Below are 57,671 nucleotides of genomic sequence, written 5' to 3'. Positions count from 1 at the left end.
TCCAAAGGCTTAATAATTAATGGGGGCTCCAAACTACTAATAGAAAACCTGTTGCTACAACCTACCGGTTCATCTGCACTTATAGGCGCATTGGTATTGTAATCAAAGGCTTGCATACAAACCTGATAGCTTCCCTCTGGCAAGCCATTTCCTCTTATAAATTCTTCTTTTGTAATACCGGTGTAGGTAAGTTGGTTATAATCAAAAAGCGTAACTAGGTCTGCACCATTGAGGCTGCGTACTTGACCAGGCGCTAGTGTTATTGCAGACGAACTCTTATAATTTCTACCTACTTCTAACCGAATGCCATTATCGCCAACTACTGAGGCACGCAACTGAATTTGCTGTGTTCCGGCAGATTGATTTGTAAGCGTTATTAGCACTTGTTGTGGCCTGCTTTCGTAATCGGTAATCCGGTTGGGATAAGGAGGCAAAATTCTAATAGAAACACCTACTTGTGCACTTAGTGTTTGTGTAAACCCAAATGCAAGTATTAACACGATAAAATAGATTAATCTCTTCATAACTAAAATTTTATTTGATAAGCCAATTCACCTCTTAACTCCGAATATTTTTGTTGTACCCCCCCGCTAGTTGCCGGCGAATTTCTCAGAAAATAAAGTCCGAAATCTATGTTATGTCCTTTGGTTAACCGGTATTTTGTATTTAGCGAACTGTTGTAGATAATGCTTTTTCCGATGTCTTGTTTACCTAACGTGAGTGAATGATTTGTAGACAACCTGAGTAGCGACTTAAGTAGCGAAACATCGCCACCTAAAGAAAAGCCTGTATAGGTTTGGTTAATACCCATTCCACTTAGCTTTGTGGTGTTTACACTTGTATTTAGATTGATGCCTTGTTTTATAAAACCGATACTATAATTAGCCATTAGCTGCTTAGTATCCATATTTCTACTAACAGCACTGTCGGCAAAAAATTGGTTAAAGTCATTCAAATTGCTCAGTGTTGCTGCAACGGTAACCATATGCGTATAATTTTCGTTGCTAACTATGTACCTCGGCATTAAGCTGTACATTTCAGTAGTTTGTACAATTCTTAGCGAGTCTGCAAAGCGCACGGTGTTTGGAGTTTGGTTATTGGAATAATTGCTATAACTCGCATCAACTCCCAACTTATCGGTAAACTGTAAACTGGCATTACCAGCGCCAATAAATCTTTTATTGGTTGCATTCTTTTGATTTTGAAGATTATCTTTCTGGATACCAATACTTCCATTAAAACTGATTTTATTCTTCCAGGCTATAAAAGACGGAGTAATCGTCCAAGCTTCAATATCTGAAGTAATAAAATAAGCACCCATCGATTTAAACTCAGGATCAATACGTCGGTAGTTTAATTTCAATCCATATTTTTTATCGCGATAGCCAACACCTGCACTAAATGCAGTATATAACTCGCTAGTGGCATTAACCCTAGCAAATTTTCTAATCGTTTTTAATATTGGATCTTCTAAAGAATCTATAGGTAGTGTGGTGTGTAAGTTACGCGTATACAGACTTACCGCACCTTCACTTTCTACAGAGAAATATTTAAGAAAAGATAGTTGACCCTTGTAACCCACCACAGAATTTGCAGATGGAGCGATTGGGTTAAACTGCCTGTTGAGTTGACTTTTCTGAAAACCAACACTGTCATCCTTAGCATTTAAATAGCTGAAGTCGATAAAACTCTTTTTTGTTCCATAACCAACTTTTACAGCATAACCTTTTCTGGTAAATGCTTGGGGCGCCAACGACTGCGTTACCGAATCTATTACAGTAGCTTTATTTAACCGGCCGTACATAAATCCTAGTCTAAATTTACCGGGATTTAGCTCTGCACCCGCCCCTAACATGGTGTGGCCTCCTAATGTATATGGAGAAAAATTCAGGTTTCTATAACCACCGTGCAAGGTTATCCATTTATAAGTCGGACTTAAACCAAATTGATTAAAGGGTTGTTGGAAATTGGTTTTCCTATCTGTGTAAACCACACTAAAAGGAACATCCCATCCGTAAAAGCTCAACGTCGGACTTCCGCTGATGATTAAGGAAAATGGATTCCGCCTATTTGCGGCACCATTCATCTGGTAGCCAATAGTTCTTACCTCAAGCGCTCCACTGTAACTAAAAGGCTTTTGATTTTTAAGGTTGCTCAAATCTTGGGCATAAATTGTATTGGTAATTGACAACGCAATTAACAAACAACCACAATTTCTTATAACAAACGAAGACTTCATCATTATCCCTTGTTTAATTTATAGGTTAAAAAAACAGCTTTATTACGATGGTTTTCTGACGACTTATCCAGCAACCCTTTTTATTGAGTGAACTACTATTTTTAACTAGAGAAAATGCTTCGCATTGCGAATACGCTCGCCTTCAATTTATAAAAGGCTGAAATAAACTAGCGGTATTTGGGTAAATGAACAGCTCCTTTTAAATGCACCCCAATACCATTTATTCGCTAACGCTATACAAATGTATTACAGGTAAAAGCTACCACTATTGTAAAAAACGGAGATTTTTAGCTGCTATGCATAAATAGTAGCCATGTCTTATTTTTCGATTAAATTTTCGTTATATTAGTATAAGACGAAAGAGAAACTTCTTAAACCAAACTGTTGCACTTGAAGCATTTTCTATGGAACTTATCCAACTCCCAATTTGTGGAGCGTTACAAGCCCACATTTCTAAAGCATTATATATAAAGCAGCAAACAGAAAACTCTGTTAGGTTTAAACTTGTGCCTCGCTTTTATGGCTTGTGGGCTTTTACCTTGGAGGCAAGCGATCCGATGACGATCAATTTTGATAATGGGAAATTGCATAATACTGCGCCTGGAAATATCTACTCGGGAGGCTCCGGTTATGTGCCTATCGATTTTGAAATTCCCTGTAAAACAGAATGGATTTTGGTTTTACCAAAGCCCCACAGTACTGCGCTGTTTTGGCGTGAAGATGCCAATCATTTTGCCAATACCATGTACTGTGTAACAGACATGAACAAAAACTTGCGGATTTTAAATGATAAAATAAACAGCTTTAAGTTAGTTTCAGCGAAATGGGAAGCAATACAGGAATATTTGCTACAGAAAATTGGCTATGCACCAACTAATAATATCAATTACGTGAACAGCGCTTTGTCTATGATGTTCAAATATTCTGGGATGGTAGACATTAGAGAAATTGCTAAAAATTCTTGCACATGCGATAGAAACCTGCGAGATAGCTTTCAGCAGCATGTTGGATTTTCTCCAAAAAAATTTGCCTCAATGGTACGCTTTAATACATTGGTTAACCAGTGCTTAAAACAACCTATTTCCAAAAGCATTTCAGAAACTTCTGCCCAGTTCGGCTATTACGACTTATCACATCTTAATAAGGATTTTTTACGCTTTACCGGATTAAGCGCAGAAAAATTTCTACTGCAGGATCAAGGAATAAATCAATTGATTTTAGAATAAACCACTTAAAACAAAAAAGCCTCGAGAAAACTCCCGAGGATTTTTTGTTTCTATAAAATCATTAAACTTTGATTTCAACTTCAACACCGCTAGGTAATTCAAGTTTCATTAAAGCATCAACTGTTTTAGAGTTAGAGCTATAAATATCTAAAAGACGTTTATAAGCACACAATTGAAATTGCTCTCTAGCTTTTTTGTTAACGTGTGGAGAACGTAATACAGTAAAGATTTTTTTCTCTGTAGGAAGTGGAATTGGTCCGCTTACTACTGCACCCGTAGGTTTAACAGTTTTAACGATTTTCTCAGCAGATTTGTCTACCAAGTTATAATCGTAAGATTTTAATTTGATTCTGATTCTTTGGCTCATTTTGTTTTAATTTATGACGCCTTGTTAGAGCTATTAATAACAAGGAATCGGTTTATTTTTGAGATGTGAGAAATGAGACGTTAGATGTGAGACAAATCTCAATTCTCATATCTCAATACTCACATCTAATATTAGTCTTCAGACTTAATTCTGCCTTTTGATTTAGCAATTACTTCGTCTTGTACGTTTTTAGGCGCAGCTTCGTAGTGATCAAACTCCATTGTAGAAGTAGCACGACCAGAGGTGATTGTACGTAACTGAGTTACATAACCGAACATTTCTGATAAAGGCACTGTAGCCTTAATTACTTGAGATCCATTACGAGTATCCATACCTAATAACTGACCACGACGACGGTTCATATCACCGATAACATCACCCATGTTTTCTTCAGGAGTTAAGATTTCGATTTTCATGATTGGCTCCATCAAAGTAGGTTTACATTTAGGTAAAGCCTCACGATATGCCATACGAGCAGCAAGCTCAAATGATAAAGCATCTGAATCGACTGCGTGGAATGAACCATCAATCAAACGTACTTTCATATCAGGAAGTGGATAACCTGCCAACACACCATTCGACATTGCAGAAGCAAAACCTTTCTCTACAGAAGGAATAAACTCACGTGGAATTGAACCACCTGTAATTTCGTTTACGAATTGTAAACCACCTTTTTCAAAATCAGCATCAATTGGAGAAATAACAACTTGGATATCCGCGAATTTACCACGACCACCAGATTGTTTTTTATAAGTTTCGCGGTGTTGAGTTGTACCAAAGATAGCTTCTTTGTAAGCCACTTGTGGCGCACCTTGGTTAACTTCTACTTTAAACTCACGTCTTAAACGATCGATCAAGATATCTAAGTGAAGCTCACCCATACCAGAGATTACAGTTTGACCAGTTTCCTCGTCAGTTTGAACTCTAAATGTAGGATCTTCCTCCGCTAACTTACCTAAAGCCATACCTAATTTATCAACGTCTGCTTGAGTTTTAGGCTCAATTGCTAAACCAATTACTGGCTCAGGGAAGTTCATTGATTCAAGGATAATTGGATTTTTCTCTTCGCAAAGTGTATCTCCAGTTTTAATGTCTTTAAAGCCTACTACCGCAGCAATATCTCCAGCACCTACGTTAGGAATTGGATTTTGCTTGTTAGCATGCATTTGGAAGATACGAGAAATACGTTCTTTGTTTTCAGAACGAGCATTGTAAATGTAAGAACCCGCCTCTAAGTTACCCGAGTAAACGCGGATAAAGCATAAACGGCCTACAAATGGATCTGTTGCAATTTTAAATGCTAAAGCTGCAAAAGGCTCACTTTCTGATGGTTTACGTAAAACCTCTTCGTTTGTATCTGGGTTTGTACCTACAACACCTTCGCTATCTAATGGTGAAGGCAATAATTCCATCACATAATCAAGCATAGTTTGTACACCTTTGTTTTTGAAAGATGAACCACAAACCATAGGAACAATTTTAGCATCAAGTACCGCAGCACGTAAAGCATCTAAAATTTCACGCTCTGTAATTGAGTTTGGATCTTCGAAGAATTTCTCCATCAAAGTCTCATCATAATCAGCTACAGATTCAAGCAATTTCTCTCTCCACTCTGCAACCTCATCTAACATATCCTCTGGGATAGGCACTTCAGTAAAGGTCATACCTTTATCATGCTCATTCCAAACAATACCACGGTTGTTGATCAAATCAACCACACCTTTAAATGAGTCTTCAGATCCGATAGGTAATTGCAATGGAACTGCATTACTACCTAACATATCTTTAACTTGCTTAACAACTTTTAAGAAGTCAGCTCCAGAGCGGTCCATTTTGTTAACAAAACCAATACGAGCAACATTATAGTTGTTAGCTAAACGCCAGTTAGTTTCAGATTGAGGCTCAACACCATCAACTGCAGAAAACAAGAATACCAAACCATCTAATACACGTAACGAACGGTTTACCTCTACGGTAAAATCCACGTGTCCCGGTGTATCGATAATGTTAATATGGTATTTGCTACCACGGTAGTTCCAGTTTACGGTTGTTGCAGCAGAAGTAATGGTAATACCACGCTCTTGCTCTTGTGCCATCCAGTCCATTGTTGCTGCACCTTCGTGCACCTCGCCAATTTTATGGCTAACACCAGCATAATAAAGAATACGCTCAGTTGTTGTGGTTTTACCCGCATCAATGTGAGCAGCAATTCCAATATTTCTTGTAAATTTTAAATCTCTTGACATATTTTTGAATTAATGAATGACGTAAATGAGAAAATGATTGAATAGGAATTAACCAATTCAATCATTCAAAATTCACTCATTCAAACATTATCTTAGAATCTGAAGTGAGAGAACGCTTTGTTAGCCTCAGCCATTTTATGCGTATCTTCTTTCTTTTTAACTGCTGCACCTTCACCTTTAGCTGCTGAAACGATTTCACCTGCTAATTTCTCTTTCATGGTTTTTTCTCCACGTTTACGTGCATACGTAATTAACCATTTCATGCCTAAAGCAATTTTACGATCTGGTCTTACCTCTGTAGGTACTTGGAAGTTTGCACCACCAACTCTACGAGATTTAACCTCTACAGCTGGGCTGATATTTACTAAAGCACGTTTGAAAATTTCTAATCCGCTTTCGCCAGCTTTTTGTTCTGCAATTTCTACTGCATCATAAAAAATAGCGTATGCGATAGATTTCTTTCCATCGTACATCATGTTATTTACAAATCTTGTAACCTGAACATCGTTAAATTTAGGATCAGGAAGAATAATTCTCTTTTTTGGTTTTGATTTTCTCATGTCTGTTTCCTCCTAATTATTTTTTCTTTCCTTTTGCTGGTGCTGCAGCTGCTTGTCCTGGTTTAGGACGCTTAGTACCATATTTACTACGACGTTGGTTACGACCCGCCACACCTGACGTATCTAATGCACCACGGATAATGTGGTAACGTACACCTGGCAAATCCTTAACACGGCCACCACGAATTAACACGATAGAGTGCTCCTGTAAGTTGTGACCTTCCCCAGGAATATAGGCATTCACCTCTTTTCCATTGGTTAAACGTACACGGGCAACTTTACGCATTGCTGAGTTTGGTTTTTTAGGGGTAGTAGTATATACACGCGTACATACACCTCTTCGCTGTGGACAGCTGTCCAACGCTGGAGACTTACTCTTGAACTCCAGTGCTACTCTACCTTTTCTAACTAATTGTTGAATGGTTGGCATTTCTTGCTTTTTGTTTTTTCTATTTTATTTTAAAAACTCCCTAATGGCCAGCCTACAACGAGGCCACATTAAGGGACTGCAAAAGTAGAACAATTTCTTTTAACTATCAATAGGTTACACCAAAAATTTTAAGATTTGTGCATTGCTTAACAGAAAGTTTACCCACAATTAAATTATCGAGCATTTTATTTAGAAAAGCAAGGGCAGTAGTCCTTATGTAAATATAGTCCAGCTTTCTGTTCCAATCTTTTTGTCACCTCGGTTCCTGTTATAACATTCATCGCTATTAGCACCAGCGAAGCAGCCTTGTAAAGCCATCACGTCAAAAAGTATTTACACGCCAATCTGGTTTAGCTAACCAGGGCACATCACATAACTTTTGTAAAACGTAAAACAAAGCGCCAAAATTTCGTTATACGAAAAAAGATTTCGACATTAGTTCATATTATTACCTATGCAATCTAACTCAAAGAGCAAAACCCAACTGGTTTTTGAAATATCATTAGCATTCGCTACTTGGTTTGCTTTAATTTTACAGCTTGCTATTTTAAAAGACACAGTAGCCAACTTCTTCAGTTACTTCACCATTTTAAGCAATTTATTAGTAGCTAGCACACTAACCATTTCAGTTTTTGGTGCCACAACCAGATTAGGGAAAATACTCTCGCAACAAACAAGCAAATCGGCCATTGCATTGTATATATTAATTGTTGGTTTAGTGTACAACCTTGTACTTCGAGGTATTTGGGCACCAAAAGGATGGCAACTCGTAGCAGATAACTTATTGCATGTAATTGTGCCCATCGCTTACGTCATCTATTGGATAATTTTCACCCCAAAAAACTCGCTAACTTGGAAAAACGGCATTGCTTGGAGCTATTTTCCACTTCTATATTTAATTTACTCGTTAATTCGAGGACATTTCGTTGGTTGGTATCCTTATCCGTTTTTAGATGTTACCAAATTTGGCTATCATCAAGTACTAATAAACTCGGGCTTTGTGTTACTTGCCTTCATTATATTCGCCTTAGCAATAATTGGCTTTAATAAAATCGGCTCTGCCAAAAAATGATTACCGCTTAGTGCTTATTACCCTATCTGTGTTAAGGTAAAACTCATAAACTTTGTAAAGGCCATCGTCTTCAATTTCCACAGATTCTACCCTCCCGGTTTTACTAAAACCATCAGTTATCATATCGCCCACTTTTACCTCTTGCAAGGTTTCTGTGGGCGTTTCATCATTAATTCTAATCATAAAAACTTATTTCATTGCCCATTTAATGCCCGCCAACAAATGCATTAAAAAATTCGGATCAGTGTAACATTCTTTTGTGTGGCCTAAAGCAGTGTAAAAAACCTTTCCCCCATCATACTCATGATACCAGCTTACAGGATGATCGTTATTCATTTTTCCACCGGAGTAAGAAGTTTCATCTACCTTAACCAATACGTTTACCGCTTTGTTAAATGATTTAAAGTTGTACCATTCGTCTTTGTGCATCCATGGGTTTGGCAAACCTTTTACAATTTTATGCTTAGGCATAACCACATCCAACTTTGCTGTTTGTATTTTAGGGTGACTGGCGAAATAACCACCAACCATTTTACCATACCATTCCCACTCATAGTTACAGTCCGTCGCGGCATGTATACCTACAAATCCACCACCATTATTAATGTATTTCTTTAAAGCATTCTTTTGCTCATCATTAAATAAATCTGAACCCGTAGGATTTAAAAACACGACCAAAGCATATTTTTTCAAGTTACTTTCATCAAAGGCGCTAACATCTTCGGTGGCATTAATTTCGAAGTTATTTGTTAAGCCCAAATTTTTCAGTGCTTTGATTCCTTCATCAATTGAATCGTGCCTAAAGCCTTTTGTTAACGAAAACACTAAAACGAGTTTCTTTTTTACAGGTAATGAATTATCAGCCTTAAAGCCAAAAAAGAGGATTAAAACAAATAAAAACGCAAAAAAACGGATAATTTCTTTCAAAGCACACGAGATAAATGAACTGCAATTTAGTTATTCTCTTCTGCTTTTAATCGAGGCAAGATCTTTTTTTCAGCTGGTAAAAGTTTAAACTTATCGTAAGCATCTATCAAATAAAATTTAAAATCATCAGCGCTAGCCTTCTGTACAAATTTTAATGTTGGGCGGTACATTACTAAAAATGCATCTAGCTCTGGTTGCTTTAATGGAAGTAAGGCGGTTACAGTTTTTAGGTTAAAACGTTTATCAATCTGATTTTCCTTCACATCTTGCTTTAACATTCTCTTAAATCGTCTTGCTTGTTTCCCTTCTCTACTAAAATAGGCAGAGGGATAAAACAATAGACCGCGACCTGGCTTGAGCAATACAGCGTTAGCTTTATTAAAAGTTTCGGCATATTGCTCTTTGATGCTCTGGTTGTTTGTAACGGTAACTGTATTCAATAAATTAACATCCTTTTCAAGATACCGCCTTACAGGGCCTAAACTAGTTAGCAACAAGGTGTCTTTTCTGTAGCCTAGGATTAAAAAACCAACAAATCGTTTACCGAAGCTTTAATTTTAAATTCGCCTTTGGCATTTGTTAAAGTTTGCGCTTTATTGCTCAGGTTAAAAACATCCACAAAATCAATTGATTTTCTGCTTGTTCTATCCTGTACCATACCACTTACATCACTTTGCGCTTTTAGTAAGGACACCATAAAAAACAAGAAAATTACCTGAAAGAAAATACACTTCATGCAATGAAGATAAGTACAGAAAATTAAGTTAAGAGTTTTTTAACCCTTTTTAACAGAGGCTTAGTGAAAGGTATTTAAATATAATTTTTCTACCTTTTTACGTGCCCAGTCTGTTTTACGCAAAAATTTTAGACTAGACTTTAATGAGGGATCGTTTCTGAAACAGGCAATTTTAACCAAATTACCCAATTCCTCCCATCCGTAATGGAAGAATAACTGCTTAACAATAAATTCTAAAGTTAAACCGTGTAATGGATTGTTTTTTTGTTCAGTAACTGCCATACACAAAAATAGAGATGTTTAGTGTAACGTCAAAATTCTATTTTTTTATGCTAGATCTGATTACCTTATAAAAAAATCGCTGCAAGATTACATCTCACAGCGATTTTTTCTCTTTTTATGCCGATTTCATCTTTTCCACTGCGAATACCGCTTGAAACGATGCTATAACGTCTTTTCCCGGAGCGGATTTGAGCAACATATTCTCAACCCCTAAATCAGTTAATCGTTTTGCTTTATTCGTTTCAATGGCATACTCCGAAAACATAACAATCTTTGTACTTTTCGCCATTTCCTTAACAAATTCCTCAAGCTTTTGAGACCCCGGCATATGCATATCCAAAATCATCAGATCGAAAGAGGCTTCCTGAACATTCGTCACCACTTCTTGCAAACTGCCAGCTTCTGCAATTGTAGCATTGGGCCAGCATTTGCTGATGTAAGATTTGATTACATACCTATAAATCAGAAACTCGTCCGCTATAAGGATATTCATTTTATTAATAAACTATTGTTTAACAATTTTAAACTCGGTTCTTCTATTTAACTGATGTGCCTCTTCGCTACATTTAACCCCGTTGGTACATTCGTTAACTGGCACACTCTCGCCATAACCTTTAGCCGTAATTCTAAACTTATCTATACCTCTATCAATAATGTATTGAACCGCGGAGTTTGCTCTGCTTTGAGACAACCATTGGTTATATTGATCTTTACCTCTGCTATCCGTGTGCGAGCCTAATTCAATCCAAATAGTTGGGTTTTCTTTTAAGATAGCTACCAATTTATCTAACTCTTTTGCGGCATCTGGCCTGATGTTAGACTTATCAAAATCGTAATAAATATTTTCAATTCTGATTGGTTTATCAATTACGATCGGAGTTAAATAAAGATCTTTTTTAATTACCTGCGAAGTTTCCATTCCCTTGGTAGTCACCTTATCAGCTGCGCTTCTAAAACTGGTTTTTTCTCCTAACAAATCATAATCGGCATTTTCTGCCAAATTAAATTTATAAGCTCCGGTTTCATCCGTTTGAACCTTTAAAGGTGTACCGTCTACTTTGGTTAAACTTACAATAGCGTTTGCCATTGGTAAATTTGTCTCTTTGTTAAATACGATACCTTCTAACCTAAACGCCAATTTTTGCTGTTCTATAAAGCTGTAAATATCATCGCTCCCTAACCCGCCATCTCTATTTGAGGCGAAATAGCCTTTAAGCTTTCCGGTTAAATTTAAAGCGAAATCATCTTGTGGAGAATTTACCGGATAACCCATATTTTCTGCTCCACTAACCAATTCGTTATCGATTTTTGCTTTGTAGATATCTAAACCGCCCATGCTAATATTTCCATCGGTAGAGAAATAAAACTCGTTCCCAATTTTAACAGGGCTACGTTCATTTCCCGCAGTGTTTACATTAGCTAGTGCCACTGCCTCGCCCCACTCTCCACCTGCATTGCGCTTGCTGTAATAGATGTCTGTGCCACCTTTACCTCCTGGTTTGTCAGACACAAAGTATAATGTATTTCCATCTGCAGTTAAAAATGGGTCGCCTACCGACCATTGCTGAACATTGTTGTAACGAAAAGGTACAGGCGTTGTCCAGCTATCGCCCTGTTTTTTACTACTGTAAATTTCGATATTTAACGTACTTGGGGCATTTTTAACACGATTGATGTTTTTAGGAACTCTAGTTAACGTGAAATAAATTTCATTTCCATCTGCACTAAAACTTGTTGCGCCAACATGATAATCTGAACCCGCATTTAAAGGAAATAATGAAACACTATCTGTTCCTGGAACTTTCGAATAGATATTCAAATAATCATTTCCAGTCCAGCCGTAAACTTTTGTATCAGGCATTTTGCCGGTATCAAATCTTAGAAATGGTCTATTAGACTTTACAGAACCAGCGTTTCTGTTTGTTCTATCTGATGTAAAAACCACGCCGTTGTTGTAACTAACTGCTCCCCAGTCAGACTGAGCGCTGTTTAATGCCTTTTCGTTAGTAATAGCAATATTTTTAGGATTATTCATCCATTTAATTGCCGAATCGCAAGATTTAACTAAAATAGCTAGTTGGTTGTCTTCAGCTGGAGTAACATTTTTAACCGCTGATTTATATTTTAAAAATTGTGCTTTCGCTTCGCTGTATTTAGAATTGCTTTTTAACATTTCTGCATACCATTTCGTATCTTCTGGTTTTGCGCCTTCCATTGCAGTCAAAATTGCATACCAGCTTTCTGCTTGTTTAAAATCTCTCATTAAACGGTAGCTCTCTGCTAATCTTTCTGCAGCCTTTAAAGTTTTCTTCTTTTGATAAGCTTCGGTATAAAGCACAACGGCTTTATCATAATTATAAAGTTCAAACTGAAAATCTGCTTCCTTTAAAACATACTGAGCAGTAGCTTTGGTATTAATAGCCAATGTACTTGCAAGGACAAATAGTATGATGATTATTCTTTTCATTATATGTTGATTTTACCTTTTGGGTAGAAATGCTTAATTATTTTAATCGATTTAGAAATACCTAGGAGTTAACATTCTAACGTTTTTAGGTTTGATGTAAAAACCTACCGAAATCTCATGTGTTCCGCCGCTGTAGCCAGAAAGCTGACTTAGCGAGTAATCAAACGCATAACCCAAACGTAAACGTGGCGAAGCATAAATCTCGGTCATTGCTACGATAGAGTTTTTCATATCCAAATCGTTTTGCAAGTAAGATTTGTCGTACAGTTTTACTGCAGTTCTATAACTTCCACCAAGCCAAATTTTATCTGCTAGTAATACAAATGCATTTATGTCCAAACTTGTTGGCCCACCTCTATCGTCTTTTAATAAAAAAGATGGTTTTAATTGTACAACTTCGTTAATTGGAAGTAATACACCGCCCGTTAAATAATAATGTGCCTTCGGTGTCGGGTAATAGGCTGCATCGTTATTTTGTTTAACCGCATATTGTGCAATTAAATTATCTACAGACAAACCAGCGTACCATCTATCGTTCGAATAGAAAACACCGGCTCTGGCATCGGGCAATAAATTTGTTTGTTTGCCTATCGGAATTCTGTTATCACCTGGATCAAGCGGATCAAGCATATTGCCGTCTATCCCGGTTTGTACCATACCAGCACCTACACCAAGCGCCAACCTAGAACTTTCAGAATTACCAATTCTTAGTCTATAGGCATAGTTGGCATAAGCAGATAAACTACTTTGTGCACCTAATTTGTCTGAAGCTATTTGCAATGCCAAGCCAACGTTTCCGCTATTTGCAATTGCATCAACCGCCAACGACATACTTTTGGGTGCTCCTTTAATACCTGTCCACTGGTTACGGTAAAAGCTATGTAAGTTAAGCTCTTCCTTATATCCAGCATATGCTGGATTAATATATATGCCGTTAAACATATACTGGCTGTACTGAGCGTCTTGTTGCCCTTTTACCGTAAGGGATAAAACAATAAGTACAAATAAAATTATTCCATTTTTCATGTTATATTTTTCTTTTGCCTTTCCAGGCCTATTTCTTTGCCCCTATAGGGAATGATTGCAGCTCTTATTTCAATTTAAGTGCCGTGTTAAAAAATCATCCACGGCCTCAATTAAGCCACCTAAGTGTAAAGCAAACTGTGGATTATTTGACTCAATGCATATTATTGGGTAAAAAATTCCACAAAAAATCCCTGATAAATCGGCAAAAAAAATCCCCAATTAGTTGCAACCAATTGGGGTATTTCGATTTTATGGATTTCACTAATCTAATTTCTTAACAAAGAAATCCATCCTTTAATAATTTGCCAATTTCCCGTATTATCTCTCAATTTTAAGATATAATAATAAGTACCTTCATTCAGTCCTTCACCAGTCCAGTTATTCTGATAAGTAGAACCGGTACTGTGCCATACCTCATTGCCCCATCTGTTAAAGATTACTATATTGTTTTGAGGATATGCCTGCAGACCTTGGATCACGAAGGCATCATTTTTACCATCGCCATCGGGGGTAATAACGTTTGGAATTTTCAGCCCGAGTACCTCCTTATCGAATGAAGAAGTATTATCAGCCGGATTCGAATCTGTTTCTTTACTACCCACTGTAGCCGTATTTTTTACTACACCAGCTAATTCTGCTTTCACTTTAATGGTTAGGGTTACACTTGTTCCTGCCGCTAAACTTCCTATGTTCCATGTAACGGTTTTAGAAGCTGCACTGTAATTAGCCGTACCGAAACTAGTTTGTACACCTACATAGCTAATGCCGGCAGGCAATATATCTGTAGCAACTACTTGTGTAGCTAGATACATCCCTTTATTTTTAACTTCAATTGTGTAATCAAAAGTTTCACCAATAGCAGTTCCCGTCAATAATGCGGTTTTAACAATACTTAAATCAACTAAAGCTGCATTTGGTACAGGAGTTACCGTCGAACTATTGTCGCCAGGAACCGGGTCTGGCTCTGTACCATTAATAGTAGCAGTATTTGCATAAACACCTGTTTGGTTTACGGCTGCAGTAACGGTAAGTGTAGCACTTGCGCCATTTGCAACGGTTCCTATGGTCCAAACACCGGTAGTGTTGTTATAGGTTCCTGTGCTTACAGTAGAGCTAACATAGGTATAACCTGTAGGAAGCAAATCTACTACTCGAACATTGGTTGCCTCGTTTGGCCCTGCATTTTTTGCTACAATAGTGAATACTACATTAGAGCCCACAACCGGCGACATTGAACTGACCGTTTTTACGACACCTAAATTAGCCTGTACCGCACCTAGAATTGGTGTAACAGTAGAGGTATTATTGCTGAGATCAGGATCCGTTTCATTACCAGAAATAGTAGCGGTATTTACGTGGCTTCCAGTAGAACCAATCGAGGCAGCAACAGTTAATTTCTCTGTAGCGCCACTGGCTAAACCACCTAAAGACCAAACTCCAGTTCTGATATTATACGAACCTCTACTAGCAGTAGAGCTAACAAACGTATATCCATTTTCCAATAAATCATGTACCACAACCCCGGTAGCATCACTTGGCCCTTGGTTTTTTACATCTATGCTAAAATTAACTGTAGCACCAACGCTAGGCTTATTATTAGAAACAGATTTTATTACCATCAAGTCTGTACAAGCAACCGTTTGTTTGGTGAAATAAGCTGTAGCGCCAATACCCTCAGGTACTATTAAATTATTTCCAGTGATTACGCTTATCGGGCTACCTCCGTCAACACCGATACAGCTTTGCGACCAAACACCAGCAGATTGCTGTTGAGATACGTAAGCTTGAGTATTTTTAAACAAATTTTCATCAGTACCACCTCCATTTCTATTGTTAGCCGTATTATGCTGTAAAGAAACAACAGCGAGACCTGCCAAATTACTGCTAATCTGCCAGGTTCTATCCATACCTCTTGTAGCAAAAGTAGTTTCTACCGCTGCGCTGGCATTATAGTCTTTTACCTGAACATTTATATTTCTCGTACCCGCCTTGTTAGTTACCGTTGCTGGTGTGTAATCAAATCCGGCAATACTTACTGGAAATGCAAAACTGGCATCAGTTGCTACGCTTTCTTTTACAATTACACCTGTTCCGTTTGTAACAACGTGTTTTGATACATCAGTAGCAACAAAAATGGCATCGTTATCTAGCACAAGGTTAAAGTTGTTTAAATAAATATGGCCCCTTTTAAAGTTTACCGTGTTGGTAATACGGGTGTTGCCTAATAGAGATACACCCAAAGGGTTATCAATTTCTATATTAGGTAGCGATGGGTTTATGCCACTTGTATAACCACCGTTTAAGGTTTGTTGCAAGGGATAACCCGCATGTAATGGATTATCGGCCCTAAAAATAATTACTCCCGTACCTGTTTGATTATTGCTAGGAAGTGAAATAAACTTTGCTGCAGGATCTACTACCATATTTTTTCCGTAGAAAATTGCCGTAGCTCCATCTTCAAGGTAAACAACCGCTTCCGGACCAAAAGTTACATCGCCATACCAGGTAACTGGCACACCAGCATTAACGTTAAATGTGGTATTAATATAAGTTGGAGATTGAGCCCAAAGATTGACCCTCACAAAAATTAGTAAAAACAATACTATAAACTTTTTCATTCTAGTTCTTTAAAATATCCCTTTAAAACACAAGCCGATCTAGGTTGGGCATAATGGTATAGTTAATATAATTTTTTGTTATGGTGTTTTCCTTGCTTTATTTGGCAACATAGGGTTTGTGATCACAGGCGTTTGGATATATATCCGGTGATCTTCAACTTCACCGCCTGGTGTATAACTGGTCGGAGAAACTAAATCAGACTGATTTTTGCCATATCTTAACCTCACATAGGTACTTCCAACTACACGATTTGCCGGTACTGTCCAATTCAAAACCACAGACGTTTGGTTAGCTGGAGCAGCTACTGTGATACGTTCGCTATCTTCAAATACACCATTCAGATTGAAATCGATCCAGCCAGATATGTAGGCATTTTCTGAACCTTTGTAAGCAATGGTAGCACTGATGACATTACCTGGAAGATAATATGTTTTATACGAAAAGCTTTTATATTTAATCGGCCAAGCATCTTCTTCTAAAATACCTGCCACTCCATTATTATCATCGCCTAACGCATCTTTACTGTAAAATGCCTGCGGATCCATATCCGGACCTACAGATCCAAGAAAATTAGTAGTGGGAGGTATTAAGCCCCCCGATGTGTAAGAAGCAACATTTAGATTAGTTGTAGCACCTAAATCAGAACCAGATCCAATTCCGTCGCTCGATAGAGCTACAGCTTCTATAGTATGCAAGGGTGAACCATAGGAAGCTGGAGCATCACCGCCATCGACACCTGGGGGCAATAGGCCTAAAGCTAAAGCTGTTAATCCGCCTCCCTTCAAAGTTACATCAAAAGATACTTCAAAATTGTTCCCCGTGTAGGCTGTAGGATTAAAAGTTAGAAATGAAACTGCTCCAGTATTATTATCATTTCCTGATACAAATTCCATTCGTTGTTTAGTGGTTGCTGTTATATCTACTTTACGAACGTTGTAGGCACCGGAAGATAAATTTTTTTGCATTTCAACAATATTCCACTTGCCATCAGCAGTCGCATTAAAATATTCACCCCCTGCTAGGGATTCAGCATCTCCAATTACTAATCCCGAAAGTTTAACTGGCACGCCGTTCAATGTTGCCTTACAGGTAACCCTGAAACTAGACAAACCTCCATTTGTACCATTTCTAATTCCCGAAACTAGTTTATTATTAGTACCAACGCCTCCGATATTATATCTTTCGTCCATTGAATCTCCTGAAAAATTACCCGGTGCATAACTTTTTATATCAGACCCTGTAAGATTTGATATAACAGCTTCTACACAAAGATATCTACCTCCTCCAACATCGATCGAAGCGTAAGATGCGGCGCCATTAACCAAACCGATGTCGTGCCTGCCATAAGGGTATGTGCCAACATTAGAAAGTGTAGAGCCCCATGTTAACCATAACACTTGATTTTTATAGGGACTTGTGCCACCCGTAGCAAAAGTTGCCGTTTTTGGTTGGGTAGGGTAACATTGCGCCCAGCTTTCTTTTTCAGGCAATAGCAAATATAAACAGATAACAAATAATATCCTTTTCATCTTATTTTACTCCAAAAACAATATTCATAAACGAACCAACTGAAACATCAGCATTTGCTTTAATCGTATAACTTAATATACCAGTTGCAGATACGGTTACATTTTGAAAAACATTGGTATCATACCATGTAATATAATAATTTAATTGAGTATTTGTTAAAACAGGCAAAGCAGGCGCACCTGTACTGCTCACTACTGGCGTACCGAATTGCTTGGCGTAGCGCCCATGCAAATTGATAGTACCAAATGATTCACCTGAAACACCTGGTTCGGCAACGAATTGGTCAGCTGCTGTGGGTATAACTACCGAAGGCATGTAAAAAAACGATGGCATAAATGCTATAGCTTGTTTTAGAACACCATTTGCATCTGCAATAACAATTTTATCAGCGGATGCTGGAGTGACAGTTTGTAAACCCGCAACGGCTAATGTATTTGCACTACCCCCAGTAGTTATCACTGTCGACTTCACTAATGCACCACCTAGTTGGATATTTGTAGTTGTCTTAGTTAACCCATTATTGGCTGTGATGTCATCAGATCCTTTAGTTCCAGTATCTCCTTTCGGACCTTGCAATCCTTGTGCTCCTGTATCTCCTTTGGGACCAGTGGCACCAGTGTCACCCTTAAGACCTTGCAATCCCTGAGTACCAGTATCTCCTTTTGGACCAGTAGCACCTGTAGCGCCAACTGCACCAGTATCACCTTTCAAACCTTGCAATCCCTGTGATCCAGTATCCCCTTTGGGTCCAGTTGCACCAGTGTCACCCTTAAGACCTTGCAACCCCTGAGTTCCTGTATCCCCTTTTGGTCCAGTGGCACCCGTAGCGCCAACTGCACCAGTTTCACCTTTAAGACCTTGCAATCCTTGTGATCCAGTATCCCCTTTTGGACCAGTAGCACCAGTAGCGCCAACTGCACCAGTATCACCTTTCAACCCTTGCAATCCTTGTGCTCCAGTATCGCCTTTTGGACCAGTAGCACCAGTTTCACCTTTAAGACCTTGCAACCCCTGAGTACCTGTATCCCCTTTTGGACCAGTAGCACCTGTAGCGCCAACTGCGCCAGTATCACCTTTCAACCCTTGCAATCCTTGTGCTCCAGTATCTCCTTTTGGACCAGTAGCACCAGTTTCACCTTTAAGACCTTGCAATCCTTGTGCTCCAGTATCCCCTTTTGGACCAGTAGCACCAGTTTCACCTTTTAAACCTTGCAATCCTTGTGTTCCAGTATCCCCTTTTGGACCAGTGGCACCCGTAGCGCCAACTGCACCAGTATCACCTTTCAAACCTTGCAATCCTTGTGCTCCAGTATCCCCTTTGGGTCCAGTTGCACCAGTGTCACCTTTAAGACCTTGCGAACCTGTGTCTCCTTTAGGGCCTTTGATGTTTCCGTTAGAAACCCAAGTTGTTCCGTTGTAAACAAAAGTCTCACCAGTGTTTGTATTGATAAAAGTATCGCCAGTAGCTCCACTTGCCGGCAAAGTTGTACCGCTGGTTACAGATGTACCGTTTGTACCAGTATCGCCTTTTGGACCTTGAGCACCGGTATCGCCTTTAGGGCCTTTGATATTTCCGTTAGAAACCCAAGCCGTGCCGTTGTAAACAAAAGTTTCACCTGTAGTAGTGTTGATATAAGTATCACCTGCATTACCCGGAGTTGTTGTACCAGGATTACCAGGAGCACCTGTTACAGATTTACCATCCAAACCATTTGTACCTGTATCACCTTTAGGGCCTTTGATATTTCCGTTAGAAACCCAAGTCGTGCCGTTGTAAACGAAAGTTTCACCTGTAGTAGTGTTGATATAAGTATCACCCGTATTACCCGGAGTTGTTGCGCCAGGATTACCAGGAGCACCTGTTACAGATTTACCATCCAAACCATTTGTTCCAGTATCGCCTTTAGGGCCTTTAATGTTACCGTTAGAAACCCAAGTTGTTCCGTTGTAAACAAAAGTTTCACCTGTAGTAGTGTTAATATAAGTATCACCAGTATTGCCCGGAGTTGTTGCACCAGGATTACCCGGAGCGCCAGTTACAGATTTACCATCCGCACCGTTTGTACCGTTAGTACCTGTATCGCCTTTAGGGCCTTTGATGCTACCGTTAGAAACCCAAGTAGTTCCATTATAAACAAAAGTTTCACCCGTAGTAGTATTAATATAAGTATCACCCGTATTGCCCGGAGTTGTTGCACCAGGATTACCAGGAGCGCCAGTTACAGATTTACCATCTGTTCCAGTATCCCCTTTCGGGCCTTTGATGTTTCCGTTAGAAACCCAAGTAGTTCCGTTGTAAACGAAAGTTTCACCTGTAGTAGTGTTGATATAAGTATCACCCGTATTGCCAGGAGTTGTTGCACCAGGATTACCAGGAGCGCCAGTTACAGATTTACCATCCAAACCATTTGTACCAGTATCGCCTTTAGGACCTTTGATGCTACCGTTGGAAACCCAAGTAGTTCCATTATAAACGAAAGTTTCACCCGTGGTAGTATTAATATAAGTATCGCCCGTATTGCCCGGAGTTGTTGCACCAGGATTACCCGGAGCGCCAGTTACAGATTTACCATCCAAACCATTTGTACCATTAGTACCAGTATCGCCTTTGGCACCCCTAATATTTCCGTTCAATACCCAAGTATTGCCTTGTTTGATATAGGTATCGCCCGTAAGGGTATTGATATAGGTGTCGCCTGCATTGCCCGGAGTTGTTGCACCAGGCGCACCAGCAGCGCCAGTAACCGACTTTCCATCAGCCCCTTGCACTCCTTTTGCCGCAACCCATCCGTTGCCATCCCAATAGTAAATACCTGTACCATCTCCGGCTATTGCTGGATAACTAGCAGTTCCCGAAAAACCGCTGGCAATGGTTTTTATATTATAAACCATCATCCCGGCTACAGGAGTACTCCCAGAAGTCAAACTCCATGTAGTCGTATTGGTTAAATTAACTCTTGGAAAAAGCAAACCTTTATTTGCATGTTCCAACTCCAAAAGAGAAGCTTTGTTTATTGTTGTCGGATTTTCCCCAATTTTTACCTGAGCATTAACTTCCGTTGCAAGGGTTAAAAGGGTTATGAATAATACAAATTGTTTAGTAAAATTTCTCATATTTATAGGCGCTGATTTTGATGAATGCCTCTATTTCGCATACACCCAAAACCAATATGATGCCTATCCTAAAATTAGCCCTTAAACAGCATTAAAAACCAATTATTCTTTATTAGCCCAATAAACAACTGTGGTGAATTTTCCCCAAACTGTGAAAAATTTGTCATGTGGGGTGTATTAATAATTGTGAAAATTTTGTTTTTATGGCAAAAAAAATGCCCAGAATATCTGGGCATTATATAGCGCTTATTCACTTAAGATTAAAGCAAAGCTATTCTTTACAATTTCCAATCTGGTCGCTCAAAATGGCAAGTGTAACCATACGGATGTTTCTGTAAATAATCTCGGTGTTCTTCTTCCGCATCCCAGAAATCCCCGGCTTCTACAACCTCTGTAACAATTTTTCCAGGCCATTTACCAGAAGCATCCATTTCTGCGATTAACTGTTCAGCAATTTCCTTTTGCGCTGCATTTAGGTAAAATATAGCAGAGCGATAGGAAGTACCTATATCATTCCCTTGTCTATTACGGGTAGTTGGATCGTGGATTAGAAAAAAATATTCCAATAATTTCCTGTAACTAATAACCGCAGGGTCAAAAGTAATGGCTATTCCTTCTGCATGTGTCCCGTGGTTTCTATACGTAGCGTTCGGCACATCCCCACCCGTATAGCCAACGACAGTCGATAAAATACCTGGTTGATGACGAATTAATTCTTCAACTCCCCAAAAACATCCACCTGCTAAAATTGCTTTTTCTTCACTCATGTTTACAATAAATTATATACTATAAAGATACAATCAAATACTGTAAATGTTTAAGGGAGCAAACCATCAAAAAGTCAAAAAAAGAAAAACGGGAACCATCCGTGCTGATAGCTCCCGTTTATCTAAATTAACGCTCTCCATATTAAGACGACTTTTACATCGTTTTATTATTCGGTTCTAAAAAAACTTGTATCTTTTTCCGAAAAAGAAAATTAAAGCTATTAATGCTAGTGATACTGGCCACCACCAACTAAAGTTTTTAGCAAGAATTTGCTTTTCAACGTTCTTTTGCCGTAGCTGAGTGTTCTTACTCAAACTCAACCTGTTCTTTCTTCTAAAATCGCTTTCTATTTTAGATTTATTAATACTCCTTTTGTTTGCGGTTATGTTAAGTATCTCTGCTTCACCTAAAAAACCATCACTAAACGAGTAAGAAAATACACCCTTCGGTTTAATAGTCAACAAAATGTTAGCTTGGCTACTATCGACGGTTCCTATATTTTGTTGCAAAGTGATAACTTCGCTATTCTCTTGTTTCAAAAAATTTTTATCGATAACAGTGTTTTTCACTACGTCTTTTTTACGCAGACTGCAAGCACTAAAGCTTATAATCAAAAAGATATAAATCCAGATTCTCATCTGCTACCTCCGTTCTCTTTCAGCCAGTCGGCGTAAACTTTAATGATCCGTTTATGTCTAATCCTTTGGTAAACGCCATCACCTTCCCTGCTTCCAGAAACATTTGTATTACCCTCAATGGTGTAAACCCAGTTTCCATTTAGCTTGCTTACCAAGCCACAATGTGCAATACGTTTTAGTTTAGGATAGTAAATACCGAACACCATAGCTATTGTTGGCTCTTGGGCTTGCCTCTTCTTTGGAAATAAGTCTGGACTCCAAGCAGATTTTGGCTGATGGTAACCTGCTTTTCCAAATACCCAACTAACAAAACTGGCGCACCAAGGATCTCCTTTTTGATTGCCGGTATAGGCCAAATATTTCTCAACATCAACTCCATCGTTATTGGCAGTAGCTTCTCGAATACCTACCTGAGATTTTGCAATAGCGATAATCTGTTGCCTATAATCTATTACCTGTTTCGCGATTCGTTGCTCGTCTTTCGCTAGTCGTTTTCCGTCTTTCGTTGTTCGTTTTGAGGTTAAGATTGAGTTTGAGAGTTTTACATGTTTAAACTTAAATCCTAGGCCTTCCTCGGCCTTGGTTGTTCGTTTTGAAACATTCCAACTTTTCAACTTCCCAACTTCCCAACCTTCGTCCCAAAATCGTTGTTCGTCAACTTTAAGCCCTAAACCCTCCACCCTAAACCTTTCTAAAAAATCGCTACCAGGCTTAACAAAGCCGTCAGCAAAAGTAAGGCAAATGATGCCCAATAGAATACGAATTGTTGCCATGAGTTGAATGCTTTAAAATGTAAAACCATCGTGTTAATTGAAGGTAAATTGTTAGAACGGATGAGCCAGTTAAAAATCAGCATCGCTAAGGCGAGCATCGTGATAAAGGAAATGCAGGCCAGCAATAGCAATTGCCATACTCCCGGATCAATTAAACCGGCATATTGGTCTATCGACCTAGTAAGATACGGCATAGACAACCATGCTATAGTTAAGGCCAGTGCCAAAATTACCATAGCTGAGATTGCTTTGAGCGTTGAAGGATTAACCGCCAGTTTAGGCAGCCATAATTTTATTGTTTTCATGATTTTTTCTTTTAAAAAGCGCCCCAGCCACACAAGCTAAGGGGCGCATGATGATTAATTAGACAACTACCGAACTACCCAGATAAAGAGTTTCAGACTGTAGCATCTTTTGCTTGGTAGAACCGAACGCAACGTACAGGTGCAAATTATCGCCAACAAAATTTGCAGGCAGCTGCAAGTTGTAAGACATAGCCGAACGCGTGGCTGCATTAGAAACCCTGATGAATTTCTTTTTATCTGGGTTGTAGGCCAGCACATGGATTACATCCGTAGCGTCGACATATTTGTCGTCTGTTTCGGTATGAGGCCAAGTTAAGCTTGCAACCGCAGCGCCAGCAAAAGCCACAACAACTTCTAAAGGCAAGTCTAGTTTACCACGACTAAAAACCACCTTGCTTAGATCGAGTTCGAAATCAGGTTCTATACCAATGATAGCTTCTTTTAAGTGGTAAGACACGGCCTGGTTCATGGGCGTGCTCGTAGAATTAGGGGTTTTAAACCCAATATCTATCAAACCACTAATATTGCTTAAAAAAGAAGTAACCAAACCGAACTTAAGTTGCTGATTAATCTGCAGTTGCGTGGCGCCCTTACCACTGTTTCGGGGCAGTGCCCTGATTACATCAAGCTTACGCCAGTAGGCTCCTACTACTGTTCCCGTTTTTTTTCTGAACCCACCTAGGATTCCCTGTTTAATAAGTCCCATTTTTTTAAAGGATTTAGGTTGTGAAATTTGTTAACTAATGCCTTGCTGTCCGATGTGAAATTCCCGGTGTATCTCTGGCAACAGTGGCAAAGCATGATACAAATAGCGCAAAAGACATTAAGTCTTGGCAGTACCTAGGGTACGGTACTACAGGCAAAAAATAATTAAATAACTCGCTCCAAGACTTGCAAAGCCGATATTTGCAATTTATTTTTTGTTAGAAAATGTTAGCAATCAAAGTTCGCTTCCACAATTTTCGTCATCTTTTTTAATAGTGATCGGACGTTAAGTGCCGTACGTTGCACGACCTGCTTGTACTTTGTTGTAAGACTATTTGCAGAAAGCAACTGGTCGCCGATACCTGCGGTTTGAAAATGCCGGGCTACAAACTGCAACAATTTGGAACGGGGCTCTGCCTCCAGTACCCCTGCCTCTATCAGCAAACGCAACAGATAGGCCAAGCCGTCGGCGCCGATACTCAGTTTTACACGGTAATGCCCAAAAGCTGGGCTGTTAGACGGTTGTACCAGTTGTGCAGGTTGTTGAATCCTATTGTAGTAAACCATGCAGGCGTTAACGTAGGCTAAAAGTTGTTCTTTGGCGCTATCCTTTCCAAAATCAAAGGCAGTGTTTTTATTTTCAAGTAGGCAGGCGAAGTACTTTTCACGCTGGGACAAAAACACAAATTGTTCCTTCAAGTTATAGATGGCCGAAAGCTGAATTTCCAGGTTTTCCTGAATATACCTGATCAAAGGGGCATAATTAAGATTCTGGTAAATGAGGTAAGCAAGCAATGAGTTTTCAAATTCTTCATCGGATACCTTATGGGCATAGTTAATTATCCTGGTTTGCAGATCCCCTAAATAGTGCATTTGTGCATAGCTATATCCATTTGCCAAATCAGTATCAGCAAAAAGGCCTAGCAAAATTTCCTGCAAACGCTGTGGCAGTTTTTTACGTTTAAAGCCAGCCGCTAACAAGAGTTGTTGCGCCTGCATTTTAGCTAGACACCTAGTCTGGTAAAGTAAGGGGGCGCTGTTATGCTCATTAAAATAATTACCATGCGCCTGATACTGGAAATCGAGCAACCGTAGCAGCATTGCCTCATTAGCCAGCGTATAAGGTTTTAGCGGCTGTGTTTGCCATTCATCCTCCACTAAAAATCCTAACAGCAATTGGCAACTGTTTTGCAGATGCCTATGTTGCCTCCTTAAGGCCGCCTCCCTTTGCCGGCTTGCCACCAAAAGATCCAGCCCTGCAACAATTTCCTGTTCCAGTTGCAACAATTGTTGCTGATGTTTTTGCAAGGACAGAGTCGCCTGGTCCGAACCATCCAAGCCTAAGGCAGGCAAGCTGCCTGCCAGCTTTCTGAGTGCCGTTAATTGTTTTCCTATCATGGCTCCATCCTCCCTAGATATTGGCTATTGCTAACCCTTTTCCGGTTTAGGCTAACCATACTTAGGTACAGCTCCAAGCTTTGCCCACCCAACTTTGGATTAAACGTAAAATCCAGCTTCCCGTCGCTCCTCTTAGCCAAGCCGATACAGCCATCCGCCAGCTTAAGCACAGGACTATAAACTACCAGCATTAACTGGTCGTTGTAAGCGGTTATGCCACCTTGCTGATTCCAATTGAGAACAATGGTATTTGGTTGTATCCTTTCCACCTGTGCCAAAATCAAACCTGATAAGTTGCCCCTGCTCAGGCAAACCCGCTCGTAATTAATCGCTAAACCATTGGCGGTTGTTTCCAATGCCTCGTGGTAGTTGATCTTAAACGCCGTATTCAATTCAGTTCTGCCTGCAGATAGGTTTGCAAAACCAATAGTTACATAGGGATGGAAAGGTTCCAGCCAGGCATTCATAAACTTGAATTTCTGCTGATTTGCCAATTGGGCTGGCGAGGGCGGTCGCTTTTTATCATGCTTTACTGCTTTAATTCTTACGTAAGGGATATTTTTCCAGGTAGCCCCCACTACCGGACCAACCGTGCCAGACAGTGCGCCCATAATTCCTTTTTTAATTGTTGCCATAACGTATCTATTTTTTTAAGTTTTTATTTACAAATGCCCTATAAATCGCCCTTGAGGAAAATAGCTAGGGAAAAATGTGCTGAAATCAACCTCAAGCCTGCCTCAAAGCTGTTTTTCACCGATTTGGCCGAAGCAGTCCCCTAGCTGGCACCTAGCAGGGCCCTAGCAATGCCCTATTAGTTATAGTACTGAACAGGAGAAATTCTATATCTCAACTGTACCAATCCTCGTGTTTCAACTAAGTGTTCGAATGTAATTTAAGCAAGACTGCTATGGGTTACATAGAGCTGATTCGTCTGCTACGCATTGGTACAGATTTCACGACGTTAATACTTTTGGTGCGCATTTACGCACATTATGCGCAGGGATGGGATTTTGATTATTGCAGATAAAAACTTAGCTTAGGTTATCATTTACCTGCTGTAAAAACAGGTTCCGTGCCATGCCGGCACGCTATGCGCCACCTATTTGTTGCAGTATTAAAACTCGACAATATGGAAAGACTATGTGTTTTCCCGAAGGATATAGCCCGTATTACGGGCATGGGAGATCGTTACTCGCAGAAGCTGCTGCAAGAACTTAAGTTACTGCTTAACAAGAAGAAGCATCAGTTTGTAACCAAGCAGGAGCTGGCAGATTATCTCGGCATAGATGTAAACCTGATTAGGTTGCGTTAATTTTTAGGCTTTGCAGGAAGTACCTTTAGTTTGTACCATTTGCAGAATTTGGCACTGCTCCTCTGGCTTACCAGAATAGTTTCGCCGGTAGGCTGATGCAATAGCAGTTCGATACATTTGGAACTGCTGTACCTGGCCTGGATAATATTGTTCCGATGTACGATGGCAGATTTGTTTATTTTAAAGAAATCATCCTGTGGCAGCGTTTCTATGGAACGGTTTATGGTAATTGGCCATTGCAGCTTTTCTCCCGCTTTGCTATAGCTGAACAGTTTCCTGTCTATGCTTTTTATTAATAGAATATCCTGCACTTGATAGCATTCGGGCAGTATTAGGGGCATTGAAACCGGCATTACCTCGGGCAAGGTTTGATCTGCTTCGGCCGATGAATCTAAAACGGCTTTTTCCCTGGCCAACATCTCGCGTTCGATGGCCTTCTTTAGCCTATGCCTTGTTTGCAGGATAAAATGGACAGGATAATAGGCGTTGGCGCCGATTAACAATAAGCATGAGACCCCAAATATCCTTGTAAAATAGGTGGTTTTGGATAAAGACAAGCCATTTGCATGAAAATAGTACCACATGGCAAATACAGCAAAGCCAATTGGCAAAAGAAAGCCAAATAAAAACTGGAGCACAAAACGCCAAACCGGCTTTTCATCCCAATCATACTTTTCATCCAACCAGATGCTAAGATAGTTAACCGCTTTGCTGAGCAAAATAGCGATGGCACAACTTACCGCAATCGCAAGTTCAAAACCATCATACAGATGCAGGTCTGCCCAGCTGCCGGGTTCGCTAAGGTAAACCATCAGCACGCCAGCTATCATAGCCAGGCCCCACCTTGGCCAACGTCCAAGATACCTGATTGGTGGTATATCGAGTTTAGGTTGCAGCTCCATTTTAGTCAAAACCAATATAGCTATAAGTTTTAAAATATTAAGTATCGCTGGTAGTTTTTTTGGTATCGTTGGTAGTCTTAGCTGGCAAAATAGCTTGTTTGCTTGCTCCAATGGCTATAATTTGGCATTATAAATTTAAGCGGTAGCGTAAAAGCAACCGGGATTATTAACCTAAATATTTTAATTTATGCAGAAAAAACCTTTTACGCAGGCGGGCTTCGAAAGCCTGCAGGCAGAACTGTACGCCCTAGACGATGCATTGCTGCAGCTAGAGGCCGATGCCATTGTGCTCAACTTTAAAGGCTGGATGTATAAACATTTTGAGCTGACCCTGCCTCAGATGACATTCATGGACCAGATCGATCAGCGATGCATCTACTTTCTCGAAACCCAAACTTCCTTTGCCGTAAACAACCGTTTGCCAATTAGCTTGGCCAAGGGCGAGCCGAGCGACGATGAGGAATCGGGCAAGGTAATTAAACCTAAAAGCAGTTTTACCGTAACTGCTGGCAACAATGGAAACATGGTTGTGGAAGGCGAGCTTCACATCCAAATCTATTATCAAAGCTAAGCCATGAAATCATCCCTATTTCGAAAAAAGCCCTACCAGACGGCGCTAGCTGGTAGGGCTCAGTTAACTTATGACAAAAACCTATGATAAGCCTAAATAGACCACCAAGAATGAAAATATATCTACCTATTGTATCCAAAAATAACTGGATATACAATACAACATCAAGGGTACTGCTATGGCTCGTGCTCCACGCTCTGATCAAAAAAAAGAGGGTACTAAAAGATGAAGAACGAGAGTTGCGGCAAAGCTACAACGATGCCGTTTGTTATTTTAACCGTCATCCTAGCTTTTCCCTACATAGAAAACTAAATAACAGGCGCTACAGCATACAATTTGAAATAGACAGACTCAATTCAATATTAGATGTTCCCTATCAGTTCGCACAGCAGAAAGATCAAAAAAAACAAAAACAAGAATCTTGGCCGGCTTTCTGATTGCTTCCAAAGGCTTAGGCCTTGCACACAACAAGAAAAAGCTACTATTTGAACTAGGAATATTTACCTTGGCGGATTTTGATCGCTTCACCGGTGGAATAAAGGAACTAGGCGGAAGATCATTAAGTCTCATTTATCATCACATCAATGAAGTGAGCAAGGATTTCAATTACCATCCAGACAATACTTTTATTGAAGCGCAAATTGTGCAAATCAAAGAGGATGCCCCACTTAGAAAAAGCAGCCTTACAACCGAGATGAGTACTATCGAAGCAAAAATAGCTTCGGTTTGCCAGAAATTGCATAAGGCAAATGATGAAATCGATCAAGTGTTTGAAGCCAAGGTAGCGCCACTACGCAAACTTAAAGAGCCATGACAGACGAGCAACATTTACTTCAGTTAAAGCTGAAAATCCAAAGTTTGGGTGCTTTAAGGCCAGAAGCATGGGCCATGATTTTAGATTTGACGCAAGCCACTAAACTTAAAGCCAACGAAAGCTTTATTCGAAAAGAAGGTACTTTGGCATATATTGCCGAGGGTTTGCTCAAAGAGTACGATTCCCACGAACGCAAAACCCCATCTATTGTTAATTTTCTACCTACTGGTCAAAGCTTGATCACCCGTAAATATAATAGCCATCATTACCTTAAGGCCTGCATGGCAACAACGGTATACCACTGGAGTTTTGAAGATTTGCGAAAGTTGTATCAATCCTATAGCGAGCTGAAGATCATATATGACACTTTATGTTCATCTTATGATGAGGGAGTTGGCTTTCAAGTGCGGATATTGGAGGAAAGATTGGTGCGCAACAGGATAAGCCTGTTTCTTTCAAGATACAAAACCGCCCTGCCTTTTTTAAAGAAAAAGGATATTGCAAATTATTTAAAAGTAACCTATAGCAAATTTATGGCTGGCTATAATAGCTTTATATAGTCCCTCTTTTTCTAGGCTATTTTTTATATATCCCACGGGATAATTTTAGCTCTCCATTCGCCAGCTAAATTTGGTTGTACCAATCGGAATTAGAAATGGCCAGTTTAAAATATAACAATTACCTACTTGATAGCATTGTTTTCCTCCTCGTATTGTTATGGGCTTATACAGCTTTAAGCAAGCTTAGCAACCTAAACGAATTTAAATTACAGATCCACTATCAAAACTTTAGTACCCCTACCGCAAAAATGCTGCTTTGGTTTATCCCGGGCATCGAAATCTCAGCTACTGGGCTACTGCTCTTCGCCAAAACCCGGTTCAGCGGTCTTTTGCTTTCTAGCATCCTAATGTTTGCATTTACAGGTTATGTAGGGCTCGTGTTGGTAGGTTTTTACGACAAGGTACCTTGCAGTTGTGGCGGTGCGCTCAGCGTGTTGGGCTGGGAAGCGCACTTATGGTTCAACCTATTCTTCTTAAGCCTAAGCCTTTTAGGCACCAAGTTACAAATTACCAGAAATTCAAATTAAGCGAGCTTCCAGGAAGTAAAGCTTAGGGTGTTAGCCTACCAAAATGGCAGATATCGCTTCTTTACAATGGAAGCAATGCAGTGACCAAGGGTCTCTGTGCAAGCTAATTTATCAACCTAACTTTTTCGTCTGCTTTTTCAAGTGCAAAATAGCATTCATTAACAATGAAAACATTAAAAAATTTCATGCCACTACTTGCCTTAGTATTAGGCATTGGTTTAGTTTTTACGCAAAGTGCTTTTAAATCTGTAGCAAGTGCACAAGAAGAAAGATGGTTCGTTTACACGGCAAGCGATCATCCAACCAATGTTACCGATGCAAAACAGCCCGGCAATTATACCATGCTGGATTTAAACGAACTGCCAGCGTGCGAAGGCAGTGAAGATCTTTGTGCGATTAGAGCCACAGTAGATGCTGGACAACCAGACATTTCTGGATCTGTAGCCACAGCTATTGACGACTATTTCGATCCAAGCCCGCAGGTAGATCCAGCTTATCTAGCGATTAAAAACTAAAAAAAGAGGGGCGAATATCGCCCCTTTTTATTGTTCAATAAGTACAAACATGTCTAACATTCTCTTTCCCCGTTTTAAATCCAATCCATAACGGCGAAGATCCGCTTTCAGATCTTCAAAACTGTTAAATCCATTTGAGAGCTGTATCCGCAGCAGATCATGTACACCTGATTCATCCAATAAGGGAATATGGTCTGTTTGGTAGTTTACCGCATTCACCAATGTGGCAATGTCTCCGAAAACAGTTCGCTGAAGCTTTCCGGAGTCGACTTGAGGCTCCTGTTTTGCATCTTTCATTTTCTCAATTATCCAGCAGTCTACTTCGGTTTTTTCCATGCGGCCATCAAGATTAAAAGCCATATTCAAATCTGCAAGCAGTTTGCCTTGCATTTGTTTCCAAGGGCTTGTTAATGGATATACAACTTCCAAACAAAAATTATGTTGCTCACGCCAGTCTTCAAGATAGGTCTTTTCTCTGTCGTAGAAGAACCGCGAGCTGTCTTTTGACTTAACCAAGATTCTGTTTCTTGCATTCCCCATAGATGGATTGGAAGAAAGTACGGAGCGATAAAGATCCAGAATTGAATAGTTAATTGCATAGAACCTGCCCGTTTGAGTTAAGCTATCCTTGATATGCCCCGAAGCAAACTTTTGGATGATGCCTTTTATGCTCGGCAAGATTGAAACGATATATTTAGACCTACGCTCGTTTTCCTGCTCTAAGGTATTCTGCAACATCGGTTTTTTGAAATCGTACTTAGCCTGCAGGTCCTTCTTAACCGGCCAATCTACTTTTTTACCGTCCAATAAGGCTTGTATATTCTTTTCATTTACATATTGCCCCGTAGTTTTTCCCCTTACAATCCCTTTAGGATCGAGCCAAACCTCATAGGGCACCCCCAAATGTTCAAAATGCTGCTGCATCCTTTCATCTTCAACAACAGTAGGCAGACTAATGGTTTTGGTAATGTGATTACGTTTCCAAAATTCTTCAATCTGCGCCCTTGGCTGGTCTGAAATCAAGAGGATCATCAATTGATTACCAAATTTGCGTTGCAAGGCTTCCATCTTGGGCATATCCGCAATGCAGGTACTACAATAGGTAGACCAAAAGCTGAAGATTACTACCTTCTCTTTAAAATCTTGATGGGTGATGATTGGCTTTTTACTGTTAAGAACCTGGTCGAAGGAAATTTCGCCTAATGCTTCGCCAATTTCAATCTTGCGGTATTGGCTCAAAGCACTGTCTGCACCTAAAAGAGAGATGGCAAGCAGTACAACTAAAGTTATTCTCATGGTGATCATTTTTATGGATTTTGAGGAAGATTACTAATGTTAACTATCGTTGAGGGGAGGGCTACGGTGTAACGCTTGCTGCGTGGCTGTAGCGTGTAGGTTTCCGTACCGAACTTGCGCATAGGAAGAACGCCATAATCCGGATCGCCACTTAGTCGGCGCATGTCCGACCATCTAGTACCCCTAAACAGTAATTCCTTTCTACGCTCGTTTAACACTAAGCCTACAGCTTCTTTTACATTACCCGCTGTTAGGGGTATAAATGTTCCTTTTTTAAACCGACTTTGTAGTAAGGTATTTAATAATTGCATGGCTTTGCCAACGTTTCCAATCCGTGCCTCGCATTCGGCTGCAATTAGATAAAGTTCGTCTGTTGCCAAACCCCAAAACGCATAGCCGGAGCTCGAGCCGCTCCCATCATAGTCGGCCTTGAATGCATATCTGCCCGCAGCCATCTCTCTAAAATATACTTTTTTACGCAGATCGTTTTCGTGATAACTGGCATAAAGCAAAGTATCAATCCGAGCAATAGCAGGTCCGAGAATAGGCGTTGATAGCGATCGGGCATGAAAAACCACTTCGGAATTGAACCTGCCTACAGGTGCTGCAGCTGCAGCATTCAACAGATTAAAGTCCATTAAACTGCTTTGCAACTGCAAGGCAGAGTCGGCATACAGTGCAGCCTTACCATAATCGCCAGTTAGCAGATAGGTTCTGCCTAAAATACCATAAGCCATGGCCTTTGTTGGTCGGGTTTTAAGTTTTTCCTGTATAGGCAACAATGGAATAGACTGTTGCAACAATTCAACGATTTTCTGATAGGTCTCATGCACACTTTGCCTGATGACCGGCTTGTTAAAATCCGAATCCTCCCGCAACGGCAAACCGTAAGGGTTAGTTACGCCAAGCTCTAAGGGTTGCGCAAATACCTGTGCTAGCACATAGTAATAATGCGCCTGAAGGCAAAGCGCTGCGCCCTTTAATGATTTATGCTCAGCAGTTAATTGGTTGGCATCAATTTTCTTGAGTTCGTCCAATACCACATTGGTATAGAATATACTCTTGTAGGGCAGGTTCCAGTCGTTAAAATTATTCTCATCTCTCTGCCACAAATATAGATTTCTAGCCACTTCGCTACTCAGCCCTTTCCAGTCAGTTTGGGCAACATAATAATTGTCGCTCATTACTTCGGGCATTATAGGATGGCCGTTGTTCATCAGCGTGTAATTATCCAATATCATTCTTAAATCGGCAGCCGAACTGGGCACGGCCAATTTTGCATCTGGCTTAACATCCAAATACTTTTCGCAGCTGGTCAACATCAGCAATAAGCCACATAGGCTATATATGATTTTTTTCATTTCTGGTTTTATTTAAATTCAACTTTTAAGCCCATTGCCATAGTGGCTTTGGGCCTTATACCATTGGGATATTGCGGATCGAGACCAAACTTGTTGGCTTTCCATAACATTACATTAAGGTTGTCGGCCATGGCAAAAACATGTAACTCTGCAAGGCCTAGTTTGGCTAGAAACCTATTTTCAACGGTGTAGCCCAAACGTACATCCTGCAACTTAATATGGCTGGCCGATGCAACCGTAACCGAAGCGTTTTTGTAAAATGAATCTCTATTGGTGCTGATGGGATAACTTATGGAAGGCACACTGGTGCTCAACTCGTCACCAGGCTGCTGCCAACGCAAGAGGTAATCGCTGTGCATGGCACCATTGGCAAAGAGTGCCCCATACTGCAAGGCCGAACGCCTAAAATAATGCCCTAACCTAAAAGTTAGGTTTGCAGATAGCGACAGCTTACCATAGGTAAATTGCTGCAGCATATTGCCGAACATCGGAGGCAGGGCGGGGCCTGCAATTATTTGCTGGCTTAGTTCATTTCTGAACAATGCCACATAATCGGTGCTTAGCTGTCCACTGAGGTAACCTTGCGGATCACCATTGTTGGGCGACAGCCCTGCCCAAGCATGGCTAACGATAAGGTAAGGATTGTAGCCTACCAGCGGACTTATGCTAGCGCCATCGCTCACATAGGCATTGTCAAATGCAACGGTAGAAAGATATTTGCTCACCTTGTACTGCTCGTAGCTGATATTTAAATTGCTGCGCCAATTGAATGCGCCTCGATTGAGCAAAAGGCCGTTGAGCTGCAGCTCCAATCCGCCACCCACCAAGTTAGCAGAGTTGGTTCTGAAAGAAGCGATTCCAGTGGTTGGATCTAAGGTTTCACGTCCCAGCACATCGGTAGATTTTTTACGGTAAAAATCAAGGCTGCCCTGCAAGCGGCTTTTGAGCAGGCTGAAATCCAAGCCCAGGTTAAAGGTTCTCACCTGCTCCCACCTCAAATTGGGGTTTGGCGCTCCGTTGAGGGAAGCGTAAGGTGTATTGGTAATTTGTGAACTGGCACTATTTAATGAGATAATAGTAAGTGCAGTAACCGCCGGATCGAGATTGCCGCTAAAGCCGTAGCTGGCACGAAGGCTCAACTGCCCTAGCCATGGCAATTTCATAAAATCCTCCTCGGTCAATTGCCATTTGAGCCCCGCCGACCACAGTGGCTTCCATTTTTGGTTGATGTTTACACCGAAAAGGTTGGAAGCATCCCTCCTTGCACTAAAAGATGCAATGTACCTACCCATTAGCGTATAGGAAGCATTAGCGAACATAGACACGAAACGGTCAGTCGTCTGCCCATCGCCTGCCCCAAGTGGGATAATTGCCGTACTGCCAACAAAAGTTGGGTAGGGATTTATAAAATCTACATTGGCACTGTTCAGCAGATCATCGTAACCATATAACCTGTAGCCCTGGCTCGTAGAACTCAAATGCCTAAGCTCCGCCCCCGCCAAAGCATCAATCCGATGTTTGCTCCAAACCTTATTGAAGCTCAATTGCCCACGTAACGAATGTCCTTCTTCCAAGCCAGCTGAGCGATCGAGAATAGCACCTAAGGGCACTGGATAATTTACCCCATTGGCTCTTAGCTGTGCAAATTGCGTAATTAGCCGCCTAGTGTAAAATGTGCCCAAGCCCTGGTTGTTTTCGCTATTGTTGCTGCGGTAATGATATTGGTAGCGAACATCAACCTTAAGGCCGTGAGGCAATTGGTAGCCCATGGCTGCTCCGGCTAAAATATATTGGCTCTCTTGGCGCAGGTCTCTGGCCTGCAATTCGCCCAAGGGGCTGTATTTAACGGAAGGTAACCTGCCACTACCTAAGGTATCGGCGAAGGCTTTTCTGTAATAGATATCCAATTCATTTGCGTTTCCATTTGCATCTTTGAACGTGGCATAGGGATAGAGCTGCCTGCCGTTTACGTTTAATTGGCCATAGCCTCCCGGGTTATTGTTGGTGCCGTTCTGCAGCACCATGCTCGAATGCAATTGAAGCGTTAGGCGCTTTGATAGGTTAAAAGTATGGTTGGCCCTCACGTTAAACCTTTGGTTTTGGTTGCCTACCAAGTTATCCAGCTGGCGGTTATAGCCTAAGGCATAAAAAAACTGCATCTTTTCTGAACCTCCCGCAATGCTGGCGTTATGCTGCTGCAGAACTGCGGTTCGGTAATAATGCTGCAGGTAATCGTTACGCACATCCAAATTGCGCAGGGCATCTATCGCCTGGTTGGCGTCAGCGACACTCAGTTGTCCCTTACGTTGTTTAAGCAGGATTTCATAAACCGGAGTAAGGGCAGGCATCTGCCGGTTTGCCGTGTCGGACAGCCGATAGCCTTTATCGAAAAGCCAGCGTTCCATGTCTATATATTCGGAAGTGGGCATTACATCCAGCCCGCCCAATTGGGGCTTGGCATTTAGGTTAACCGATGCGTTATAGCTTATTCTTGGTTGCTGCTGCTTTCCCTTTTTGGTGCTAAGCACAATTACACCGTTACCTGCTCTTGCGCCCCAAATTGATGCAGCAGCTGCATCCCGTAGAACCGTTACGTTCTCGATGTCGTTCGGATTGATGTCGTTGATATCGCCCTCAAAAGGAAAATCGTCCAATACAATTAAAGGCTGTGCCAAGCCTTCCGTTAAGGTGTAAAGCCCTCTGATCTGGATTCTATTCTCTTGGCCTCTCCTTTTATCGAATAACAGACCAGGCGCAATACCGTCCAGCCTACCTAAGATGTTTGGCGAAAAAGATCGTTCCAGTGTTTTTTGGTCTACAACAGTAAAACTGCCCGTTGCACGCTCTTTGGAAATTTGCTGGTAGCCTGTGCTCACAATCTGCACGGTTTCCAATTCTTGGGTATTGGCCTCGAGTCTAACGACTAAGGCTTCGGTAAGGGGAAATGTAATGTCTAAGATCTTATTTGAATAGCCGAGGTATTGGATTTGCAATTGGTATGTGCCGTTTGGCAGGTTCAGTTCAAAAAAGCCGTTATTATCGGCAAGTATGGTTTTTTCGGGTTTGTTTACTCTGATGAGCACGCCAGCTAAAGGTTCCTTACTTTGGGCATCTACTACCCTGCCCTTAAATTTCTCCTGCGCTCCTACCGCATAAGCGTAGAACAGCAGGCTAAGCATGATGTACAAATATTTTTTCATTGGTGGTTTGTTTTGGTTTGTTGATTGGAAATTTTGGGCATAGCGCTGCCCCTACGATTAAATCGTTATTTTTTCAGTAATTAGGATTATAGGAATGTTGATCTCTCTAATACCGCCAAAAGGCGGAAGCGGAAGCCAAGCCTTTACTACCATCCGATAAACCAAGGCTGTGATTATTAACCATTTTATTAACCTAAATTTAGGCTCCCGCTTTATATCATCCTAAACAGGATTTTTAGGTTTCAAGGCGTATAGCCGGTTAAAGGGATAAGTGTTGTGATTCATAATTTTTTATTTAATCTTTATCATTCCTTTTTGGACTTTGTCATCCCGAGTTCCGAGGGATCTGCCTACTATGCTAACACTTCCCTCTCACTACCTTGCCTCAACTCACCGCCGTTGAGGGGCTCCTTCTTTTGTACCGACAAAAGCAACAAAAACTGCCGCCTGCGCCCAGCTCTTTCAAAGTTTGTGCGTTGGCTAGTTCTGTTTAACCGAGCTGGCCAAGGGCGGGGTTTAGTAGAACGCCGAAACAGTGCTTCTGCCAATGATTAATCCATACTTACTAAGCCGTCCTTTGTGCTTAGCAACATTCTAACACAACCACGTTATTGCAAGGCCTAGGTTTGAGCGAGCCGAAGCAATCTCTTCAATAATTCAATTACCTCTTTCGGACTTTGCCATCCCGAGTTCCGAGGGATCTGCCCGTATTCTACGTCATGCTCAGCTTCCCGAAGTGAATTCGGGACAAGTGACTGGGCATCGTAATGCGATAAACGTTAACATCAGTCCCCCAAACCGCCTTGCCTCGGTTCACCGCCACCGCGTGGCTCCTTCTTTTCTCTTGATAGAAAAGAAGCAAACCTGAGCTTGCGAAAGCATGCTTACCTATAAAAACATAAGCAAACAAAGCATAACATCAAGGCTGTCGTTTCCTATCTGCGGATCATACGTCAATTGTTTTTAACCGCAAAATGAGCCGTTACGGTCGAAAGCACCTCCACTTCTCCATTTCGCTGATTTTACTCGAGAGAAATTCATCTCTTAAACAATTAACTATGCTCCTTGCCAGGATACGAAGGCCGTCCTGCGTGCTTAGCAATGTCAGCGTTTTTATGCACAAGCCATGTCCCCCTCTGGAGGGGGTAAGGGGGAGGAATATTTTCGCCATCGTCTACCTCAAATCACTCTAGAAAACCAACCATCCGGCTAGTTGTTGAAAAATATTTTAACAATAACCAGCCCTTGCCACCCTTTAGGGGCAGATTACGGAAAACCATAATTTGTTTTTCATGAAAAGATTCTTACCTTAGGTTTGCGACATCCTATGATAGTACAACCTTTTGCTCAAACACAAGGACTGGTACCAAACAAAATACCGACCTAAAGAATTGATTGCGCTCTCAAGCAACCTCTTTTTTTATTGGCCTCTTTTATTTGGAATTTCCTGTACGTACTAGGTAGGAGAACAAATTTTGTTCTTTATAATAATGGATTGGGAATACCCATGCCCCACCTCCTGGAGGTGACGGTAAATGGCGGTGCTTAATTTTTTCGTTTTCATACGGTATTATTTGGTTATGTAAAACGATGTGTACCCGTAAAGCAAAGGAAGAAAAACCGAATTGGTTAAGAACCAATAAGGCGAGCCTCAAAGCTTTGACAGTGGTACCGCTAAGAACCAATTACTTAACCGAAGTTAAGTCTCCCCAAAGCCGAAAATGAGACCCGCCCTATTGGATAATATCACAAAGATATAAAAACCAATAGAAAGCGAGCTCACGATCAACTCATAGGGAAAATTAGCGGTTTTCTGTTATGAGTGACATCGTAAAAAGTAAAGCTAAGCCCTACTCAATTTGTCGCTATAATTAACTGATAACAAATGTAATAATAAATAGTAAATGTTGCAATAGTCCAACAAATATTTTTTCAAAAATATGGAAAAACACGAGAAAATATTCAGGCTTGTAGGTTCAAATATTAAAACTTATAGGAAAAAAGCAAAATTAACCCAACAAGAGTTAGCTAATAAATTTTCTGGCGACCGAACTAAAATAAGCTTGATAGAGAACGGAAAAGAAAACTTTATGTTTTCGACGTTATTAGATATTGCAGAGGGATTAAATGTGGATGTGAAGAAGTTTTTTCTACCTATTAAAAAAGATTAGAAATAGATATATAGACGATCGTATCCCCCACTTAATATAAAAATTTTAAAAACAAAACATATCATATCATATTATGGCTCACTTAGAAAACATTACCTTAAATAAGTTTCGTGTATTTAATGAAGAGTTTTCTCTGGATATACACCCTTTAACTTTTTTAACTGGCCCTAACTCATCTGGTAAGAGTTCCATCTTCAAATCTTTACTCTTACTCAAAAGCAATCACAACAGTAGTTTACAAGTGTTAGATTTTTCTGGTAAAGATCATAATTTGGGAAGTTTCGAAGCCACAAGAAATAAAATAAAAGACGAAAAAGAGGAGATATATTTTACATTGACTTCAAATGTATCAGACAACATAGGATTTATGTCGTCAACTTTCATGAAAGAACCAATTACAACAAGACGAAGTGTGTTCCATATTCTACATGAATTAGATAGTAAAGACCATGAGAAAATTAAAATTAGATTGGGATATAGAAAAGTTGATACCAGTGGAAAAATATCTGAAATTTCACTATACCAATATGAAGATAAAGAACCGTTTCTAAATTTGACAATAGCGAAAGATGAAAGTCTTTCCCATAGCATGAAGTTTAATTTGGAGTTAATTAGAAAAAATAAAATATTGCGAAATCTCTTCTTTAAAAGATTGCTACCTGATGAGTTTAAATTTACAAAACAGGATAAGGTAAAAACGTATTACACTCCATCAAAATTCAAAATATTAGAAAGTACTGGAGCACAGTTTTATGACGAGCCAATATTAATATTTGGGAAACTATTCGAACAATTTACAAAGGACCTTAGAGGAGGAAAGGTTTCTAATGAATTAGGTTTGAATAGACATGACTTTCTATTCAAACTCCCGTTACAAAGAATTCTGAAAGATTTTTCGGCACTTTTAGATAATACAGAGTATTTAGAAGCTGTTCGTGCCAATACTAAAAGATTATACACGAACGACTCCCAAGGTACTTCTTTTAACGACTTGATATTAGATTTCAAGTCTAGAGATATTAGCAAGGAGGCTACTGCTTTTCTAAATAAATGGTTAAAAAAGCTTGAAATAGCTGAAAAAATTATTTTCAAGAACATTGAGGGGGTAGCAACATCAATATATCTTGTTAGTGGAAAGAATGAAATAGCCTTAGCAGACTTAGGATATGGCGTTACGCAGGTTATCCCTATTCTTCTAAGAATTGCTATGGAACAGCCAATAAGAAGACGCGATGAGACGACTCGTATTGTAAAAAAATTAATGCTCTTGGAAGAACCCGAAACAAATCTACACCCTAAATTACAATCCATTTTAGCAGATCTTTTGGTTGATTCTCTAAATACTTTCGAAATTAGATTTATTGTTGAGACACATAGTGAATATTTAATTAGAAAAATGCAAATACTCACTGCTGAAAAGATAGTAGAAAAAGAGGAAACAGCTATTTATTACTTCATAAATCCAGAGAAAGTTTCTGAAAAACAAAAGCAAGTAACAAAGATATCCATTAATCATAATGGTTCATTAAGTGATGAATTTGGCGAGGGCTTTTTTGACGAGGCAACTAATTTAAAATTTGAACTTTTAAAAAAGAAAACTGTTTAAAGATGAATCTAGTTTTAGAGAAAAAATTCTTAGAAGACCTTTTTGAAGATCCGAACAATGACTGTGAAATTGCAAAAGATTTGCAACAGTTCCTCATGAAAGATTGTAATGGATACAATTTAATATGTGACATAGATTCGTTGGATGAATACAAACAATTATGCATAGACAATCCTGCATTTGAAAGTTTGATGGATAAATTCATTTCAATAAGTTTTAAAAAAAACCTGCTCAGTGAAGACAACATTCTAGCTAACAGTACAAGAACTATTTTTTTCACTACATTAGAAAAAAAACAATCAAAAATTTTAACAGAGAAGTACGGACAAATTTTTATCTCTAATAAAGATTTAAAAAGCTCTTGGGCATCACCGTTAAATATGAGAAAAGGCAATGAATTTATGGTTACTCAGTCATCCCTGATCTCAGACGAAAATAAAATAGATAGATGGGATAAATTTGCAAGGTTTAGTCATACGTTTAAAAACGCAATAATTTTTGACAAATTTCTCCTTAAAAACATATCTCCCAACGAGGTCGGTTTAAGCTGTATCCCTTTAATAAAAAACCTTTTAAATACTCGTAAAAGTAATCAAAAAGTGAATTTGACATTAATATCAGAAATTAAAGTTGGCTACAAATTAGGCGATTACATTGAAAAGATATCACAATATTTAGACAGCGATATTACCATAAATATAATTAGGCACCTAAAGGCTCTATATCCTCGAGACTTGGAGGGATTTCACGCTAGATTTATTGTGACTGATTATATGAAAATAAATTCCGACAACAGTTTTAATTATTTTAAAAAAAATGGACAAGTCAGCGCAGTCGCAACCGTAAAAAGTAAATTTACTTTTTGTGGGAACAATAGAGAATTTTTCGAAAAAGATATAGCTGATTTAAAACTATATCTAACCAAGGTTAATTTAGAACCTAATGGAGATGAAAAATATAGCGACACATATTTCCCTCACAAAAATAACCCATTATTAACCTAAAATCAAACCAATTCATATAATTTCATTTTAGCTTTCAATGTATTTATTGTAATTCCGAGTATTCTACAAGCCTCTGCATTACTTTTAACCATTTTCAAAACTTTTTCAACATGAGCTTTTTCAATTGAATTCAAATCCATCTTACTTTCATCTGCTGGGCTTAAAATACGTTCTGGAAGATCAGTTTTATTCACTTCCACTTCATTAAACACATAAAGACTTTCTACAAGATTTTCCAACTCTCTAACATTACCAGGAAAGGGATAATTTAATATTACTTGTAAAGCACCCTTTGATACCGATAGTTTCTTGCTTCGTTTAAACAGCTCCTTTTTCTTCATCAGAAAGTAATCAAGTAGCTCCTTACGTTCTGAGTTCTCTCTTTCTATCAATGGTGGCAAATTCAGCTCAGTTACTGCAAGTCTGTAATATAGGTCCCACCTAAATTTATCTTCCCCACATAATTTCGTTAAGTCTTTATTTGTTGCCGCAATGATACGCACATCTATTTTTCGTTCTTTATTTTCACCAATAGGCAAAATCTTTTTCTCTTGTATTACTCGCAATAGCAGCTGTTGCATATATGGTGATATATCACCTATCTCATCTAAAAAAACAGTACCTCCTTTTGCAGATTCAAAAAAACCCATGTGATTATCAATCGCTCCAGTAAATGTACCTTTTTTATGTCCAAGCAAACGAGACTCTAATAGCTCGTCTGTAAAGGCCGAACAATTAATCGCAATAAATTCTCTCCCACTACGGGCAGATTCTTCGTGTATATATCGAGCTAAGTGCTCTTTCCCCGTGCCACTATCTCCATAAATTAAGGTAGTTACTGCATCGGCATTTGCAATTAAAGATGCCCTTTTATATATCGGCTCTAATGACTTTGTGATTTTATAATTTTCTATGTGCTTACCAGCTTGCTCCTCCTTTATTATACTGCTACTAGGCGTATTAGATTTTGAGACCTTTATATCCAATAGTTCAGCTTTACCTGATTTTGAATAACCCTTTGGTCTTACCTGAAAGAGATTCGTGTTTAATATTTGCGACTCATGAATGAGATACCAAGCTATTTGCATAGCAGATGTACCGGGAGAAAAGAAAATATCTATTTCCTCATTTTTAAAATCTCTTAACAAGAGCCCTTCCACTTTACTCCTAATCTCTGCCATATCTATTACGTCCAAAATATCGATATATCGAGGTTCAATATTACGTCCAGGATGTTCTTTTCTTAGCTCTGAAAGTAAGAGTGAAATTTTAGGGTCTAATTCATCCTTCGTATTCACTAAGACAATGTGCTTTTCGTGCTTAAAAAAATCCTTATGAAAATTAAAGGTTGGACCATCATAATTAATTTTATTTCCTCTATCACTTATTTCCCTTTGGAAATCATGCATCATTGCAACCCAAGACACTAGTATTTTCATATCATTTATTGATAACTAAAAATCAAATATTGACATCAAATATAACAAAAACACCAAATAAACAGTAATATTTCAATTGGCACAACATTAGCCATTACCAAGGCATAATATATACGAAGAATGGCAAAGCAAACAACAATATAACGAGACGCTGGCACAGGGCAATTCGTAAAGAAGAGCTACGCAGACAAACACAAAAAAACAACAGTAAAGGAAACAATTAAAAAATCTAAATAAAAATGGCAATAATTATTACATACGACGTTCCAAGTAAACATACAGAGCTAAAAAAAGAAATGGCTACACTAGGCTATACAAAAACCATTACGAACCAAGGTAAGCCAATCAATCTTCCAAATACTACGTTATACCATCCTTCCAAAACAGCAGACCAAGCTTTAGCTGATATTAAAAGCAAAACCTCTGCTCTTGGAATTAAGCTAGAACGTTGCGTAGCTACAATCTGGGAATCTTGGGCAGCGATTTGGGGAGACCCTTTAAATTAATCAACTTATGGAAGGAGAAAAAAATAAAAAATTCAGAATACTTTCCATAGATGGAGGCGGGATAAGAGGGCTTATCCCTGCCAAAGTCCTGGCTGAATTAGAAGCAGAGCTTCAAAAAGAAGCACCAGAAAAGAAGTTATACGAGTATTTCGACCTTATATGCGGCACCTCTACAGGAGCTATATTGGCTATTGGCATCGCACTAGGCATTCCTGCAAAAGAGCTTGCCAAATTCTATGAAGACAATGCAAAAAATATTTTCCCAAGATTTATATTTCGTTTTATCCCAAGAAAAGGACGGGCATTCTTTAATGCCATATATAGTAACAAAAAGCTTTTAAAAACAATTAGACAAATCTATGCAAATGCCAATGGCGGTAGCGACCCACTATTAAATGACTTAAAAGCAAATGTTTGTATTCCTGCATTTAATGGCAATGATGGCGCCATTAATGTGCTTAAGACCAAACACCATCCAGAATATAGAAGAGACTACAAACTTCCTGCATACCATGTAGCTATGTCTAGCGCATCGGCACCAGTTTACTTCCCTCCCCACTCGTTTTCATTTAAAAATGAATTTGGAGAAGGCACAAACATCAATATGATCGATGGAGGCATATTTGCGAATAACCCTGCGCTGATTGGTGTATTTGAGGCAACCGGTAAATTAGATATAGCTATTGGCGACATATCGGTACTTTCATTTGGTACAGGCCAAGGAAAACAAATCATCAAACGTTCTTGGCGTCCTAAAAACGTGTTTGACTGGTTATTTCCGCATCCAAAATTAGTAGACCTAGTACTAGACACTCAGGCCCAAATTACAGAACAGTACTTATTGTTCTTACAACGTGCTTTAGCAAAGATAGGCAACACCTTCAGCTACCTAAGGATACAGCACGATATGAAAGGCGACAACATCGAACTAAATTCTTCAAAGAACAAACACATTGACCGTATGAAATCTATTGGAGACGAGCTAGCAAAAAATAATCTGACACACATTTTAAACTTTCTAAAAAAATAAACCATGGCAAATTGCAACAACTTATTCCAGGATTATCATAATGAGATATCCATTGGCTCAGCCAAAAACACCAAGATGAAAGAATCTAAGGCAGGATTGCGTAAACGAATCAAGAAATGGTTCAATGAAAACCATCCTGATTACCTACCACAATTCTATATACAAGGTTCTTATAAAATGAAAATAGCCATCAGGACTGCTCAAGACATCTGTGACTTAGACGATGGAATATATTTTTTCCGTGAGCCAGATGTAGCCGCTACCACGCTAAAGGAATGGGTGCGCCAAGCCGTGAATGGCTATACTGCAACAGCTCCTGAGAATAGAAAAAAATGCGTACGTTCTATTTTTGTAAATGATTATGAAATCGACCATCCTATCTATTACAAAATTGACGGTCAGGAATACAAAATAGCAGTAAAAGATAAGGGTTGGGAAGATAGTGACTCGAAGGCTGTAGTAGATTGGTTTGTTTCCAACAAAGACAAAGAAGGCCGCTTGGCCAGGATCATAAAAGACATAAAAGGTTGGGCAGATAACCAAAACTTTAAAATGCCTAGTGGCTTAGCCTTGACAATCTTAGCGACGAATGCAAAAAATAAAATTATACTTAATGAACGTGATGACATTAGCATTAAGGATATTTTGAAAGAAATTAAAAAAGCATTAGCAATAAGTTTCTCTTGCGTTGTACCAGCAACCCCATACGATGACTTGTTCGATGGCTATGACCCTTCGCGTAAGGAGAAATTTCTAGATGCACTAGACAACTTCATAAAAGATGCTGATGAAGCTTTAAAACTTTCGAATCAAAAATCGGCAAGCAAACACTGGCGCAAACATTTAGGCGATCGATTTCCATTAGGAGAAGATAAAGAAGAAAACAGCTCTGCAAATTCAGCGCTTATAGCTGGAGCAGCAGCTTCAAAACCTTGGGCAAATGTTAGCAAGTAATGATTACAAAGATTTTATAGATCAAATTAGCGATGCCTGTTCTACAAATCCTGGGCTTACAACTTTCTCGAAAGATGGAGTTCCGGGGTTAAGAGGAACGATCGAATTATATGATGATCATCATGCTTTTGTAGATAGTTATAGTATTGCAATTTTAGCAACCGATGGTTTCCCTAGGGATTTCCCTTTAGTTTTTGAAACTGGAAACAAAATTCCGAAAAATTACGATTGGCACGTTTATGAAACCGATGGTCATTGCTGTATAAAAACGATACCCGAGGAAATGCTTGCCTGCAAAAAAGGCATAACATTGAATAGCTTCATTGAAACTGAGATTAAACCGTATCTCTTCAACCAAACGTTTAGGAGAGTTAATGGCTATTTCTACCAAGAACGTTCACATGGTTTAACAGGATGGATAGAATATTTTAAAGAGGTATTTAAAACAGCCAATCCAAAAACCATCGTAGATGGTTTAAAATTTGTTTCCAAGAATGAAAAACCCAATAGAAGTGCTTTATGCTTCTGTGGGAGTGGTATTAAATACAGAAAGTGCCACAGAGAAGCTTACGAAAATCTAAGCAAGTTATCTCCCAGTGATTTTGACTTGATTTTTAGTGCGATAGGGATTAAACCATAGAGATTATGCTTTTAACAAAATTGTGTTTAGAAAAATTTCTTCCCATTTGTTACAATCTCTATTTTAACCGATAATCAACTCGAAACGTTATAGTTGAAGTATTTTTATTAGATTTAATATCTAATAAAATACGCTCATGCTTCCAAATAATGAATCCAATAAAGTTATACAAACCTTTATTGATTTTGATAAGGACAAATGGCCAGATCAAATATTATTTCCTTTAATCATTAAAGCGCAATCAACCACTCTACAAAGCATTGTAGATCCAGTCATTGAAGAAAGTACAGAATATATGATCATTACTAGATTTACTTCTTTATCAAACCTGATTGATCTATTTGGCAGTAGAGACTTTAGCAGCAACCGCATTGTAAAAATCCTTATTGGCTTTGAGCCGAACATTAAGGGCAGATAGAAATATCTAAGGCTGGACCTTAATAGGGAAATTAAGGATTATGTTTAACAGAAAAGAATCAGGACCATAGATTAAAAATAAACTAATTAATAAAAGCTATAAACAACAGAGAACTATGATGCAGACAAACACATCTCTTAAAACAATATCATTAGATCATTTTGGTATCGACGAACTATACATACACCGATTTTTCAGGATTAAAGGGCCCAAGTGGAATAAGTTTACAGGCAACATCTATTATAAGAGAAAATTGAGTACTAGCTATAAAGATGGTGGTTCAGATTTACTTGATGAATTTATATATGATGCCATCAAGAAAAACTACCCAGAAGCAACTTTATGTTTTGAACAGGTGATAATTTTTAAACAACAATTAGATTCCATTATTTTTACCCATAAAGGAGGCTGTTGCTTAGATTATAAAATATATTTCATACCAAATGCAGAGTGTTTTGACTTATCACAAACGAATCACACAAATTCTCAAGCATCTGTTTTAAATATGAATTTCTATCTAAACCTTTCTCCAGATAGTGAGAAACTCAATGACATTGTCTTGGATGCTTTTTTACCACTAAACGAAAATGACCTTTTATTTATTAAAGAAAAATTGGTTGAATATGTTAAATGATAGTTTTTTTAAGACAATCAAATTTAGCCGAAATGTTCAATATTCTTACATTTTAGGTAATACAAATTATTGTACCTATGTTAGTATAAAGGCAACTTAATTATGAGCAAATTTATTGAACTGACAATTAAAAACGAGGGTAAAGTGTTTATTAACATTGATAATATTGCATACGTTCGAGTAGATGAAACACGAACTCGTGTATATTTCAACTGTTTAAAAAAAGATGATTATCTTTTCGGAAAGACCGTAGAAGAAGATTACGATTACGTCACGAGCCTTCTAAGATAGATAATTTTAAAATCCAAAAGTTTATTACACATGGAGAACAAACCCATAATTAGTGATGTATTAGGAATAGCGCCTTATGGTGAGGCAACCAAACTAATTATACAAAAAAGCCTAGATGGCATTGGTTTAATCTTAGGTAAAATATGTTTACCAGTAGCAGAAGAATTTGGTTTGTTGTTTAAGGATAAAGTTAGAATCCAAAGGCTAAATAATTTCATTAAAATAATTAATAAATCGAATGGAAAATTTGATTTTAACGGTGATCTTTCTAACATATCCATACACCCTAGAATATTAAATGAAGTTATTGATTCTGGCTCTTGGTGCGATGACAATACATTGCAGGAGATGTGGGCTGGTTTAATAGTATCTTCTCTAGAAAATGGTGAAGCAAAAGGGAAAAATGTACTCTTTTTAGAATCACTTAAAAAACTAACTCCAATCCAAGCAAAAATAATAGAATTTGCATGTCGGAACTGTAAAATAGTGGTTTATAAAAGTGGTTTAATTTTGGGGTCGGATATTACCGTAACTCACCAGGAGATGATGAAAATAACTGGCGAAGGAGATGTTCAGCAGCTTGATGCAGAGCTTGATAATTTAAGAGCAAATGAACTTATTGGCGGTTCTGGAGGTTTTAATGTTAAAACTAATCCACTTGAAGCAGAATTTTGCCCTTCTACTTTTCTGTTGCAGCTTTATGCCAAGACGCAAGGACACCAAGGCTTATTAAGTGAATTTTATATGAACCAAATTGTAGAGGAAGGAAATGCAGATTTTAAACAAACAAATTTTTTAGTGGTATAGCTAAAAAATCAATGTGGAAACTATCAGTGAGTATTTTCTATGAAAACCAAAGACCGTTAAGTAACATATTAGTTACATTCAAACGATACTCTTACTAAAATACTTAGTTTCGTACCATGAATGCAATTGATGTAGCTAACGGATTTATTAATCTTACTGAACCTGAAAAAGGTGATTTAATTTCTAACTTAAAAGTTCAGAAATTACTTTATTATGCTCAAGGATTTCATATAGCTATGTACGGAAAAGTTTTTTTTGAAGAAGATATACAGGCATGGCAGTATGGTCCAGTGGTTCCTGAAGTATATCATGAATTCAAGGCATGTGGTTCAGGCCCAATACCATTAAAAGAAGATTTTTCTTTTGAAAATTTTTCCGAAGAGCAATTGGAGCTACTTTCGGAAATTAATACAGTTTATGGTCAGTTCTCTGCACTCAAACTTATGGATATGACTCATAATGAGGCTCCATGGTCTAGTGTTCCTTTGAACTCTGTCATTCCTAAGGAATCGATGGGTGCATATTTTTCTAATTTTTTAAATGGCTAAAGAAGGAAGGGTCAAATTAACTCAACCGGTTAACCAAGGCAAGAAAATTCATTTAGATACTAGCAAAATTGAAATCTATAATTTTCAGCACCCTATTTTTTGTTTTAAATATCTCCAAAAAGATTATCATTTAGATAAATGTATACAAGAAGAACAAGTTTCACTAATTACCCAAATCGTTGCTATTAGTCAACTCACGTGGACACAACTCCAATTTGCACCTAAACACGGCATCGGTTCTGAAAAAATTGCAAGAAATTCAATTAAGGCAGGCATGCCAGATATTGTGACAGATGATGTTGATCACTTTTTAGCATTTAGATTTCATGGTAAGGCTCCTTTTGTTGGAATTAGGAATAGGTTTATCTTCCATGTGATATACCTAGATAGAGGGTTTACGCTATATAAACACTAGAGTTATCTCAAATATCAATTAAGAGCATTTATTAGACTTCAAAATCATCCAGTAACCTTTTAGCAAGCTCTTTTAATTTATCAATCTCAGGCTTAAGGCGGTCGTGTTGTGCTTGAAACTCATCGCCCAACGCAAGATGAGCCACAATCATCTGTTCATATACTAATCTACCATTCTTTGTTAGTGAGGCCAGCTCCTGAATCTGTGGGGTTTCGGGCAAGTCAGTCCAACAATACTTGAAAGCGAAGTTGTAAATAGGCACCATGTATGTGCGGTAACAAAACTCCGCATTCGTCTTTTCGGTCTTGCTCTTTATTAATGAAGCTCCAGCTATCTTGTTCACTTCCACCGACAATTGTGGTGCTGAACTCTGTAAACTAAGTGCTAACACCGCAACCAGCCTTGAAGCCTTCTCAAAATAACCACTAAATTTTTCCTTGGCATTCCTTTCATCTTCCTTTAGCAACTGGAGATGCGGATTCATAGCCTTAAACGTGCCGTGCAACATATCTACCCTAACAATGATATTATTGAACTCCTTTATGGCTACCTGCCTATCATCTTTGTAATAGTTAACATAAGCTAACATATAACTCTCCAACTGCAAATCTGTAGTTACTCTTCTAAGTTCATTCATAGAGAAAATCATAAGGTGCTTAACCTCATCTGGATCAGCCAGCTGTTCCTTTGCAAAAACCAAGATATTATCATTCTGTTGCTCAGAAATTTTTATGATACTATTTACGGAATTTGCAAAATAATATAACTTATCCTTTTGTAATTGTCTTTCAGCTTTCCGTTCCTTTCTTTTATCCCTTCTCGTCTCAGCAACAAAAATCCAGTATGCGAACCCACTAGCGAGTAAGGTGATACCTATCGGCACAACAAAATCCTTCCAAACATCATAGGAAGTTAAAAATCGGCTTAAGATACAGGAACTGGTTTGCAGGAAAATTAGAAAAGTTGACATATGTGAGGTTGCGTTAATATTAAAGATAAATTTAATACTCTCTTTAAGAAAAAGAAAGATCAATTAATAACTACTAACACATTAGGCAATAATAAATTGTATATGCCATAAACCCATTTTTGGCTTACTTAATTACATAAAACAATCTGTTTAACCTCACTCACAACAATCTGCGGTTCCTCATGATACAAAACCAATTTGCCAGTAACACATACTTTTTTGTTTAAATAAGTTTTTTCTGGCTCCGTAAATTTAGCTAAGGCTGGTTTATAGATAACTGTTTTCTGAACTCTGCACGCTAATTAACCAAAGTTAAATTTGTTAAGGCTCTTGTTATGTCTGTTAGTTAACTAAATTTTATTAAATTTATTAATTAATCGTATTAATTCTCTCATTATGCACAATGAATTTGGTGGTTCTTGGACTCAAACCAAGATTGAAATCCTAGAAAAATATGCTGAAGCGTATTTGCATATTATGAGCAAACAGAAGTTTCATTTAACCTATTTCGATGGTTTTGCTGGAAGTGGAGACATTAAGATTGGAAATGAAGAAGATTTTAAGATAATAGCAGGTGCGGCAAAAAAAATCGTCGCTATAGGCGTCCCGAGGAGTTTTGATATTTATTACTTTGTAGAAATGGATACGCAAAAGCGTGATCTATTGGAATATGCATTAAAAACGATTAGAGCTACAAACAATATATCTGTTGTGGCTGAAGATTGTAATGTTGTGTTGAAAAGGTTAGCTGAATATTTACGAGCTGACGTTTCAAGAAAAGCATTGGTTTTTCTTGATCCATTTGGCATGAACTTAAATTGGGAATCTGTAGAAATTTTGAAGGGTTTGGGTGTCGATCTGTGGATTTTAAGTCCAACAGGTGTTGGTGCTAACCGTTTACTTAAAAAAGATCTTAAAATTTCTGAGGCTTGGTGGCAACGCCTTGAGAAATTCTTTGGTATAGAGCGCCAAGTAATCAAGGAAAGTATATACGATGAGCATTTAGAAACTGACTTGTTTGGTTCAAGAACCGTTACTAGGAAATCAACTTTAGCCAACCAAAAGTTATTTGAGATCTATGCTGAAAGACTAAAGACGGTCTTCAGCTTAATTTCAGATCCTTATGTAATAGTAAACAAAAACAATTCACTTATGTACCACTTTTTTTGCGCATCTAATAACGCCAGTGCTATTAAAATTGCAAATGATATCGTGAAGCAATATAATAAGAAAAGTAGCTAGGCTGCTTTGTGTGGGATTTGCCTGAAAATTTCTCCATCTAACTCACAGCCTCCCTTTGCATGTTTGGGATGCTTTGAATCAATTGTTGGGTCATCCTGATTAACATTGAATTTTGGCTTACCCCATTGCTTAAAAAAGAAAGCAACCCCTTCATCTGTACATTTTTGCTTTACATAATCTACCCATTCTTTTTTTAGAGGTCTTGCTTTATGCCCTGATTCACCTCCTACTATAACCCAATCTATATTTGCCAAAGGCAACGTTCTAACTTCCCCTATTAAAGGTTCTATAGATAAAAATTTCATTTTAGCTGGTGTTAATGCAAGGTCGCTAATTCGATAAGTATAATCTTCATTTTCTACCGACACGCCCATCCATATATTTGGAGTCCAATTTAACTCATCTGCAATTTTTAGCAACCTTTCAGATCGCTTTGTTAACACTTGATAAACGTGTTGCGGTGTTTGATTCATTACAGCAAAAACAGCTTTTATGAATTCAATTGGAACTTCTGGATGAAATAAGTCACTCATAGAATTTACAAACACCGTTTTAGATTTCTTCCAAGTAAATGGGATATTTAAAGTATCTGGGTGCACCCGAACTTTAAAACCATCTTTATATTTTTCCACTCCCATGGCTGTTAATCTTCTAGTCATAGTTTCTGCGTAGCAAAATTTACAACCGGGACTTATTTTACTGCAGCCTGTAACTGGATTCCATGTAAGTTCTGTCCATTCGATATTTGATTGTGCCATATTTATTTTGATACTGAAGCAATTTACTAAAATCTTTAGTGTTTGTCAAAGCAAATGTATTATTATTTAAATTAATGTATAAAGTAACAGTTTTGGCTATTGATAACCGTCTATCATAATTAATCAGCGGGTAGCTACTATTGTATGTTATCAATTTATCATTTTTCATTTGCTTAACTATCTCGATGCTATGAGAGTAAATGTGTCCTTCTTTTATTGTCAAACTATAAAATTCTGAGTTTGTTGTTATTTTTGGTATGAATTATATTTTTCACATCTTCTTGAAATGACTGAATCTTGTTTTTCTTATGCCAAGAAAAATATTGCCTTGATGCTTAGAATTGTCGTCATCAAAATTAAATTGTCTCTTGTTACAAAATTCTATTTTTGATGGTATCTAAATTGACAGAGTATTTAAAGACTACAGGAAATTGTATCGATAATTCCCCAAATCACCCCCTAAATCCCCAACTTTAATAAAGCCAATTTTCTCTTAGAGTTCCAATATTTGCTACAGCAATTTAGGAAATCTTTTTATCCAAATTATAAAAATGGCTTCCTATTTGCAGTGTAATAAACAAAAAGCTACATCACATGCCTTCGCAGATTATACTTATAGAAAACAGCACGAGCCAACAACAATCCATAAAGCCATTACTGGCATTTCAGTTCCCAAACACAGCAGTTAGATCGATGGGGAGTAATATGAAGGCACTAAATTTCTTCGCACAAAGTTCAGATCATAACATCGGGAAAACCTTGGTAATTATAGACCTTGATCTTTCTTCGCTAGAAGGTATAGGTTTTATAGAAACTTTTTCTAGAACCGCACACTATAAAACCTGTAGCGTATTTATCATTTCGGAAAGAGAAGAAATGCAAACCTTAGGAGCGGCACAGCTAAATCAAAACTTCAAATTTTTAGATAGAAAACAGGTTCAAAAAATACACGCATTAATACCTAATAACTAATTAAAATTTATTGCAAGCATTGCATTTTAAAATCACTGGCAAATTGCCAAAGTGCTAGCAATGGGGCTGGGGAAGATTTGACAAAAGCTCAAATTACTTACTCGTTAATTATTAACTACGCAATTAAAAGCGATTTTTTGATGATCTTTTGCTATTAGCAATGTTTTTGTAACTTAGGGCTTAAACCTTATCGAAATGCTTGGAGAACTTAACAAAAGGGCTATCATAGATTTGTTGGAAAACAATTTTATTGGACGTGTAGGATGCCATGCTGATGGCGAAACCTATATTGCGCCAATAAACTACATTTACCGAGACGGTGCTATTTATGCGCATTCTGGGCCGGGAAAAAAGATAGATATGATGCGCAAAACGCCAAAAGTATGCTTTCAGGTGGATGAAATTGACGATACCTTTAGGTGGCAAAGCATCCTTGTGCAGGGAAATTATGAAGAACTAAGCGGTGCTGAACGCCAACAGGTATTACAAGAATTAATTAAGTCGATTAGCAGTAGAAGGGATAAACCGTCTCAAGGGCCCTCGCATGCTATAGACCCAGCACATCAGCAAGAATTAATTGTTTACCGAATAAAAATACAGGAAGCGAGCGGACGTTACGAAACACATTAACATTGTTATTGCCCATTATTTGTTTTGCAAGGTTATTGAGGTAAAGCAAAATGCATTATTTTCAGAATTTATGAATAGGCACCTATTTCCCGACAATTATAGTAATAATCTGGAACTGCATCTATAATTATCAAAGGATTTATTGACCTTATTCTTTTCGTTATTTGCTAGCGTGGCGCCTATTTTCTTCAAAATTTCATTTCGCTCAATATGGGCTTTTCGAACGCTATATAAATTTTTGAGTATAAGGTAAATTAATCCAACCATTAAAATAATCCACACACTTGTAATCAAATTCATTGTTGGCATAGCAGTAATAGGTTAGTTTGTTATAAATTGGTTTTCATTAAAAAGCCCATTTAACGACCTTCTAAATTGCTAAAGTAAATTTATTTTAATTTATTTTATTCTCAAATATTCATAAATAGAAAAACGTTTGTTAACTGATTGTTGTGTTGGTAATAATCGCATTATTAGCCTTGCGTTTACCATATCCTCTGTAAATGATAATGGCAATTCTGCAAAATGCAAACACTACGAGGATGGCAATAGTATTTTCAATCAAATAGTTTTTCCAAAATTCATCCAATTTATCTGGTGTACCTGGTATGCTGATCCAAGAGTTTTCAGGGTCGTCTTCTACATAAACTATATTAATTTTTTGAGGAAGTTTATTTTTGTCCAAATTATATAGATCTAGGTGTAATGTTTTTTCAGAACGCTTTACCAAAACCCCATCCTCTGTTAGAAAATGATAGTCTATATAATCACTACCAAGAAGCGAACTTATTTGTGCAACTTGCCCAGTAGTGGTTTTCCCATACCTAAATAAATCGTATTGTTTAAATGGGCTGATTGGTGGTAGGATAACAAATACTATGCAGCACAACATTAAGCATAGATCAATGCCGGGAGATTTACTAAAGTAAGTGTAGAGTTTGTTAAAATCCATAACAAGAAATTAAATTACTGAATTTAAGCATTTTACTTAAAGATTCAAAATCATCTTTATTGCTACAGTTTTTAAAATACTCTAGCTCCATTACAACGTGGCATCTGCTTGGTCAATTCATTAGTAAAGCATTGGAATCAGTATCAAAATGCTGGAAGTTTATCAAGAAATGAACAGACTGCACATTTTTAGCGGGGAGAAATTTAGCTACATTTACAACAAACGCCTATTTATTTGTTACGCATGAAAAAATCCGTTTTATCATTTTTGATATTTTTTGCTACTAATTATTGTTGTTCGGCACAGTCTTCGGAACTTGGTGGTATAAAATCTAATTTAAATCAAATTAAAGATAGCCTAAGTTACGTTGATGCTCTAAATCGAATGGCGATGCTATGGTACGAAAAGGACATAGATAGTACCTTTTTTTATACCGTAAAGGCTAGGGCGATTTCGGATAGGCTGAGCTATGATAAAGGGAAAGCTGATGCCACTAATAATCTTGGCGTTTTTTTCGACATCAAGGGCAACCTACAATTAGCACTGAGATATTACAACAGTGCATACATAAGTTATGTTAAAATAAAAGATTCTTCCAACCAAGTACAGACAATGATGAATATTGCGATGGTGTACAAACAATTGGGCAGAAACGTGCGAGCTATAGAGCGCTACAATGCGGCATTGAAAATGGGCAACAGTTTAAGTAAAGACTCGATTATGTCATTAGCTATTTATAATTATGTTTTAGAGTTTCCAGAAAAATTTGGCATGGCCGAACGTGTTAAATTTATTAATAGAGCGAAAAACATCGCCACGAGATATAAAGACGGTCGAACACTTCTAGCTATTGAACAGCTGATTGCCGATGAGATGATCAGAAATGGTCAGCGTGAAAAGGGTTTACAGTTATTGTCTAACACAATTGACAGTGCGCTGAATAAGCATCTATATTACGTAAGCATGGATCTGTTTCTAGCCATGGGAGATCATTTAATTGATAAGGATCCGAAACCAGCTATTGTACATTATGAGAAGGGCCTAGCAATCGCCAACGAAAACGGGTACCTTATTTACAGCAAAGTAATGGCTAAAAAATTATTTGATTATTACACAAGCCAAGACGATCACATAATGGCTAACAAATACGGCCAAGATTTAGTTAGCGCTATGGAAAAGCAGGAGGAATTGGCTAATATTTCGGGCGTTGATTACCTTGATTACGCAATAAAGGAACAAGAAGTTCAAACACTGGTTGCAAAGGCTAGATACCAGAAAACATTATCAGTTCTTTCTATTATTGCTTGCTTATTTGCCATTGGTATTACTTTTTTCATACTACAAAACCTAAAACGTACAAAGAGGCTTAACAAACTTATATCAGAGCAGAACAACATCACGAAAGAAACTTTAATTGCACTTGAGAAAAGCGAGTCTGACAATGCAAAAATGATAAAGATAGCAGCGCATGATCTACGGAGCCCAATCGGAGGAATTTATGCTGCGGCCTCGCTGATGATGGAAGATGAAGGTAGAACGACTGACGATATAGAATTATTAGGAGCCATTAAACAATCTGCCGATAATTCGTTAACCCTAGTAAAAGAATTATTGGAGGTACAATTTAGCGGTGAAGATTTTAAGCGGGAACTAGTGGACATTTCAGAAATGTTAAACTACTGTGTTAACTTACTACAGAGTAAGGCCCAAAGTAAGCGTCAAAATTTGCAATTGCAGACGTTCGAACTTAATTTAAAAGGCAGCAGAGAGAAACTCTGGAGGGTGTTAAGCAACCTAATCTCAAATGCAATAAAATTTAGTCCAGATGAAGCGGTAATAAAAATCGGTATGCAAAAAAAACAATATTCGGTTTTAATTAGTGTAGCAGATAGTGAGATTGGTATCTCGGAGGAAATGCAGGATAAGATTTTTGAGCTGTACACAGATGCAAAACGCGAAGGCACTGCAGGAGAGGAAACTTATGGATTGGGGCTATTTATTTCTAAACAGATTGTATTGGCGCACAACGGAAAGATTTGGTGCGAAAGCATTCCGGGCTCAGGTAGTACTTTTTATGTAGAATTGCCTTTGTAACCATTAAATTACTGCGGAATGTTGTTTTGAGCATCGACTTCGAGAATTGTTTATTAACGAAGTTGCTATCAATTATAAGCATCGAGAATTGAACCTATTATTTCAAAATGCTTTTTTTATAAGCAGCTGGCGTACAACCCTTAATTGCATTGAACTGCCTGTAAAATGAAACTTTTGAACTAAAGCCGCTTGAGATTGCTAACTCAGACATACTCATATCGGTACCGTCTGTCATTAACTGTATAGCGTGTTGAATCCGTAATCCATTAATGTAGGTGTAAAAACTTTTACTTAGGCAGGTACTTAAGACTTGGGTTAGATGATGGCTGGGCATCCTTAACAATTTAGCCAAACTATTAAGTGAAAGTGTAGAATCTAAATATGGTTGATTTTTTAAGGTAAATTCATGCAAGCTATGTTTATAAGCCTGTAGCTGTTGTAAAGTTAAGCTAGAGCGCTCGTATTTAGCTACGGTTGGTACAAATTCTTCAGTTCCTACAGTAAGGTCTTGTAGGTTGTCTTCGTTAAAGACAATTGACGTTTTATATTTAAAAATTAAAATTGAGGTTGCAAACATTAAAGAATAAATCATCATAGAAATCAAATCCGTTGCAGCTGCATTGCTTAAAAGTTTATCTCCATATATTGGAACAATGATACTTATTAAACTCATAAATATGAGCAAAAGTATAGCCGGCATTACCATCAGTTTATAACGCTTTAAATTTGAGTTAGAGGCAAGTATGGCACTTATACCATAGCCCGCATATCCAATAAGAGAAATAGGTGTTAGCAAAGCCAGAACAATATTGTAATATAAGTAAAAGCCATTTCCTTCTCCATAAAAAAAGATTAATACCAAACATGCAAACCAAATAAGGCTTGGCAAAGCAAGGTGTGCATAGATTGTTTTCTTTTTGATAGTATTGCGCCTGATAAGCTCAATAGCAATGTAGAGAAGTGGACCATATACCAATACAAATGGCGCTACGGTATTAAAGTAAATGAATTGTATAAAAAAGTGCCTTACAGTAAATACAAAAATAGCATGCAGGAAGAGGTAGATATTCAAAGAAAATATTAACCAATTAAAAGCCTTTTTTT

The 57,671-nt window shown here is 38.4% G+C and carries 57 protein-coding genes (1 of these 57 cut by a window edge); 24 read left to right on the top strand and 33 right to left on the bottom strand.

The genetic code is table 11. The features are described from left to right. Window positions 1-524: the beginning of a peptidase associated/transthyretin-like domain-containing protein gene (locus DUT69_RS05115; protein ID WP_113652030.1), read on the bottom strand. The gene continues 5,944 nt to the left of window position 1, outside the view; 524 of the gene's 6,468 nt are visible here — the first part of the coding sequence; the start codon lies at window positions 522-524; the stop codon falls past the left edge of the window. A 2-nt stretch (window positions 525-526) separates the two neighbouring features. Next, a complete protein-coding gene (locus DUT69_RS05110) occupies window positions 527-2,242 on the bottom strand; it encodes a hypothetical protein (protein ID WP_162796184.1) in 1,716 nt (571 codons plus the stop codon). A gap of 401 nt (window positions 2,243-2,643) precedes the next feature. Here DUT69_RS05110 and DUT69_RS05105 point away from each other — a divergent pair, with 401 nt between their 5' ends. Then, window positions 2,644-3,465 carry a helix-turn-helix domain-containing protein gene (locus DUT69_RS05105; RefSeq protein ID WP_113652028.1) on the top strand — a complete coding sequence of 274 codons (822 nt, stop codon included), beginning with the start codon at window positions 2,644-2,646 and terminating at the stop codon, window positions 3,463-3,465. A gap of 61 nt (window positions 3,466-3,526) precedes the next feature. Here the strand turns inward: DUT69_RS05105 and rpsJ are convergent, their stop codons facing one another. From rpsJ to rpsL, 4 genes are all read right to left on the bottom strand, one after another. Further along, a complete protein-coding gene (gene rpsJ / locus DUT69_RS05100) occupies window positions 3,527-3,832 on the bottom strand; it encodes a 30S ribosomal protein S10 (RefSeq protein WP_008244591.1) in 306 nt (101 codons plus the stop codon). A 131-nt stretch (window positions 3,833-3,963) separates the two neighbouring features. Beyond that, window positions 3,964-6,078: an elongation factor G gene (gene fusA, locus DUT69_RS05095; RefSeq protein ID WP_113652027.1), complete on the bottom strand. Its 2,115-nt coding sequence runs from the start codon at window positions 6,076-6,078 to the stop codon at window positions 3,964-3,966. Window positions 6,079-6,170: 92 nt separating this feature from the next. Next, the gene (rpsG, locus tag DUT69_RS05090; protein ID WP_113652026.1) at window positions 6,171-6,638 is read right to left on the bottom strand and encodes a 30S ribosomal protein S7; all 468 of its coding nucleotides are present in this window, start codon (window positions 6,636-6,638) and stop codon (window positions 6,171-6,173) included. Window positions 6,639-6,654: 16 nt separating this feature from the next. Next, entirely contained in the window at window positions 6,655-7,068 is a 414-nt protein-coding gene (gene rpsL / locus DUT69_RS05085) for a 30S ribosomal protein S12 (RefSeq protein ID WP_010599925.1), read from the bottom strand. Window positions 7,069-7,522: 454 nt separating this feature from the next. Between rpsL and DUT69_RS05080 the strand changes: the two genes are divergently transcribed. Further along, entirely contained in the window at window positions 7,523-8,140 is a 618-nt protein-coding gene (locus DUT69_RS05080) for a Pr6Pr family membrane protein (protein ID WP_113652025.1), read from the top strand. On the opposite strand, the gene DUT69_RS05075 is transcribed toward DUT69_RS05080, so the two are convergent. The 18 genes from DUT69_RS05075 to DUT69_RS04990 all read right to left on the bottom strand — a co-directional run bounded on the left by DUT69_RS05075 (window position 8,141) and on the right by DUT69_RS04990 (window position 26,063). Beyond that, complete coding sequence (locus tag DUT69_RS05075) at window positions 8,141-8,323, bottom strand: hypothetical protein (RefSeq protein ID WP_113652024.1); 183 nt, start codon at window positions 8,321-8,323, stop codon at window positions 8,141-8,143. A 6-nt stretch (window positions 8,324-8,329) separates the two neighbouring features. Beyond that, window positions 8,330-9,067, bottom strand: coding sequence for a ThuA domain-containing protein (locus DUT69_RS05070; RefSeq protein ID WP_113652023.1), 738 nt, complete (start codon window positions 9,065-9,067; stop codon window positions 8,330-8,332). A 26-nt stretch (window positions 9,068-9,093) separates the two neighbouring features. Next, window positions 9,094-9,507, bottom strand: coding sequence for a hypothetical protein (locus DUT69_RS05065; RefSeq protein WP_162796183.1), 414 nt, complete (start codon window positions 9,505-9,507; stop codon window positions 9,094-9,096). A gap of 80 nt (window positions 9,508-9,587) precedes the next feature. Further along, a complete protein-coding gene (locus DUT69_RS05060; RefSeq protein WP_113652021.1) occupies window positions 9,588-9,803 on the bottom strand; it encodes a hypothetical protein in 216 nt (71 codons plus the stop codon). Window positions 9,804-9,863: 60 nt separating this feature from the next. Continuing rightward, a complete protein-coding gene (locus DUT69_RS05055; RefSeq protein ID WP_113652020.1) occupies window positions 9,864-10,085 on the bottom strand; it encodes a VF530 family protein in 222 nt (73 codons plus the stop codon). A gap of 115 nt (window positions 10,086-10,200) precedes the next feature. After that, the gene (locus tag DUT69_RS05050; RefSeq protein ID WP_113652019.1) at window positions 10,201-10,578 is read right to left on the bottom strand and encodes a response regulator; all 378 of its coding nucleotides are present in this window, start codon (window positions 10,576-10,578) and stop codon (window positions 10,201-10,203) included. A gap of 12 nt (window positions 10,579-10,590) precedes the next feature. Further along, window positions 10,591-12,552, bottom strand: a complete 1,962-nt coding sequence (locus DUT69_RS05045) for an OmpA family protein (protein ID WP_113652018.1) — start codon at window positions 12,550-12,552, stop codon at window positions 10,591-10,593. Between the two features lie 51 nt (window positions 12,553-12,603). After that, window positions 12,604-13,578, bottom strand: a complete 975-nt coding sequence (locus DUT69_RS05040; protein WP_113652017.1) for a PorP/SprF family type IX secretion system membrane protein — start codon at window positions 13,576-13,578, stop codon at window positions 12,604-12,606. Window positions 13,579-13,844: 266 nt separating this feature from the next. Beyond that, a complete protein-coding gene (locus DUT69_RS05035) occupies window positions 13,845-16,196 on the bottom strand; it encodes a T9SS type B sorting domain-containing protein (protein ID WP_113652016.1) in 2,352 nt (783 codons plus the stop codon). Window positions 16,197-16,274: 78 nt separating this feature from the next. Continuing rightward, window positions 16,275-17,726 carry a CshA/CshB family fibrillar adhesin-related protein gene (locus DUT69_RS05030; RefSeq protein ID WP_113652015.1) on the bottom strand — a complete coding sequence of 484 codons (1,452 nt, stop codon included), beginning with the start codon at window positions 17,724-17,726 and terminating at the stop codon, window positions 16,275-16,277. A 1-nt stretch (window position 17,727) separates the two neighbouring features. After that, entirely contained in the window at window positions 17,728-20,841 is a 3,114-nt protein-coding gene (locus DUT69_RS19170; protein WP_162796182.1) for a collagen-like protein, read from the bottom strand. 278 nt (window positions 20,842-21,119) lie between these two features. Then, a complete protein-coding gene (gene msrA, locus DUT69_RS05020; RefSeq protein ID WP_113652014.1) occupies window positions 21,120-21,608 on the bottom strand; it encodes a peptide-methionine (S)-S-oxide reductase MsrA in 489 nt (162 codons plus the stop codon). A 177-nt stretch (window positions 21,609-21,785) separates the two neighbouring features. Continuing rightward, the gene (locus DUT69_RS05015; RefSeq protein ID WP_162796181.1) at window positions 21,786-22,178 is read right to left on the bottom strand and encodes a hypothetical protein; all 393 of its coding nucleotides are present in this window, start codon (window positions 22,176-22,178) and stop codon (window positions 21,786-21,788) included. A gap of 65 nt (window positions 22,179-22,243) precedes the next feature. Next, window positions 22,244-23,020, bottom strand: coding sequence for a C40 family peptidase (locus tag DUT69_RS19425; RefSeq protein WP_240186663.1), 777 nt, complete (start codon window positions 23,018-23,020; stop codon window positions 22,244-22,246). After that, entirely contained in the window at window positions 22,939-23,325 is a 387-nt protein-coding gene (locus DUT69_RS19165; RefSeq protein WP_162796180.1) for a hypothetical protein, read from the bottom strand. Before DUT69_RS19165 ends, DUT69_RS19425 begins: the two co-directional genes overlap by 82 nt. A gap of 58 nt (window positions 23,326-23,383) precedes the next feature. Beyond that, the gene (locus DUT69_RS05000; RefSeq protein ID WP_113652011.1) at window positions 23,384-24,031 is read right to left on the bottom strand and encodes a DUF6266 family protein; all 648 of its coding nucleotides are present in this window, start codon (window positions 24,029-24,031) and stop codon (window positions 23,384-23,386) included. 227 nt (window positions 24,032-24,258) lie between these two features. Beyond that, a complete protein-coding gene (locus DUT69_RS04995) occupies window positions 24,259-25,428 on the bottom strand; it encodes a hypothetical protein (RefSeq protein ID WP_113652010.1) in 1,170 nt (389 codons plus the stop codon). Continuing rightward, window positions 25,425-26,063, bottom strand: coding sequence for a DUF6266 family protein (locus tag DUT69_RS04990; protein ID WP_113652009.1), 639 nt, complete (start codon window positions 26,061-26,063; stop codon window positions 25,425-25,427). The genes DUT69_RS04995 and DUT69_RS04990 overlap by 4 nt, the downstream gene beginning before the upstream one ends. Before the next feature lie 494 nt (window positions 26,064-26,557). Here DUT69_RS04990 and DUT69_RS04985 point away from each other — a divergent pair, with 494 nt between their 5' ends. Further along, on the top strand, window positions 26,558-26,740 hold the full coding sequence (locus DUT69_RS04985; RefSeq protein WP_113652008.1) for a hypothetical protein: 183 nt from the start codon (window positions 26,558-26,560) through the stop codon (window positions 26,738-26,740). Here DUT69_RS04985 and DUT69_RS04980 read toward each other — a convergent pair. Further along, window positions 26,737-27,642: a LytTR family transcriptional regulator DNA-binding domain-containing protein gene (locus DUT69_RS04980; protein WP_113652007.1), complete on the bottom strand. Its 906-nt coding sequence runs from the start codon at window positions 27,640-27,642 to the stop codon at window positions 26,737-26,739. The genes DUT69_RS04985 and DUT69_RS04980 overlap by 4 nt on opposite strands. Window positions 27,643-27,829: 187 nt before the next feature. Between DUT69_RS04980 and DUT69_RS04975 the strand changes: the two genes are divergently transcribed. The 5 genes from DUT69_RS04975 to DUT69_RS04950 all read left to right on the top strand — a co-directional run bounded on the left by DUT69_RS04975 (window position 27,830) and on the right by DUT69_RS04950 (window position 30,629). Further along, window positions 27,830-28,213, top strand: a complete 384-nt coding sequence (locus DUT69_RS04975; RefSeq protein WP_113652006.1) for a hypothetical protein — start codon at window positions 27,830-27,832, stop codon at window positions 28,211-28,213. A gap of 421 nt (window positions 28,214-28,634) precedes the next feature. After that, window positions 28,635-29,027: a hypothetical protein gene (locus DUT69_RS04965; RefSeq protein ID WP_162796179.1), complete on the top strand. Its 393-nt coding sequence runs from the start codon at window positions 28,635-28,637 to the stop codon at window positions 29,025-29,027. Beyond that, on the top strand, window positions 29,024-29,587 hold the full coding sequence (locus DUT69_RS04960) for a cyclic nucleotide-binding domain-containing protein (RefSeq protein WP_113652003.1): 564 nt from the start codon (window positions 29,024-29,026) through the stop codon (window positions 29,585-29,587). Before DUT69_RS04965 ends, DUT69_RS04960 begins: the two co-directional genes overlap by 4 nt. A gap of 95 nt (window positions 29,588-29,682) precedes the next feature. Then, window positions 29,683-30,114 carry a MauE/DoxX family redox-associated membrane protein gene (locus DUT69_RS04955; protein ID WP_113652002.1) on the top strand — a complete coding sequence of 144 codons (432 nt, stop codon included), beginning with the start codon at window positions 29,683-29,685 and terminating at the stop codon, window positions 30,112-30,114. A 164-nt stretch (window positions 30,115-30,278) separates the two neighbouring features. Continuing rightward, window positions 30,279-30,629 carry a DUF6520 family protein gene (locus DUT69_RS04950; protein ID WP_113652001.1) on the top strand — a complete coding sequence of 117 codons (351 nt, stop codon included), beginning with the start codon at window positions 30,279-30,281 and terminating at the stop codon, window positions 30,627-30,629. A gap of 27 nt (window positions 30,630-30,656) precedes the next feature. Here DUT69_RS04950 and DUT69_RS04945 read toward each other — a convergent pair whose 3' ends face one another. The 3 genes from DUT69_RS04945 to DUT69_RS04935 are packed head-to-tail and all read right to left on the bottom strand — an operon-like array spanning window position 30,657 to window position 36,486. Then, the gene (locus DUT69_RS04945) at window positions 30,657-31,925 is read right to left on the bottom strand and encodes a TlpA family protein disulfide reductase (RefSeq protein ID WP_162796178.1); all 1,269 of its coding nucleotides are present in this window, start codon (window positions 31,923-31,925) and stop codon (window positions 30,657-30,659) included. Window positions 31,926-31,936: 11 nt separating this feature from the next. Then, complete coding sequence (locus DUT69_RS04940) at window positions 31,937-33,286, bottom strand: RagB/SusD family nutrient uptake outer membrane protein (RefSeq protein ID WP_113651999.1); 1,350 nt, start codon at window positions 33,284-33,286, stop codon at window positions 31,937-31,939. A gap of 8 nt (window positions 33,287-33,294) precedes the next feature. After that, window positions 33,295-36,486 carry a SusC/RagA family TonB-linked outer membrane protein gene (locus DUT69_RS04935; protein ID WP_113651998.1) on the bottom strand — a complete coding sequence of 1,064 codons (3,192 nt, stop codon included), beginning with the start codon at window positions 36,484-36,486 and terminating at the stop codon, window positions 33,295-33,297. A gap of 1,940 nt (window positions 36,487-38,426) precedes the next feature. Here DUT69_RS04935 and DUT69_RS04930 point away from each other — a divergent pair. From DUT69_RS04930 to DUT69_RS04920, 3 genes are all read left to right on the top strand, one after another. After that, complete coding sequence (locus DUT69_RS04930) at window positions 38,427-38,657, top strand: helix-turn-helix domain-containing protein (protein WP_113651997.1); 231 nt, start codon at window positions 38,427-38,429, stop codon at window positions 38,655-38,657. Between the two features lie 73 nt (window positions 38,658-38,730). Next, entirely contained in the window at window positions 38,731-40,263 is a 1,533-nt protein-coding gene (locus DUT69_RS04925) for a DUF3696 domain-containing protein (protein WP_113651996.1), read from the top strand. 2 nt (window positions 40,264-40,265) lie between these two features. Further along, window positions 40,266-41,267, top strand: coding sequence for a hypothetical protein (locus DUT69_RS04920; protein WP_113651995.1), 1,002 nt, complete (start codon window positions 40,266-40,268; stop codon window positions 41,265-41,267). Between the two features lie 2 nt (window positions 41,268-41,269). Here the strand turns inward: DUT69_RS04920 and DUT69_RS04915 are convergent, their stop codons facing one another. Next, complete coding sequence (locus tag DUT69_RS04915) at window positions 41,270-42,706, bottom strand: RNA repair transcriptional activator RtcR family protein (protein WP_113651994.1); 1,437 nt, start codon at window positions 42,704-42,706, stop codon at window positions 41,270-41,272. A gap of 239 nt (window positions 42,707-42,945) precedes the next feature. Here DUT69_RS04915 and DUT69_RS04910 point away from each other — a divergent pair, with 239 nt between their 5' ends. From DUT69_RS04910 to DUT69_RS04865, 9 genes are all read left to right on the top strand, one after another. Continuing rightward, complete coding sequence (locus DUT69_RS04910) at window positions 42,946-43,212, top strand: hypothetical protein (RefSeq protein WP_113651993.1); 267 nt, start codon at window positions 42,946-42,948, stop codon at window positions 43,210-43,212. Between the two features lie 7 nt (window positions 43,213-43,219). Further along, complete coding sequence (locus tag DUT69_RS04905) at window positions 43,220-44,242, top strand: CBASS cGAMP-activated phospholipase (RefSeq protein ID WP_113651992.1); 1,023 nt, start codon at window positions 43,220-43,222, stop codon at window positions 44,240-44,242. A 3-nt stretch (window positions 44,243-44,245) separates the two neighbouring features. Continuing rightward, window positions 44,246-45,196, top strand: coding sequence for a CBASS cGAMP synthase (locus DUT69_RS04900; RefSeq protein ID WP_113651991.1), 951 nt, complete (start codon window positions 44,246-44,248; stop codon window positions 45,194-45,196). After that, on the top strand, window positions 45,183-45,836 hold the full coding sequence (locus tag DUT69_RS04895) for an SEC-C domain-containing protein (protein WP_113651990.1): 654 nt from the start codon (window positions 45,183-45,185) through the stop codon (window positions 45,834-45,836). Before DUT69_RS04900 ends, DUT69_RS04895 begins: the two co-directional genes overlap by 14 nt. A gap of 136 nt (window positions 45,837-45,972) precedes the next feature. Beyond that, the gene (locus DUT69_RS04890) at window positions 45,973-46,254 is read left to right on the top strand and encodes a hypothetical protein (RefSeq protein ID WP_113651989.1); all 282 of its coding nucleotides are present in this window, start codon (window positions 45,973-45,975) and stop codon (window positions 46,252-46,254) included. A 253-nt stretch (window positions 46,255-46,507) separates the two neighbouring features. Next, window positions 46,508-46,888, top strand: a complete 381-nt coding sequence (locus tag DUT69_RS04885) for a hypothetical protein (protein ID WP_162796177.1) — start codon at window positions 46,508-46,510, stop codon at window positions 46,886-46,888. 321 nt (window positions 46,889-47,209) lie between these two features. Next, window positions 47,210-47,986, top strand: coding sequence for an Abi-alpha family protein (locus tag DUT69_RS04875; protein WP_113651986.1), 777 nt, complete (start codon window positions 47,210-47,212; stop codon window positions 47,984-47,986). 116 nt (window positions 47,987-48,102) lie between these two features. Beyond that, window positions 48,103-48,534 carry a Panacea domain-containing protein gene (locus tag DUT69_RS04870; protein ID WP_113651985.1) on the top strand — a complete coding sequence of 144 codons (432 nt, stop codon included), beginning with the start codon at window positions 48,103-48,105 and terminating at the stop codon, window positions 48,532-48,534. Beyond that, window positions 48,527-48,949 (top strand): hypothetical protein, encoded by a 423-nt coding sequence (locus tag DUT69_RS04865; protein ID WP_113651984.1) that lies wholly within the window; start codon window positions 48,527-48,529, stop codon window positions 48,947-48,949. Before DUT69_RS04870 ends, DUT69_RS04865 begins: the two co-directional genes overlap by 8 nt. Window positions 48,950-48,980: 31 nt before the next feature. Here the strand turns inward: DUT69_RS04865 and DUT69_RS04860 are convergent, their stop codons facing one another. Next, the gene (locus tag DUT69_RS04860; RefSeq protein ID WP_113651983.1) at window positions 48,981-49,919 is read right to left on the bottom strand and encodes a hypothetical protein; all 939 of its coding nucleotides are present in this window, start codon (window positions 49,917-49,919) and stop codon (window positions 48,981-48,983) included. Between the two features lie 396 nt (window positions 49,920-50,315). Between DUT69_RS04860 and tcmP the strand changes: the two genes are divergently transcribed. Next, window positions 50,316-51,161: a three-Cys-motif partner protein TcmP gene (gene tcmP / locus DUT69_RS04855; RefSeq protein ID WP_113651982.1), complete on the top strand. Its 846-nt coding sequence runs from the start codon at window positions 50,316-50,318 to the stop codon at window positions 51,159-51,161. Here tcmP and DUT69_RS04850 read toward each other — a convergent pair. Beyond that, a complete protein-coding gene (locus DUT69_RS04850; protein WP_113651981.1) occupies window positions 51,158-51,919 on the bottom strand; it encodes a DUF5131 family protein in 762 nt (253 codons plus the stop codon). The two genes, tcmP and DUT69_RS04850, sit on opposite strands and share 4 nt — an antisense overlap. Before the next feature lie 594 nt (window positions 51,920-52,513). Here DUT69_RS04850 and DUT69_RS04845 point away from each other — a divergent pair. Both DUT69_RS04845 and DUT69_RS04840 read left to right on the top strand, forming a co-directional pair. After that, a complete protein-coding gene (locus tag DUT69_RS04845) occupies window positions 52,514-52,891 on the top strand; it encodes a response regulator (RefSeq protein ID WP_113651980.1) in 378 nt (125 codons plus the stop codon). 195 nt (window positions 52,892-53,086) lie between these two features. Beyond that, entirely contained in the window at window positions 53,087-53,521 is a 435-nt protein-coding gene (locus tag DUT69_RS04840; protein WP_113651979.1) for a pyridoxamine 5'-phosphate oxidase family protein, read from the top strand. Window positions 53,522-53,960: 439 nt separating this feature from the next. On the opposite strand, the gene DUT69_RS04835 is transcribed toward DUT69_RS04840, so the two are convergent. After that, a complete protein-coding gene (locus tag DUT69_RS04835) occupies window positions 53,961-54,473 on the bottom strand; it encodes a hypothetical protein (RefSeq protein WP_113651978.1) in 513 nt (170 codons plus the stop codon). Window positions 54,474-54,716: 243 nt separating this feature from the next. Here DUT69_RS04835 and DUT69_RS04830 point away from each other — a divergent pair, with 243 nt between their 5' ends. Then, the gene (locus DUT69_RS04830) at window positions 54,717-56,567 is read left to right on the top strand and encodes a tetratricopeptide repeat-containing sensor histidine kinase (protein WP_113651977.1); all 1,851 of its coding nucleotides are present in this window, start codon (window positions 54,717-54,719) and stop codon (window positions 56,565-56,567) included. Window positions 56,568-56,664: 97 nt separating this feature from the next. On the opposite strand, the gene DUT69_RS04825 is transcribed toward DUT69_RS04830, so the two are convergent. Continuing rightward, entirely contained in the window at window positions 56,665-57,639 is a 975-nt protein-coding gene (locus DUT69_RS04825) for a helix-turn-helix domain-containing protein (protein ID WP_162796176.1), read from the bottom strand. Window positions 57,640-57,671 lie beyond the last annotated feature (32 nt).

Origin of the sequence: Pedobacter namyangjuensis (assembly GCF_003313325.1) — a bacterium.
In the GTDB taxonomy this organism is placed as follows: Bacteria; Bacteroidota; Bacteroidia; order Sphingobacteriales; family Sphingobacteriaceae; genus Pedobacter; species Pedobacter namyangjuensis.
This window is presented reverse-complemented; position numbering and strand designations above follow the sequence as displayed.

Excerpts from the sequence above, each read along its gene's own strand:
- DUT69_RS04935 (WP_113651998.1), bottom strand. The coding sequence starts at position 36,486 with ATGAAAAAATATTTGTACATCATGCTTAGCCTGCTGTTCTACGCTTAT.
- tcmP (WP_113651982.1), top strand. The coding sequence starts at position 50,316 with ATGCACAATGAATTTGGTGGTTCTTGGACTCAAACCAAGATTGAAATC.
- rpsG (WP_113652026.1), bottom strand. The coding sequence starts at position 6,638 with ATGAGAAAATCAAAACCAAAAAAGAGAATTATTCTTCCTGATCCTAAA.
- DUT69_RS04900 (WP_113651991.1), top strand. The coding sequence starts at position 44,246 with ATGGCAAATTGCAACAACTTATTCCAGGATTATCATAATGAGATATCC.
- DUT69_RS04850 (WP_113651981.1), bottom strand. The coding sequence starts at position 51,919 with ATGGCACAATCAAATATCGAATGGACAGAACTTACATGGAATCCAGTT.
- DUT69_RS05110 (WP_162796184.1), bottom strand. The coding sequence starts at position 2,242 with ATGATGAAGTCTTCGTTTGTTATAAGAAATTGTGGTTGTTTGTTAATT.
- DUT69_RS04835 (WP_113651978.1), bottom strand. The coding sequence starts at position 54,473 with ATGGATTTTAACAAACTCTACACTTACTTTAGTAAATCTCCCGGCATT.
- DUT69_RS04870 (WP_113651985.1), top strand. The coding sequence starts at position 48,103 with ATGAATGCAATTGATGTAGCTAACGGATTTATTAATCTTACTGAACCT.
- msrA (WP_113652014.1), bottom strand. The coding sequence starts at position 21,608 with ATGAGTGAAGAAAAAGCAATTTTAGCAGGTGGATGTTTTTGGGGAGTT.
- DUT69_RS04985 (WP_113652008.1), top strand. The coding sequence starts at position 26,558 with ATGGAAAGACTATGTGTTTTCCCGAAGGATATAGCCCGTATTACGGGC.
- DUT69_RS04980 (WP_113652007.1), bottom strand. The coding sequence starts at position 27,642 with ATGGAGCTGCAACCTAAACTCGATATACCACCAATCAGGTATCTTGGA.
- DUT69_RS05035 (WP_113652016.1), bottom strand. The coding sequence starts at position 16,196 with ATGAAAAAGTTTATAGTATTGTTTTTACTAATTTTTGTGAGGGTCAAT.
- DUT69_RS05075 (WP_113652024.1), bottom strand. The coding sequence starts at position 8,323 with ATGATTAGAATTAATGATGAAACGCCCACAGAAACCTTGCAAGAGGTA.
- DUT69_RS04830 (WP_113651977.1), top strand. The coding sequence starts at position 54,717 with ATGAAAAAATCCGTTTTATCATTTTTGATATTTTTTGCTACTAATTAT.
- DUT69_RS04955 (WP_113652002.1), top strand. The coding sequence starts at position 29,683 with ATGGCCAGTTTAAAATATAACAATTACCTACTTGATAGCATTGTTTTC.
- DUT69_RS04895 (WP_113651990.1), top strand. The coding sequence starts at position 45,183 with ATGTTAGCAAGTAATGATTACAAAGATTTTATAGATCAAATTAGCGAT.
- DUT69_RS05080 (WP_113652025.1), top strand. The coding sequence starts at position 7,523 with ATGCAATCTAACTCAAAGAGCAAAACCCAACTGGTTTTTGAAATATCA.
- DUT69_RS05060 (WP_113652021.1), bottom strand. The coding sequence starts at position 9,803 with ATGAAGTGTATTTTCTTTCAGGTAATTTTCTTGTTTTTTATGGTGTCC.
- DUT69_RS05055 (WP_113652020.1), bottom strand. The coding sequence starts at position 10,085 with ATGGCAGTTACTGAACAAAAAAACAATCCATTACACGGTTTAACTTTA.
- DUT69_RS04865 (WP_113651984.1), top strand. The coding sequence starts at position 48,527 with ATGGCTAAAGAAGGAAGGGTCAAATTAACTCAACCGGTTAACCAAGGC.
- fusA (WP_113652027.1), bottom strand. The coding sequence starts at position 6,078 with ATGTCAAGAGATTTAAAATTTACAAGAAATATTGGAATTGCTGCTCAC.
- DUT69_RS05030 (WP_113652015.1), bottom strand. The coding sequence starts at position 17,726 with ATGAAAAGGATATTATTTGTTATCTGTTTATATTTGCTATTGCCTGAA.
- DUT69_RS04910 (WP_113651993.1), top strand. The coding sequence starts at position 42,946 with ATGGCAATAATTATTACATACGACGTTCCAAGTAAACATACAGAGCTA.
- DUT69_RS04925 (WP_113651996.1), top strand. The coding sequence starts at position 38,731 with ATGGCTCACTTAGAAAACATTACCTTAAATAAGTTTCGTGTATTTAAT.
- DUT69_RS19170 (WP_162796182.1), bottom strand. The coding sequence starts at position 20,841 with ATGAGAAATTTTACTAAACAATTTGTATTATTCATAACCCTTTTAACC.
- DUT69_RS04995 (WP_113652010.1), bottom strand. The coding sequence starts at position 25,428 with ATGATAGGAAAACAATTAACGGCACTCAGAAAGCTGGCAGGCAGCTTG.
- DUT69_RS04945 (WP_162796178.1), bottom strand. The coding sequence starts at position 31,925 with ATGAGAATAACTTTAGTTGTACTGCTTGCCATCTCTCTTTTAGGTGCA.
- DUT69_RS04920 (WP_113651995.1), top strand. The coding sequence starts at position 40,266 with ATGAATCTAGTTTTAGAGAAAAAATTCTTAGAAGACCTTTTTGAAGAT.
- rpsJ (WP_008244591.1), bottom strand. The coding sequence starts at position 3,832 with ATGAGCCAAAGAATCAGAATCAAATTAAAATCTTACGATTATAACTTG.
- DUT69_RS04860 (WP_113651983.1), bottom strand. The coding sequence starts at position 49,919 with ATGTCAACTTTTCTAATTTTCCTGCAAACCAGTTCCTGTATCTTAAGC.
- DUT69_RS04940 (WP_113651999.1), bottom strand. The coding sequence starts at position 33,286 with ATGAAAAAAATCATATATAGCCTATGTGGCTTATTGCTGATGTTGACC.
- DUT69_RS19425 (WP_240186663.1), bottom strand. The coding sequence starts at position 23,020 with ATGGCAACAATTCGTATTCTATTGGGCATCATTTGCCTTACTTTTGCT.
- DUT69_RS04950 (WP_113652001.1), top strand. The coding sequence starts at position 30,279 with ATGAAAACATTAAAAAATTTCATGCCACTACTTGCCTTAGTATTAGGC.
- DUT69_RS04930 (WP_113651997.1), top strand. The coding sequence starts at position 38,427 with ATGGAAAAACACGAGAAAATATTCAGGCTTGTAGGTTCAAATATTAAA.
- DUT69_RS04975 (WP_113652006.1), top strand. The coding sequence starts at position 27,830 with ATGCAGAAAAAACCTTTTACGCAGGCGGGCTTCGAAAGCCTGCAGGCA.
- DUT69_RS04905 (WP_113651992.1), top strand. The coding sequence starts at position 43,220 with ATGGAAGGAGAAAAAAATAAAAAATTCAGAATACTTTCCATAGATGGA.
- DUT69_RS05050 (WP_113652019.1), bottom strand. The coding sequence starts at position 10,578 with ATGAATATCCTTATAGCGGACGAGTTTCTGATTTATAGGTATGTAATC.
- DUT69_RS04915 (WP_113651994.1), bottom strand. The coding sequence starts at position 42,706 with ATGAAAATACTAGTGTCTTGGGTTGCAATGATGCATGATTTCCAAAGG.
- DUT69_RS04840 (WP_113651979.1), top strand. The coding sequence starts at position 53,087 with ATGCTTGGAGAACTTAACAAAAGGGCTATCATAGATTTGTTGGAAAAC.
- DUT69_RS04960 (WP_113652003.1), top strand. The coding sequence starts at position 29,024 with ATGACAGACGAGCAACATTTACTTCAGTTAAAGCTGAAAATCCAAAGT.
- DUT69_RS04845 (WP_113651980.1), top strand. The coding sequence starts at position 52,514 with ATGCCTTCGCAGATTATACTTATAGAAAACAGCACGAGCCAACAACAA.
- DUT69_RS05040 (WP_113652017.1), bottom strand. The coding sequence starts at position 13,578 with ATGAAAAATGGAATAATTTTATTTGTACTTATTGTTTTATCCCTTACG.
- DUT69_RS05000 (WP_113652011.1), bottom strand. The coding sequence starts at position 24,031 with ATGGGACTTATTAAACAGGGAATCCTAGGTGGGTTCAGAAAAAAAACG.
- DUT69_RS04890 (WP_113651989.1), top strand. The coding sequence starts at position 45,973 with ATGCTTCCAAATAATGAATCCAATAAAGTTATACAAACCTTTATTGAT.
- rpsL (WP_010599925.1), bottom strand. The coding sequence starts at position 7,068 with ATGCCAACCATTCAACAATTAGTTAGAAAAGGTAGAGTAGCACTGGAG.
- DUT69_RS05045 (WP_113652018.1), bottom strand. The coding sequence starts at position 12,552 with ATGAAAAGAATAATCATCATACTATTTGTCCTTGCAAGTACATTGGCT.
- DUT69_RS04990 (WP_113652009.1), bottom strand. The coding sequence starts at position 26,063 with ATGGCAACAATTAAAAAAGGAATTATGGGCGCACTGTCTGGCACGGTT.
- DUT69_RS05105 (WP_113652028.1), top strand. The coding sequence starts at position 2,644 with ATGGAACTTATCCAACTCCCAATTTGTGGAGCGTTACAAGCCCACATT.
- DUT69_RS19165 (WP_162796180.1), bottom strand. The coding sequence starts at position 23,325 with ATGAAAACAATAAAATTATGGCTGCCTAAACTGGCGGTTAATCCTTCA.
- DUT69_RS04875 (WP_113651986.1), top strand. The coding sequence starts at position 47,210 with ATGGAGAACAAACCCATAATTAGTGATGTATTAGGAATAGCGCCTTAT.